Annotated in this window: 52 protein-coding genes and 1 pseudogene (2 of these 53 cut by a window edge); 26 read left to right on the top strand and 27 right to left on the bottom strand. The window is 74.8% G+C overall.

Annotated elements, in window-relative coordinates:
- Both PH191_RS00530 and PH191_RS00525 read left to right on the top strand, forming a co-directional pair.
- Positions 1-154, top strand: the final stretch of a protein-coding gene (locus PH191_RS00530) for a glutamate racemase (protein ID WP_274192675.1). Its footprint begins 722 nt before the window's first position; the window shows 154 of its 876 coding nt (coding positions 723-876); its start codon lies off the left edge, out of view; the stop codon is at positions 152-154.
- 37 nt (positions 155-191) lie between these two features.
- Positions 192-551, top strand: coding sequence for a PRC-barrel domain-containing protein (locus PH191_RS00525; RefSeq protein WP_274192674.1), 360 nt, complete (start codon positions 192-194; stop codon positions 549-551).
- A gap of 24 nt (positions 552-575) precedes the next feature.
- Here the strand turns inward: PH191_RS00525 and PH191_RS00520 are convergent, their stop codons facing one another.
- Positions 576-1,322, bottom strand: coding sequence for a lytic transglycosylase domain-containing protein (locus PH191_RS00520; protein ID WP_274192673.1), 747 nt, complete (start codon positions 1,320-1,322; stop codon positions 576-578).
- Positions 1,323-1,584: 262 nt separating this feature from the next.
- Between PH191_RS00520 and PH191_RS00515 the strand changes: the two genes are divergently transcribed.
- On the top strand, positions 1,585-2,532 hold the full coding sequence (locus PH191_RS00515; RefSeq protein ID WP_274192672.1) for an alpha/beta hydrolase: 948 nt from the start codon (positions 1,585-1,587) through the stop codon (positions 2,530-2,532).
- 32 nt (positions 2,533-2,564) lie between these two features.
- Here the strand turns inward: PH191_RS00515 and PH191_RS00510 are convergent, their stop codons facing one another.
- Complete coding sequence (locus PH191_RS00510; RefSeq protein WP_274192671.1) at positions 2,565-3,293, bottom strand: beta-ketoacyl-ACP reductase; 729 nt, start codon at positions 3,291-3,293, stop codon at positions 2,565-2,567.
- A gap of 247 nt (positions 3,294-3,540) precedes the next feature.
- Here PH191_RS00510 and PH191_RS00505 point away from each other — a divergent pair, with 247 nt between their 5' ends.
- The 5 genes from PH191_RS00505 (at position 3,541) to PH191_RS00485 (ending at position 9,284) form a co-directional block, all read left to right on the top strand.
- Positions 3,541-4,785, top strand: a complete 1,245-nt coding sequence (locus PH191_RS00505) for an alpha/beta fold hydrolase (protein WP_274192670.1) — start codon at positions 3,541-3,543, stop codon at positions 4,783-4,785.
- 202 nt (positions 4,786-4,987) lie between these two features.
- The gene (locus tag PH191_RS00500) at positions 4,988-6,166 is read left to right on the top strand and encodes an acetyl-CoA C-acetyltransferase (protein ID WP_274192669.1); all 1,179 of its coding nucleotides are present in this window, start codon (positions 4,988-4,990) and stop codon (positions 6,164-6,166) included.
- A 319-nt stretch (positions 6,167-6,485) separates the two neighbouring features.
- Positions 6,486-7,577, top strand: a complete 1,092-nt coding sequence (locus PH191_RS00495) for an S-(hydroxymethyl)mycothiol dehydrogenase (RefSeq protein WP_274192668.1) — start codon at positions 6,486-6,488, stop codon at positions 7,575-7,577.
- On the top strand, positions 7,574-8,218 hold the full coding sequence (locus tag PH191_RS00490; RefSeq protein WP_274192667.1) for an MBL fold metallo-hydrolase: 645 nt from the start codon (positions 7,574-7,576) through the stop codon (positions 8,216-8,218). Before PH191_RS00495 ends, PH191_RS00490 begins: the two co-directional genes overlap by 4 nt.
- A gap of 73 nt (positions 8,219-8,291) precedes the next feature.
- The gene (locus PH191_RS00485) at positions 8,292-9,284 is read left to right on the top strand and encodes a gamma-glutamylcyclotransferase family protein (RefSeq protein ID WP_274192666.1); all 993 of its coding nucleotides are present in this window, start codon (positions 8,292-8,294) and stop codon (positions 9,282-9,284) included.
- Between the two features lie 10 nt (positions 9,285-9,294).
- Here the strand turns inward: PH191_RS00485 and PH191_RS00480 are convergent, their stop codons facing one another.
- On the bottom strand, positions 9,295-9,624 hold the full coding sequence (locus tag PH191_RS00480; RefSeq protein ID WP_274192665.1) for a hypothetical protein: 330 nt from the start codon (positions 9,622-9,624) through the stop codon (positions 9,295-9,297).
- 168 nt (positions 9,625-9,792) lie between these two features.
- Between PH191_RS00480 and PH191_RS00475 the strand changes: the two genes are divergently transcribed.
- The 3 genes from PH191_RS00475 to PH191_RS00465 all read left to right on the top strand — a co-directional run bounded on the left by PH191_RS00475 (position 9,793) and on the right by PH191_RS00465 (position 12,997).
- Positions 9,793-10,728 carry an ABC transporter ATP-binding protein gene (locus PH191_RS00475; RefSeq protein WP_274192664.1) on the top strand — a complete coding sequence of 312 codons (936 nt, stop codon included), beginning with the start codon at positions 9,793-9,795 and terminating at the stop codon, positions 10,726-10,728.
- Positions 10,725-11,918, top strand: a complete 1,194-nt coding sequence (locus PH191_RS00470) for an ABC transporter permease (RefSeq protein ID WP_274192663.1) — start codon at positions 10,725-10,727, stop codon at positions 11,916-11,918. Before PH191_RS00475 ends, PH191_RS00470 begins: the two co-directional genes overlap by 4 nt.
- A gap of 89 nt (positions 11,919-12,007) precedes the next feature.
- On the top strand, positions 12,008-12,997 hold the full coding sequence (locus PH191_RS00465; RefSeq protein WP_274192662.1) for a glycine betaine ABC transporter substrate-binding protein: 990 nt from the start codon (positions 12,008-12,010) through the stop codon (positions 12,995-12,997).
- Between the two features lie 90 nt (positions 12,998-13,087).
- Here PH191_RS00465 and PH191_RS00460 read toward each other — a convergent pair whose 3' ends face one another.
- The 5 genes and pseudogenes from PH191_RS00460 to PH191_RS00440 all read right to left on the bottom strand — a co-directional run bounded on the left by PH191_RS00460 (position 13,088) and on the right by PH191_RS00440 (position 19,004).
- Complete coding sequence (locus PH191_RS00460; RefSeq protein WP_274192661.1) at positions 13,088-14,467, bottom strand: cryptochrome/photolyase family protein; 1,380 nt, start codon at positions 14,465-14,467, stop codon at positions 13,088-13,090.
- A 76-nt stretch (positions 14,468-14,543) separates the two neighbouring features.
- Positions 14,544-15,510, bottom strand: a pseudogene (locus PH191_RS00455) (IS481 family transposase).
- Between the two features lie 149 nt (positions 15,511-15,659).
- On the bottom strand, positions 15,660-16,964 hold the full coding sequence (locus tag PH191_RS00450) for a citrate synthase (protein WP_274192660.1): 1,305 nt from the start codon (positions 16,962-16,964) through the stop codon (positions 15,660-15,662).
- Positions 16,965-17,151: 187 nt separating this feature from the next.
- The gene (locus tag PH191_RS00445) at positions 17,152-18,108 is read right to left on the bottom strand and encodes a carbohydrate kinase family protein (RefSeq protein ID WP_274192659.1); all 957 of its coding nucleotides are present in this window, start codon (positions 18,106-18,108) and stop codon (positions 17,152-17,154) included.
- Positions 18,105-19,004: an aldose 1-epimerase family protein gene (locus tag PH191_RS00440; protein WP_274192658.1), complete on the bottom strand. Its 900-nt coding sequence runs from the start codon at positions 19,002-19,004 to the stop codon at positions 18,105-18,107. Before PH191_RS00440 ends, PH191_RS00445 begins: the two co-directional genes overlap by 4 nt.
- Before the next feature lie 88 nt (positions 19,005-19,092).
- Here PH191_RS00440 and PH191_RS00435 point away from each other — a divergent pair, with 88 nt between their 5' ends.
- Entirely contained in the window at positions 19,093-20,601 is a 1,509-nt protein-coding gene (locus PH191_RS00435; RefSeq protein ID WP_274192657.1) for an NAD(P)/FAD-dependent oxidoreductase, read from the top strand.
- On the opposite strand, the gene PH191_RS00430 is transcribed toward PH191_RS00435, so the two are convergent.
- Both PH191_RS00430 and pdxH read right to left on the bottom strand, forming a co-directional pair.
- Positions 20,487-21,857 (bottom strand): MFS transporter, encoded by a 1,371-nt coding sequence (locus PH191_RS00430; protein WP_274192656.1) that lies wholly within the window; start codon positions 21,855-21,857, stop codon positions 20,487-20,489. The genes PH191_RS00435 and PH191_RS00430 overlap by 115 nt on opposite strands.
- An 18-nt stretch (positions 21,858-21,875) precedes the next feature.
- Positions 21,876-22,529, bottom strand: a complete 654-nt coding sequence (gene pdxH, locus PH191_RS00425; RefSeq protein WP_274192655.1) for a pyridoxamine 5'-phosphate oxidase — start codon at positions 22,527-22,529, stop codon at positions 21,876-21,878.
- Between the two features lie 261 nt (positions 22,530-22,790).
- Between pdxH and PH191_RS00420 the strand changes: the two genes are divergently transcribed.
- From PH191_RS00420 to sepH, 3 genes are all read left to right on the top strand, one after another.
- Positions 22,791-23,939, top strand: coding sequence for a citrate synthase 2 (locus tag PH191_RS00420; RefSeq protein ID WP_274192654.1), 1,149 nt, complete (start codon positions 22,791-22,793; stop codon positions 23,937-23,939).
- Positions 23,940-24,000: 61 nt separating this feature from the next.
- Positions 24,001-25,137, top strand: a complete 1,137-nt coding sequence (gene serC / locus PH191_RS00415) for a phosphoserine transaminase (RefSeq protein ID WP_274192653.1) — start codon at positions 24,001-24,003, stop codon at positions 25,135-25,137.
- A gap of 211 nt (positions 25,138-25,348) precedes the next feature.
- Positions 25,349-26,473 (top strand): septation protein SepH, encoded by a 1,125-nt coding sequence (gene sepH / locus PH191_RS00410; protein ID WP_274192652.1) that lies wholly within the window; start codon positions 25,349-25,351, stop codon positions 26,471-26,473.
- 6 nt (positions 26,474-26,479) lie between these two features.
- On the opposite strand, the gene PH191_RS00405 is transcribed toward sepH, so the two are convergent.
- Positions 26,480-27,202, bottom strand: a complete 723-nt coding sequence (locus PH191_RS00405) for a DUF2537 domain-containing protein (protein ID WP_274192651.1) — start codon at positions 27,200-27,202, stop codon at positions 26,480-26,482.
- Positions 27,199-28,011: a TrmH family RNA methyltransferase gene (locus tag PH191_RS00400; RefSeq protein ID WP_274192650.1), complete on the bottom strand. Its 813-nt coding sequence runs from the start codon at positions 28,009-28,011 to the stop codon at positions 27,199-27,201. Before PH191_RS00400 ends, PH191_RS00405 begins: the two co-directional genes overlap by 4 nt.
- Before the next feature lie 210 nt (positions 28,012-28,221).
- On the opposite strand from PH191_RS00400, the gene PH191_RS00395 reads away from it, so the two are divergent.
- Together PH191_RS00395 and PH191_RS00390 are read left to right on the top strand one after the other, a co-directional pair.
- Positions 28,222-28,779: a bifunctional nuclease family protein gene (locus PH191_RS00395; RefSeq protein WP_274192649.1), complete on the top strand. Its 558-nt coding sequence runs from the start codon at positions 28,222-28,224 to the stop codon at positions 28,777-28,779.
- Between the two features lie 258 nt (positions 28,780-29,037).
- Positions 29,038-30,552, top strand: coding sequence for a glutamate-cysteine ligase family protein (locus tag PH191_RS00390; protein WP_274192648.1), 1,515 nt, complete (start codon positions 29,038-29,040; stop codon positions 30,550-30,552).
- 52 nt (positions 30,553-30,604) lie between these two features.
- Here PH191_RS00390 and PH191_RS00385 read toward each other — a convergent pair whose 3' ends face one another.
- From PH191_RS00385 to PH191_RS00370, 4 genes are all read right to left on the bottom strand, one after another.
- Entirely contained in the window at positions 30,605-31,300 is a 696-nt protein-coding gene (locus PH191_RS00385) for a class I SAM-dependent methyltransferase (protein ID WP_274192647.1), read from the bottom strand.
- 394 nt (positions 31,301-31,694) lie between these two features.
- Positions 31,695-32,957 carry an MFS transporter gene (locus tag PH191_RS00380; RefSeq protein ID WP_337994032.1) on the bottom strand — a complete coding sequence of 421 codons (1,263 nt, stop codon included), beginning with the start codon at positions 32,955-32,957 and terminating at the stop codon, positions 31,695-31,697.
- A gap of 95 nt (positions 32,958-33,052) precedes the next feature.
- Positions 33,053-33,271: a dodecin gene (locus PH191_RS00375; protein ID WP_274192646.1), complete on the bottom strand. Its 219-nt coding sequence runs from the start codon at positions 33,269-33,271 to the stop codon at positions 33,053-33,055.
- Positions 33,272-33,361: 90 nt separating this feature from the next.
- On the bottom strand, positions 33,362-33,970 hold the full coding sequence (locus PH191_RS00370; RefSeq protein WP_274192645.1) for a TetR/AcrR family transcriptional regulator: 609 nt from the start codon (positions 33,968-33,970) through the stop codon (positions 33,362-33,364).
- Positions 33,971-34,035: 65 nt separating this feature from the next.
- On the opposite strand from PH191_RS00370, the gene PH191_RS00365 reads away from it, so the two are divergent.
- Both PH191_RS00365 and PH191_RS00360 read left to right on the top strand, forming a co-directional pair.
- Positions 34,036-35,439 (top strand): molybdopterin-dependent oxidoreductase, encoded by a 1,404-nt coding sequence (locus tag PH191_RS00365; RefSeq protein ID WP_274192644.1) that lies wholly within the window; start codon positions 34,036-34,038, stop codon positions 35,437-35,439.
- Positions 35,439-35,948, top strand: coding sequence for a hypothetical protein (locus tag PH191_RS00360; RefSeq protein WP_274192643.1), 510 nt, complete (start codon positions 35,439-35,441; stop codon positions 35,946-35,948). Before PH191_RS00365 ends, PH191_RS00360 begins: the two co-directional genes overlap by 1 nt.
- Here PH191_RS00360 and PH191_RS00355 read toward each other — a convergent pair.
- Together PH191_RS00355 and PH191_RS00350 are read right to left on the bottom strand one after the other, a co-directional pair.
- On the bottom strand, positions 35,945-36,754 hold the full coding sequence (locus tag PH191_RS00355) for a methyltransferase domain-containing protein (protein ID WP_274192642.1): 810 nt from the start codon (positions 36,752-36,754) through the stop codon (positions 35,945-35,947). The two genes, PH191_RS00360 and PH191_RS00355, sit on opposite strands and share 4 nt — an antisense overlap.
- Positions 36,751-38,466: an AMP-binding protein gene (locus PH191_RS00350; protein ID WP_274192641.1), complete on the bottom strand. Its 1,716-nt coding sequence runs from the start codon at positions 38,464-38,466 to the stop codon at positions 36,751-36,753. Before PH191_RS00350 ends, PH191_RS00355 begins: the two co-directional genes overlap by 4 nt.
- Positions 38,467-38,662: 196 nt before the next feature.
- On the opposite strand from PH191_RS00350, the gene PH191_RS00345 reads away from it, so the two are divergent.
- The gene (locus tag PH191_RS00345) at positions 38,663-41,461 is read left to right on the top strand and encodes an ATP-binding protein (RefSeq protein ID WP_274192640.1); all 2,799 of its coding nucleotides are present in this window, start codon (positions 38,663-38,665) and stop codon (positions 41,459-41,461) included.
- On the opposite strand, the gene PH191_RS00340 is transcribed toward PH191_RS00345, so the two are convergent.
- The 4 genes from PH191_RS00340 to PH191_RS00325 all read right to left on the bottom strand — a co-directional run bounded on the left by PH191_RS00340 (position 41,458) and on the right by PH191_RS00325 (position 45,886).
- On the bottom strand, positions 41,458-41,892 hold the full coding sequence (locus PH191_RS00340) for a YybH family protein (RefSeq protein ID WP_274192639.1): 435 nt from the start codon (positions 41,890-41,892) through the stop codon (positions 41,458-41,460). The genes PH191_RS00345 and PH191_RS00340 overlap by 4 nt on opposite strands.
- A 112-nt stretch (positions 41,893-42,004) precedes the next feature.
- Positions 42,005-43,135, bottom strand: coding sequence for a dimethylsulfone monooxygenase SfnG (gene sfnG, locus PH191_RS00335; RefSeq protein ID WP_274192638.1), 1,131 nt, complete (start codon positions 43,133-43,135; stop codon positions 42,005-42,007).
- A 221-nt stretch (positions 43,136-43,356) separates the two neighbouring features.
- Complete coding sequence (locus PH191_RS00330; protein ID WP_274192637.1) at positions 43,357-44,427, bottom strand: nitrilase-related carbon-nitrogen hydrolase; 1,071 nt, start codon at positions 44,425-44,427, stop codon at positions 43,357-43,359.
- A gap of 13 nt (positions 44,428-44,440) precedes the next feature.
- Positions 44,441-45,886: an NCS2 family permease gene (locus PH191_RS00325; protein WP_274193645.1), complete on the bottom strand. Its 1,446-nt coding sequence runs from the start codon at positions 45,884-45,886 to the stop codon at positions 44,441-44,443.
- Positions 45,887-45,967: 81 nt separating this feature from the next.
- Here PH191_RS00325 and PH191_RS00320 point away from each other — a divergent pair, with 81 nt between their 5' ends.
- Entirely contained in the window at positions 45,968-46,231 is a 264-nt protein-coding gene (locus tag PH191_RS00320) for a DUF2530 domain-containing protein (protein WP_274192636.1), read from the top strand.
- Here the strand turns inward: PH191_RS00320 and PH191_RS00315 are convergent.
- Positions 46,209-47,192 (bottom strand): AraC family transcriptional regulator, encoded by a 984-nt coding sequence (locus PH191_RS00315; RefSeq protein ID WP_274192635.1) that lies wholly within the window; start codon positions 47,190-47,192, stop codon positions 46,209-46,211. The two genes, PH191_RS00320 and PH191_RS00315, sit on opposite strands and share 23 nt — an antisense overlap.
- 81 nt (positions 47,193-47,273) lie before the next feature.
- Here PH191_RS00315 and PH191_RS00310 point away from each other — a divergent pair, with 81 nt between their 5' ends.
- A complete protein-coding gene (locus PH191_RS00310) occupies positions 47,274-48,110 on the top strand; it encodes an NAD(P)H-binding protein (RefSeq protein ID WP_274192634.1) in 837 nt (278 codons plus the stop codon).
- On the top strand, positions 48,107-48,541 hold the full coding sequence (locus tag PH191_RS00305) for a pyridoxamine 5'-phosphate oxidase family protein (RefSeq protein WP_274192633.1): 435 nt from the start codon (positions 48,107-48,109) through the stop codon (positions 48,539-48,541). Before PH191_RS00310 ends, PH191_RS00305 begins: the two co-directional genes overlap by 4 nt.
- 15 nt (positions 48,542-48,556) lie before the next feature.
- Here the strand turns inward: PH191_RS00305 and PH191_RS00300 are convergent, their stop codons facing one another.
- The 4 genes from PH191_RS00300 to PH191_RS00285 all read right to left on the bottom strand — a co-directional run bounded on the left by PH191_RS00300 (position 48,557) and on the right by PH191_RS00285 (position 53,582).
- On the bottom strand, positions 48,557-49,390 hold the full coding sequence (locus PH191_RS00300) for an NmrA family NAD(P)-binding protein (protein ID WP_274192632.1): 834 nt from the start codon (positions 49,388-49,390) through the stop codon (positions 48,557-48,559).
- A gap of 73 nt (positions 49,391-49,463) precedes the next feature.
- On the bottom strand, positions 49,464-52,514 hold the full coding sequence (locus PH191_RS00295) for a sacsin N-terminal ATP-binding-like domain-containing protein (protein ID WP_274192631.1): 3,051 nt from the start codon (positions 52,512-52,514) through the stop codon (positions 49,464-49,466).
- A gap of 4 nt (positions 52,515-52,518) precedes the next feature.
- Entirely contained in the window at positions 52,519-53,373 is an 855-nt protein-coding gene (locus tag PH191_RS00290) for a DUF3027 domain-containing protein (protein WP_420791731.1), read from the bottom strand.
- A 17-nt stretch (positions 53,374-53,390) separates the two neighbouring features.
- The gene (locus tag PH191_RS00285; RefSeq protein ID WP_274192630.1) at positions 53,391-53,582 is read right to left on the bottom strand and encodes a hypothetical protein; all 192 of its coding nucleotides are present in this window, start codon (positions 53,580-53,582) and stop codon (positions 53,391-53,393) included.
- Positions 53,583-53,631: 49 nt separating this feature from the next.
- Here PH191_RS00285 and PH191_RS00280 point away from each other — a divergent pair, with 49 nt between their 5' ends.
- The 3 genes from PH191_RS00280 to PH191_RS00270 form a co-directional block, all read left to right on the top strand.
- Positions 53,632-55,221 (top strand): MFS transporter, encoded by a 1,590-nt coding sequence (locus PH191_RS00280; RefSeq protein ID WP_274192629.1) that lies wholly within the window; start codon positions 53,632-53,634, stop codon positions 55,219-55,221.
- The gene (locus PH191_RS00275) at positions 55,218-55,727 is read left to right on the top strand and encodes a DUF2771 family protein (RefSeq protein ID WP_274192628.1); all 510 of its coding nucleotides are present in this window, start codon (positions 55,218-55,220) and stop codon (positions 55,725-55,727) included. The genes PH191_RS00280 and PH191_RS00275 overlap by 4 nt, the downstream gene beginning before the upstream one ends.
- A gap of 184 nt (positions 55,728-55,911) precedes the next feature.
- Positions 55,912-56,591 carry the start of an RICIN domain-containing protein gene (locus PH191_RS00270; RefSeq protein ID WP_274192627.1) on the top strand. It continues 1,033 nt past the right edge of the window, so only the first 680 of its 1,713 coding nucleotides appear in the window; the start codon lies at positions 55,912-55,914; the stop codon falls past the right edge of the window.

Raw genomic sequence — 56,591 nt, 5'->3', positions numbered from 1 at the left:
CGAGGGGCCGCTGCCCGCGGCCGCGCTCGCCTACCCCGTCGGGCGGGGCCTCGCCCGCGGCGGGCGGATCGGCCGCGACGAGCTGCCGGTCACCGACGAGTCGACCCAGCAGACCCGCCCGGACACCGCGGCCCCGTCGGCGACGCCGGTCTGACTCCCCGGCGCCGGGCCGGGGTCGTAGTGTTCCGCCCGTGATTCCCGCCGAGAACATCCGCGACTGGCGCGGGCGCCCCGTCGTCGACCCCGTCGAGGCGAAGATCGGCGACCTCGAGGCCGTGTACGTCGACACCCTCGGCGATGAGCCGGTGTTCGCGACCATCAAGGTGTCGTCGCTGTTCGGGAAGACCAAGCTCGTGTTCGTGCCGCTCGGCGGGGCCGTCGTCACCCCGGCCCACCTCAAGGTCGCGTTCGGCCGGGAGCTGGTGCGCGAGGCGCCGTTCATCGACCCCGACGGCGAGCTGCACGCCTCCGACGAGCCGGGCGTCTTCAGCCACTACGGGCTGGAGTACCGCACCGGGTCGCTGGGCGAGCGGCGGCTGGCGCGGCGGTAGGTCGGCGCCGGCTCACCGCCGGCATCACCGCACCCCGTCCGCGGCGGCCACGGCCTCCCGGCGGACGCGGTCGACGTAGGCCTGCGAGCGGTTGTAGGCCAGGACGGCGGTACGCCACTCGTCGCCGCGGCGCAGGTCGCGGTCGTCCTCGCAGAGGTAGCGGGCGGCGGCCAGGGCGGCGTCGTCGAGGTCGTCGGGGTCGCTGGCCCCGTCGCCGTCACCGTCGGCCGCGTACAGCGCCCAGGTCGACGGGATGAACTGCAGCGGGCCCACGGCGCGGTCGTAGGTGGTGTCGCCGTCGAGGCGCCCGCCGTCGGTGTCGCGGATCTCGCGGTTCCCGGCCGTGCCGTCGAGCTCCGGGCCGCGCACCGGGTCGCCCGGTCGCCCCTGGTCGTCGAGCGCGGTGCCGCCGAAGCGCCCGTGGTTCGACTCGACACGGCCCAGCCCGGCGAGCGTCACCCACGACACACCGCAGTCCGCGAGCTCGTCGCGGGCGGCGACCTCCGCCGCGGCGTAGGCGACGAGCGCCCGCGCCGGCACACCGGTCGCGGACTCCGCGGCGGCCGCCCAGCTGCGGCGGGCGGCGTCGTCGGCCGGGGCGGGCGCGGCGGCGGGCTGGGCGTAGCCCGGGGCCTCGTCGGGCCCCGGGCGCACCGCCACCACCACGCCGGCCAGCCCGGCCCCGACGAGCAGGACGAGGACCACCGCGGCGGCGAGCAGCATCTCGAGCTGCCGCGCCTCCGCCGGATCGCTGCGTCGCGGACTGCTCACGGGTGCGGACGCTACGGCGACCGGAGTGGCCGCCCGGTCAGGTGGGTCGACCGGCGCACGGGCCCCTCTGACGGAGCAACCGCCCACTGGTACCACCAGGAGTGTCGCCGCTGCGACACGCGCCTCACCCGCACGTCCCCGTCTCACGGGCGCCGGTCACCGACAGACCCCGATCGGTGATCCGTTCGAGTGCGCACGGGCGGCGACTCGTCGTGCAGGCTGTCGCCGCCGCTGAGAACACGCACGGTCGCGGGAGGGCGCTGTGGACATCGACGTCCGGTTGCGCATGTTCACCTGGTTCGCCGACGTCTCCGGGGCCGTCGCGGTCAGCCGCATGGGGCCCGAGGAGATCTCGCGGGCCCGGGCACGGCGCATGAGCCACAACGTGGTCACGTCACGGGTCTTCGGGCCGATGCCGCGCGGGGTGTTCGTCACCGACCGCGTCGCCGACACCGACATCGGCCCGGTCCCGGTGCGCCTCTACCGGCCGCACACCGCCCGCGCGCTGCCCGTCGTCGTCAACTTCCACGGCGGCGGGGGCACGTTGGGGAACCTCGACCAGTCCGACTGGCTGTGTGCCCACGTGGCCTCGCGGGTCGGCGCCCTCGTGGTGTCGGTCGACTACCGCCTGGCGCCCGAGTTCCGCTACCCCGCGGGACGGGAGGACGGCTACGCCGCCGTGTCCTGGGTGGCGCGCCACGCGGCCGCGCTCGGCGCCCGGACCGACCGCCTCGCCGTCATGGGCGACAGCGCGGGCGGCAACCTCGCGGCCGTCGTCTGCCTGCTGGCGCGCGAGGCCGGCCCGGTCATCGACGCGCAGGTCCTGCTCTACCCCGCGCTGGACCTGACGTTCACCCGACCGTCGGTCGAGCGCTTCGCCGACGGGCCGGTGCTCACACGCGCCGACATGGAGGTCTTCCGCACCCACTACCTCGGGGAGGACGGCGACCCGACGGACCCGTTGTGCTCCCCGCTGTTCGCGCCGGACGTCGCGGACCTGCCGCCGGCGCTCGTCGTCACGGCCGCGGTCGACCCGCTGCACGACGACGGCGCCGACTACGTCGCACGCCTGGGCGCGGCCGGTGTGCCGGCGAAGCACACCGACCACGCCCGCGCGGTGCACGGCTTCCTGTCGTTCCCCGGCGTCTGCCGGGCGTCGGCCGCCGCCCTCGACGACGTCTGCGCGGAGCTCACGGTCCGCCTGGCCTGAACCCGACGGGTGCCGTGAGCCCGCGCAGCGGCTCACATGTGCAGGCCGCCGTTGACCGAGTAGACCTGCCCGGTGATGTACTCCGACTCCGGGTCCGCGAGGAACTCGACGACGCGGGCCACCTCGTCGGGCTGCCCGAGGCGGCGCAGCGGGATCCCGGAGACGATCTTCTCGATGGCCTTCTCCGGCACGGCCGCGACCATGTCGGTCTCGATGTAGCCCGGCGCGACGCAGTTGACGGTGACGCCCTTGCGCGCGCCCTCCTGCGCCATCGACATCGTCATGCCGAAGAGGCCGGACTTCGTCGCGGCGTAGTTGACCTGGCCGGCGTTGCCGGCCTCGCCGATGACCGAGCTGATGTTGACGATGCGGCCGCTGCCGCGCTCGGCCATGTGCAGGTAGGCGATCTGCGCCATGTAGAAGGTGCCCGAGAGGTTGACCTGGACCACGCGGTCCCAGTCGTCGACCTCCATCTTGGCGACCATCTTGTCGGCGGTGATGCCGGCGTTGTTCACGAGGACGTCGATGCGTCCGTGCGCCTGCATGACCTCGTCGATCACCCGCTCACAGTCGCCGCGGTCGCCGATGTTGCCCTGGTGGATGGTGATCTGGTCCGGGAACTCGGCCTTGAGCTCCTCGGCCGAGGACGAGTCCGACGAGTAGCCGACACCGACCTTCATCCCGCGTCGGGCGAGACGGGAGCTGATCGCGCGTCCGATCCCGCGCGCGCCCCCGGTCACCAGGGCCACCTGTCCGGTCATGTCTCCCATGCGTGCTCCTTCGCTGTTCGGCACCGTCGTCGAGGGTGTCTGTACCCGGAGCGTGGTTCGCGCCACACGATCCAGGTGCCATCGAAGTCACAAACCCGTGCCCAGGGGAAGGGAACCGATCGGTCTACCCGTCGGTAGCGCGCCCGTTGCGAAACATCCCAAGCAGCCGTACGTTCCGTGCAGCACCCAGAGCCGGGTGCTGTCGAGCGCCCGGTCCCCGGGCGCGAGGAGGTGCGAGATGACGGCCACCATCGACGAGACGGGCGCTCCGGGCGACCCGCTCGAGGCCCAGTCCGAGGCCCCCAGCCCCGACCCCGCCGCCTACCTGCGCGGGTACCACGCCACCGCGGCGGTCCGCGGCGCGACGGCGATGACCAAGGGCGCCGGCTACGTGCTCCAGCGGGCCCTGACCCAGTCGGTCACGCCCGGGCAGAACACGCGCGACGCCCGCCGCTGGTGGCGCCACGTGCTCACCCGCCGCCGGCCGCAGTGGCACAACGACCACGAGATCGTCTTCGAGACGCCGATCGCGCGGCTGCGCGACTTCTCGCAGGGCTCCACCGACGACGTCGTCCCGACGCTCGTGCTGCCGCCGCAGGCCGGCCACGACTCGTGCATCGTCGACTTCCAGCCCAGCCAGTCGCAGATGATGGTGATCCGCGAGGCGGGCCTGACCCGCGCGTTCACCCTCGACTGGGTCGGCGCGACGCGGGAGACCTCCGGCACCACGATCTCCGACTACATCGCGGTGGTCGACCGCGCCGTCGAGCACTGCCGCGAGACCGTCGGCCGTGACTCGGTCAACCTCGTCGGCGACTGCCAGGGCGGGTGGCTCGCGACGATCTACGCCGCGATGCACCCGGACAAGGTCAACACGCTCACGCTGGCCGGGGCGCCGATCGACTTCCACGCCGGCGAGACGCCCATCGGGGCCTCGTCGCGGGTGATGACCCAGCGCTTCGGGCAGCTGCCCTACCGCGCCATGGTCGCCGCGGGCGGCGGCAACATGCCGGGCTCGTTCGTCCTGGGTGGGTTCATCGCGATCCGCCCGGACGCCGAGATCGCCAAGCACGTCGACCTGCTGAAGAACCTGGACGACCCGGCCGCCATCGCGCGCTACGAGGCGTTCGAGGACTGGTTCAAGCACACCCAGGACGTCCCCGGGGCCTTCTACCTGTGGCTGGTCGAGCACCTGTTCGCGGGAAACGAGCTGATCAACGGGACCCTCGAGGTCGACGGGCGCCGCGTGGACATGCGCGACATCTCCTGCCCGCTGTTCCTGCTGGGCGGCGCGACCGACCACATCACCCCGCCGGTGCAGGTCTTCGCGGCCGCGGACCACGTCTCCACCCCGGCGGACCAGGTCACCCGGCGCACCGCACCGGGCGGCCACCTGGGCCTCTTCATGGGCAACCAGGCCCTGCGCCACGAGTGGCCGCCGCTCATGACCGCGGTCGCCGAGCACTCACGACGCACGGACTGAGCCTGCCCCGGACGACCTGGACCGATTCCGGGGATCGTGCGGTGATCCTTCGCCCGCGACCCTGGGATCGGCCCGGTCGATGTGGGTACGTTCGGTGCACTCCGGCTCGCTCACCGTGGTGGTCGACGTCACGTCGTGATCACACCGGTGATCGGTCGTCTCCGGCCCACCGTCGGGCCACCCATCGACCAGGAGGATCTCCATGCCCGGTTCCGTCATCGTCTCCGGCAAGCGCACCCCCATCGGCAAGCTCTCCGGGGCCTTCGCCGGCATGACCGCCGGTGACCTCGGGGCAGTGGCGATCAAGGGTGCGCTCGAGGCCGCCGGCATCTCCGGCGAGCAGGTCGAGTACGTGATCATGGGCCAGGTCATCCAGGCCGGCAACGGCCAGAACCCGGCGCGCAAGGCGAGCACCGACGCGGGCATCCCGATGTCGACGCCGTCCTTCACCCTCAACAAGGTGTGTCTCTCCGGCCTCGACGCCATCGCGCTGGCCGACCAGATGATCCAGGCCGGCGAGTACGACATCGTCGTGGCCGGCGGCATGGAGTCGATGACCGAGGGCCCCTACCTGCTGCCCAAGGCCCGGCGCGGTTACAAGTACGGCGGCGGGACGATCCTCGACGCCACCGAGTCCGACGGCCTCACCGACGTCTACGACCACGAGTCGATGGGCGCGTCCACCGAGCGCTTCGCCTCCTCCATCGGGCTGAGCCGCGAGGAGATGGACGAGGTCTCGGCCGCGTCGCACCAGCGTGCGGCCGACGCCGCCAAGAACGGCCGCTTCGAGGCCGAGATCGCCCCGGTGCCCGTCCCGCAGCGCAAGGGCGACCCCATCGAGGTCACCGAGGACGAGGGCGTCCGTGGCGACACCACCGCGGAGGGCCTGGGCAAGCTGCGGCCGGCGTTCGCGAAGGAGGGCGCCATCACGGCGGGCAGCTCCTCGCAGGTCTCGGACGGCGCGGCCGCGACGGTCGTCATGTCCGCCCGCAAGGCCGAGGAGCTCGGCATCCGGCCGCTGGCCGAGATCCGCAACCACGGCTGGGTCGCCGGCCCCGACAACTCCCTGCTCTCGCAGCCCTCCAACGCCGCGTTCAAGGCGCTGCGCCGCGAGGGCATCGAGCCCTCGGACGTCTCGCTCTGGGAGATCAACGAGGCGTTCGCGGCGGTCGCCATCCAGTCCGCCCGTGAGCTGGGCCTGCCGTCGGACGCGGTCAACACCGACGGCGGCGCGATCGCGCTCGGCCACCCGGTCGGCGCCACCGGCGCCCGCCTCGCCGTGCACGCGGCCCACGAGCTCCAGCGCCGTGGCGGCGGCTACGCCGTGGCCAGCCTGTGCGGCGGCGGCGGCCAGGGCTCGGCGCTGATCCTGCACGTCTGAGTCCGCGGGCATCTCGGTGTCAGCGGCGTGCCGTCGCTGACACCCATCGTCCGTATTCTTCCGTCGATCACCACGACCCGACGCGGGCGGTCACCACGGTGGCCGCCCGCGTCGGCGTCTCGAGGGAACCGCGGGCGCGGGGCGCGCGTCGAACCGTGTACGGGGCCGCGTCCGGTGGGAGGAGCCGGGCGCGGTCCCGCCCGTCGGTCCCCCCCGGTGGCGGAGGCGACGCGGGGCGTGACCATGCTCGGGTGCGCATGCCAAGGTGGTCGTCCGGGCACAGGTGACCGGTAGCACACGCGAGGAAGACGGAGGCAACATGCCGCAGGAGGTCCGGGGAGTCGTATCCCGGGAGAAGGGCAAGCCGGTCACGGTCGAGACGATCGTCGTCCCCGATCCCGGGCCCGGTGAGGCCGTGGTCAAGGTCCAGGCGTGCGGGGTGTGCCACACCGATCTGCACTACCGCGAGGGCAACATCGAGGACGCCTATCCGTTCCTGCTGGGCCACGAGGCCGCGGGTGTCGTCGAGGCGCTCGGCGAGGGCGACGTGCAGGGGCTCGAGGTCGGCGACTACGTCATCCTCAACTGGCGTGCCGTGTGCGGGGTCTGTCGTGCGTGCCGCAAGGGCAAGCACCACCTGTGCTTCGACACCCACAACGCCGCCCAGTCGATGACGCTCAAGGAGACCGGCGAGGAGCTCAAGCCGGCCCTGGGCATCGGGGCGTTCGCGGAGAAGACGCTGGTGCACTCCGGGCAGTGCACGAAGGTCAACCCGGAGATCGATCCGGCGCAGGCCGGGCTCATCGGCTGCGGGATCATGGCCGGCACGGGCGCGGCGATCAACACCGGTGAGGTGAAGCGCGGCGAGACCGTGGCGGTCATCGGCTGCGGTGGCGTGGGCGACGCGGCGATCGCGGGTGCGGCGCTGGCCGGCGCCACGACGATCATCGCGGTCGACACCGAGGACCGGAAGCTGGAGTGGGCCAAGGGCTTCGGCGCCACCCACGGCGTGAACGCCAAGAACGAGGACCCGGTCGAGCGCATCCGCGAGCTCACCGACGGGTTCGGCGCCGACGTCGTCATCGACGCCGTGGGCATCCCGGCCACGTGGAAGCAGGCCTTCGAGGCCCGCGACCTCGCCGGCCGACTGGTGCTCGTCGGCGTCCCGGCGCCGGACATGAAGCTCGAGGCGGACTTCCAGCCGTTCTTCTCCCACGGAGGGTCGCTGCGGGCGTCCTGGTACGGCGACTGCCTGCCGAGCCGCGACTTCCCGATGCTGGTCGACCTCGCGCTGCAGGGCCGGTTCCCGCTCGACAAGTTCGTCACCGAGCGCATCTCGCTCGACGACGTCGAGCAGGCCTTCGAGAAGATGCACCACGGCGACGTGCTGCGTTCGGTGGTGATCCTGTGACGGCCGAGAAGGTCGGCGAGGGCGTCGAGCACCTGACGACGTCCGGCCAGTTCCAGATCGACGGCAACTCGTTCGACGTCGACAACAACGTCTGGATCATCGGTGACTCGTCCGAGGTCGTCCTCCTGGACGCCCCGCACGACGCCGAGGCGATCAAGAAGGCGGTCGGCGACCGCAACGTCGTGGCCATCCTGTGCACCCACTCGCACAACGACCACGTCAACGCGGCGCCGGCCATCGCGGAGGCGTTCGACGCACCGATCCTGCTCAACCCGGACGACCGGGTGATCTGGAACCTCACGTACCCGGACCGCGAGCCGGACGGCGAGATCACCGACGGCGAGACGTTCACGATCGCCGGGATCGACCTGCGGGCGATCCACACCCCCGGGCACTCCCCAGGGTCGACGGTGTTCTACGCGCCGGACATCGGCACGCTGTTCTCCGGCGACACCCTGTTCAACGGCGGGCCGGGCGCCACCGGGCCGTCGTACTCGGACTTCAACGTGCTCATCGAGCAGCTGGCCGACAAGGTGTTCTCGCTGCCGGGCGACACGATCGTGCGCACCGGCCACGGCGACACCACGAAGGTCGGCGACGAGGCCGCGCGCCTCGAGGAGTACCGCGAGCGGGGCTACTAGAGCTCTGCGTCAGCATCCGGATCACGAGTACCCGGCCGACCCCTACCCCGGGGTCGCGCCGGGTTTCTCGTTCGTGCACCTCGACGCCCACAGCCACCGGCTCGACCCGTCGGCGTCGGCCGGGGCCGGCTGGACCGTGGCGGGCGTCGACCTCGACCGCTGGCTCGCCGACCGCGGCGCGCTGCCGATGACCGGCCGCGTGCCCGTGCTCGCGTTCGGCTCCAACCGGTGTCCCGGCAAGCTGACCTGGCTGCGCGAGCACCTGGGGCTCGCGGGACCGGTCGTCGTGCTGCGGGCGCGGGTCGAGGGGCTCGCGGCGGTGTGGGCCGCCGGCCTGCGTGCCCGCGACAGGGCTCGGCCGGCGACGCTCGCCGCGGTGCCGGGCGCGGTCGAGACCCACGCGGTCTGGATGGCGACGCCCGACCAGGTGGCTGTCCTGGACCACTGCGAGGGACGCGGGGAGCGCTACGACCTGGTGCGCCTGCGGCCGGGGCGTGGCGTCCGCGTGGTCACCGAGGACGGCGCGCGGCTCGACGGGGTCTGGACGTACTGGGCGGGGGCTCCGGTGCGGGCTCCGCTGCTGGTCGACGGGGCCCCGGTGGCGTGCCGGGACGTCGACCAGGAGGCCGCACGCGCGCTCGTCGGGTCGCCCGCGCCGCTCGACCCGGGGTCGGTGACCGTCCAGGACGGGGCGCCGGACCCCGCGGCGTGGCCGGACCGGGTGTTCGTCTACGGAACGCTCATGCCGGGACAGCGGGCCTGGCCCCTCGTCGCGCCGCACGTCGTCGGGGACCCGGAGCCGGCCTGGCTGCCGGGACGCGTCCACGACACCGGGCGGGGCTACCCCGCGCTGCGGCCGGGCGGTCCGGGGCGCGCCCGCGGGACGGTGCTCCGGCTGGCCGATCCGGTCGCGTCGCTCCCGGTGCTCGACGAGTACGAGGGGCCGGACTACCGGCGGGTGCGGGCGCTCGCGCACGGAACGGACGGGTCGGCGCCCGCCTGGCTCTGGACCTGGCGGGGAGAGCTGGCCGGCGCGCCGGTGTCCGGGCTGTGGTCGCCGCCCTAGAGACGCGGGCTCAGAGACGCGTCCGCACGGCGACGAAGCCGGGACGAGGGGCCGGCGTGACCGGGGCGGCGGCCACCGGTGCAACGGGAATCGGGGCGGGGGGAACCGGGACCGGGTCCCTCGGCTCGGCCGGCGACCCGTCCGCCTCCACCCGGCGCCGGACGTGGGCTCCGCGGAGGAGGAGCACGATCCCGGCGACGAACGCGACCCCGGCGAGGGCCAGGGCCCCGGCGGCCACGGGCACGGGGATCCCGGGCAGGCGCGGCACCCCGGGCACGGCCAGCGGCACCGCGCCCAGCAACAGCAGGATCGTCACACCCGCCACCGTCAGCGACCGCATGATCGGCTCTCCTCCGCAACCCGCGAGATCTCGCACTCTGCTCGGGACGTCGCCCCCGCCACCAGATCTCGTTACGACGAACAGGGTCACGATGTGGTCCCGGTCCCCGAGTGGCCCGAGCTGGTGATCTCGGACATCCTGACGCGCCGGCGCGGAGGTGGGAGAGCGATGCTCGAGATCGACGGGGTCTCCAAGCGGTTCGGGTCCACGGTGGCCCTGGACGGGATGACCCTCACCGTGCGCCCGGGCGAGCTCTACGGCTTCGTCGGCGCCAACGGGGCCGGCAAGACGACGACGATGCGGATCGCGCTCGGCGTCCTGGCCGCCGACGCCGGCGAGGTCCGGCTCGACGGGCGCCCGCTCGACGCCGCGTCGCGCCGGCGGATCGGCTACATGCCCGAGGAGCGGGGCCTCTACCCGCGGATGGCCGTCGGGACCCAGCTGCGCTACCTCGCCGAGCTCCGCGGACGGTCGGCCGCCGACGCCCGCGCCGCGGCCGACCGGTGGACCGAGCGCCTCGGGATCGCCGACCGCCGCGGCGACGAGGTCCAGCGCCTGAGCCTGGGCAACCAGCAACGCGTCCAGCTCGCCGCCGCGCTCGTCGCCGACCCGGACGTGCTGGTGCTCGACGAGCCGTTCTCGGGCCTCGATCCCCTGGCCGTCGACGTCATGAGCGACGTCCTGCGCGAGCGCCGCGACGCCGGCGCGCCGGTGGTGTTCTCGTCCCACCAGCTCGAGCTCGTCGAGCGGCTCTGCGACCGCGTCGGCATCGTCCGTGCCGGGCGCGCCGTCGCCGAGGGCACCGTGGAGGAGCTGCGCGACGCCTCGGCCCCCGAGCTCCTCGTCGTCGCGCCGCACGCCACGCCCGGCTGGGCCGACGCCCTGCCCGGCGTCGACGGCACGCGCCTCACGCACCAGGGCACGGTGCTGACGCTCGGCGACCCCTCCGACGCCACGCTGACCACCGTCCTGGACGCGGCCCGCCGGACCGGGCCCGTGCTCGAGTTCCGGCGCCTCCGGCCCCCGCTGTCCGAGATCTACCGGGACACGGTGGCCGACACGCGCCCGCCGGCCCCGTCCGAGGCGCCCGGAGCCGCCGCGTGAACAGCGCCCTGCGTCCCGTGGCGCTCATCGCCCGGCGCGAGTTCGCGTCGCGGGTCAAGGGCCGGGCGTTCGTCGTCGGCACCCTCGTCGTGCTGCTCCTGCTCGGCGTCTACGCGGCGGTGGTGGCCACCCTCGCCTCCGGGGAGGACACCGCACGCGTCGGCGTCACCGGTGCCGCCGTGGCGCTCACCGGCCCCCTGCAGCGCGCGGCGCCCACCGAGGGCCTGTCGCTCACCGTCGTGCCGCAGCCCGACGTCGCCGCGGGCGAGGCGGCCGTGCGCGCGGGCGACCTCGACGCGCTGGTCGGCGGCGACGCGGTCCGCCCGCGGGTGTATGTCGAGTCCGAGCCCGACGCCGCCCTCGAGCGCGTGATCGTCGACGCGACGACGGCCGTGGCCCGCGACGCCTACCTGGTGGGCCGGGGCGTCGACCCGGTCGGGCTGGATGCCGCGGTGGCCGAGTCCGGTCCCGTCGTCGTCTCCGCGGAGCCGCCGGACCCGCAGGCCGGGCAGCGGCTGGGTCTCGGGCTCGCCGGGGCGTTCCTCCTGTTCTTCTCCATCCAGACCTACGGCGCGATGGTCGCGCAGGGAGTGGTCGAGGAGAAGGCGAGCCGGGTCGTCGAGATCGTGCTGTCGTCGGTCCGGCCCTGGCAGCTGCTGCTCGGGAAGGTGCTCGGTCTCGGTGCCGTCGGCCTCCTGCAGCTCGTGGTGCTGGGTGGCGCCGGGCTCGCCGTCGCCGGCGCCGCCGGGGTGCTCTCGGGCGGTGCCGGGCTCGTGTCGACCGTGGTGTCGGTGGTGGTCTGGTACCTGCTCGGCTTCGCGCTCTACGCGACCGTCTTCGCGGCCGCCGGCTCGCTGGTCTCCCGCCAGGAGGACACGCAGAGCGTCCTGTCGCCGATCACGATCACGGTGCTGCTCGGCTTCGTCGTCGGCTTCAACCTCCTGACCTCGGACCCGCGGGGCACGGCGATCACGGTCATCTCGCTGCTGCCGCCGTTCAGCCCCCTCTTCATGCCCGCGCGGATCGCCCTGGGCGTCGCGCCGGTCGGGCAGGTCGTGCTGGCGTTCGCCCTCACGATCGCGTTCACGGCGGCCGTGCTCGCCCTCGGCGGGCGCATCTACGCGAACTCCGTGCTGCGGACCGGAGCCCGGGTCAGCTTCAGAGAGGCGTGGGGCCGGGCCCGGCCGTGACGCACGTGGGTGTGACCGGGGTCGAATTCGCCACGTCCGGCGAGCGTTCCGCACTCGCCGTGAGGGCCGTGCCCTGCAAGGATCATGCGATGCTCCGACGTCCCGCCCGGCTCATGGGCGCCACGATCGCCGTCCTCGCGTTCGTCCTCGCCGGTTGCGGAGGCCTCTCCGGCTCCGGCCAGCCCGCCGCCGAGGGCGGCAGCCTCGCCGCCAGCGGGATCAACCTCGCCGGCCAGACCTACACGGTCGGCGGCCAGGAGTTCGACGAGCAGCTGCTGCTCTGCAAGATGAGCGTGTCGGCCCTGCAGTCGGTGGGCGCGACCGTCAACGACCGCTGCAACATCACCGGCTCCGCCGCGGCCCGTCAGGCCCTGCTCTCCGGCGAGATCGACATGGGCTGGTCCTACACCGGCACCGGGTGGATCACGAACCTCGGCAACACCACGCCGATCCCCGACTCCCAGCAGCAGTACGTCGCCGTGCGGGACCAGGACCTGCAGCGCAACCAGATCGTCTGGACGAACCCCACGCCGTTCAACAACACCTACGCGATCGCCACGACCCGGGCGTTCGCCGACCAGAACAACATCCGCACGACCACGGACTGGGCCAACTTCATCAACAGCGGCAACCCGCAGGCCACCACCTGCGTCGAGGCCGAGTTCGCCAGCCGCAACGACGGCCTGCCGAACCTGCTGACCACCTACGGCGTCACCCGTCCCTACGACGCCCCGCCGGCCCTCACCGTCATCGACACCGGCGCGATCTACCAGGCCACCGCCAACGGCAACCCGTGCTTCTTCGGCGAGGTGTTCACCACCGACGGCCGCATCCCCGCGCTGAACCTCGTGTCGCTGGCCGACGACAAGAACTTCTTCCCGAAGTACAACGCGTCGAACACCATCCGCAAGCAGGTCGTGGACCGGAACCCGGCCGTGGTCCAGGTCTTCGACCAGATCTCGCCGCGCCTGACCGACGACGTGATGCTCAACCTCAACGGCCAGATCTCGTCCCAGGGCCGCGACGCCCAGCAGGTCGCGACCGAGTTCCTCCAGCAGCAGGGCCTCATCGGCGGCTGATCGCACCCGCCTTCCGATCTGGCCGAAGGGCACCATCGCTCGGTTCTCCCGAGTGTTGGTGCCCTTCGTGCGTCGGGGGACGCCGACGCCTCAGAGGGCGTTGAAGCGGGCCAGGGCCTCCTGGCGCTCGGCCTTGTGGTCGACGATCGGGGCCGGGTAGTCGGACGGGGGCTCGGCGAGGGTCCAGGGCTGGTGGACCTTCTTGCCCTCGACGCCGGCGAGCTCGGGCACCCAGCGCCGGACGTACTCGCCCTGCGGGTCGAAGCGCTCCCCCTGGGTCACGGGGTTGAACACGCGGAAGTAGGGCGCGGCGTCGGTGCCCGTGCCCGCGGCCCACTGCCAGCCGTGCTGGTTGGACGCGAGGTCGCCGTCGACGAGCAGGTCGAGGAAGTGCCGCGCGCCCCACCACCACGGCAGGTGCAGGTCCTTGACCAGGAATGATGCGACGGCCATGCGCATGCGGTTGTGCATCCACGCCTCGCCGCGCAGCTGGCGCATCGCGGCGTCGATGGCGGGGAAGCCGGTGCGTCCCTCCTGCCAGGCGCGGAACTTCTCGTCCGCGGACTTCCCGCTGTCGAGGGTGATCCGGTCGAACTTCGGGTCGAAGTTCTCGCGCGCCGAGCGGGGCCAGAACCAGAGCACCGCGGCGTAGAAGTCGCGGAAGCAGAGCTCGTTGCGGTACGACGCCGGGCCCTTCCCCGCGCCCCCCAGGTCCGCGAGCATCGTGCGCGGGTGGATCACGCCGTACTTCAGGTACACCGACATCCGCGACGTCGCCGGCCGGTCGGGACGGTTGCGCAGGTCGTCGTAGTCGGTGAGGTGCTCGTCGACGAACGCCTCCCACTGCTCGCGGGCCGCGCGCTCGCCCGCGGCGGGCAGCTCGGCCTCCAGCGCCTCGTCGTCGGGGATCGTCACGGCCCGCGGGCCGCCGTCCTTCTCGCCCGGGTCCATCCAGTCGACGCTCGACGCGTCGGTGTCGGCGGGCGCCCGCCAGCCGTGCTGCACCCAGGCCCGGCTGAACGGCGTGAAGACCTTGTAGGGCTCGCCGTCGGACTTCGTGATCCGCCCCGGGGCCACGGCGTAGGGCGAGCCCGTACGCACCAGCTCGACGCCACGCTCCCCCAGGGCCTTCTCGACGGCCTCGTCGCGCTCGCGGCCGTAGGGCCCGAAGTCGGCGGCGACGTGCACGCTCCGGGCCGTCACGGCCCCGGCGAGCTCCGGGATCACCTCGGCGGGGTCACCCCGGACGACGAGGAGACGCCCGCCCAGTGACTCGTCGAGGTCGCGCAGGCTGCGGTAGAGGAAGGTCCGCCGGGCCTTGCCGGACGGGCCGAGCAGCGACTCGTCGAGCACGAAGACCGCGAGCGAGCGCTGCGCCCGGGCCGCCGCGGCGTCGAAGATCGGCTGGTCGTGCACCCGGAGGTCACGGCGGAACCACACGATCGCCGTGTCGTCGAGATCGTCGCCCATGAGCAGTGGCTACCCAGGAACGCGCCGAGCACGCCCTGGGCAGCCACCACGTGTGATCAACGGGGAGTTCGTGCGCCTAGATGTAGTGCCCAGCCGCGTTGTTGACGCGGGTGATGGGTGGGTGGCCGTCGAGCGCGGTGTGGGTGCGGTGATGGTTGTAGGTGTGGAGCCAGTCGGGCAAGGCGCCGGCGCGGTCGTTGTTGCTGGCGAAGGGCCGTTGGTAGGCCCACTCGTCGAGCAGGGTCCGGTTGAACCGCTCCGCCTTGCCGTTGGTCTGAGGCCGGTAGCTGCGGGTGAAGCAGGCGCGGGCGCCCACGTCGGTCAGGGCGTGACGCCACGCGGTGGAGCGGTAGGCCAACGCGTTGTCGGTCATGACCCGCTCGATGCGTTCGACGCCGAGATCGGTGAACGCGGCGGCCGCGCGGCGCAGGAAGCCGGCGCAGGTGTCGCCCTTCTCGTCGGGGTGGATCTCGGCGTAGGCCAGGCGGGTGTGGTCGTCTGGCGGCGTGCACGTAGTCGAACCCCACCCGCGGGGCGCTGCGGGTAGCCCGGGCTTGGTCGCTGTCGCGGCCGTGGACTCGCCAGCCGCCGCCGGCGCGTAGCCGACCGAGCTTCTTGACATCAACGTGGAGCAGCTCGCCGGGCCGGTCGCGTTCATAGCGGCGCACCAGCTGCCCGGTCGGGCGGTCCATCCACGCCAGCCGCGAGAGGCCCCGACGGGTGAGCACAGCGTGCACCGTGGAGGCCGGCATGCCGACCAGCGGCGCGATCCGGGCCGGCCCGAGCTTGCGCTGTTGACGCAACTGCACCACCGCGGTCTCGGCTTCGGTACTGGTGCGATGCGGGCACCGGCGCGCCCGGCTCGAGCGGTCGAGCAGCCCGGCCACGCCCTCAGCACGGAAACGGTCGAGCCACTTGTAGCCGGTCGCTCTGGACACTCCGAGCTCGGCGACCACGTGCGCGACCGGGCGCTGCTGATCGAGGACACGCGTCACCAGCAACAACCGGCCGTGCGGTGTCAGACGGGCATTACGGTGGGCCACCGAGACCTCCGGGCGTGGGGCGTGAGCGTCGACAACTCACACCTCGCCCGGAGGTCTCCCTGCGTTCAAGCCACCACGCCGTCAACAACGATCGTGGGCACTACACCTAGAAGCAGCGAACAGCACGTTCGCTGCACCAGGAAGCGCGCCTACCGCTGGTCGAGGTTCACGTACGAGCGCTCGGTGGGCCCGGTGTAGACCTGCCGGGGGCGCCCGATACGGGTGTCCGGGTCGTCGATCATCTCGCGCCAGTGGGCGATCCAGCCCGGGAGGCGGCCGATGGCGAAGAGCACCGTGAACATCTCGGTCGGGAAGCCCATCGCCTGGTAGATCAGGCCGGTGTAGAAGTCGACGTTCGGGTAAAGCTTGCGCTCGACGAAGTAGTCGTCCTCGAGCGCGTACTCCTCGAGTCGCAGGGCGATGTCGAGCATCTGGTCGCCGCCGCCGAGCTTCTCGATGATCCCGCGGGCGGTGTCGCGCACGATCGCCGCGCGGGGGTCGTAGTTCTTGTAGACGCGGTGGCCGAAGCCCATGAGCCGGACGCCCGGCTCCTTGTTCTTGACCTTGCGGACGAACTCGTCGGCGTTGCCCTCGTTGTCGCGGATGCCCTCGAGCATCGTGAGCACCGCGGCGTTGGCGCCGCCGTGCAGCGGGCCGAACAGGGCGTTGATGCCCCCGGAGATCGAGGCGAAGAGGTTGGCCTGGGACGAGCCGATCATGCGCACGGTCGACGTCGAGCAGTTCTGCTCGTGGTCGGCGTGGAGGATGAACAGCATGTCCAGCGCCTTGGCGACGTCCGGGTCGACCTGGTACGGCTCGGCGGGCAGGCCGAAGGTCAGGCGCAGGAAGTTCTCGACCAGGCCCAGCGAGTTGTCCGGGTAGAGGAACGGCTGGCCGATCGAGTTCTTGTAGGCGTAGGCCGCGATCGTCGGGACCTTGGCCAGCAGGCGGACGCTCGAGAGGTCGACGTTCGGCTCGTCGAACGGGTCGAGGGCGCGCTGGTAGAAGGTCGACAGCGCCGAGACCGCCGACGACAGCACCGGCATCGGGTGCGCGTCCACCGGGAAGCCGTCGAAGAACTTCTTCAGGTCCTCGTGCAGCATCGTGTGCCGCTGGATCTGGTCGGTGAACGCCTCGAGCTGCTGCTTGTTCGGCAGCTCGCCGTAGATCAACAGGTAGCTGGTCTCGACGAAGGTGGAGTTCTTCGCCAGGTCCTCGATCGGGTAGCCGCGGTAGCGCAGGATGCCCGCGTCACCGTCGATGTAGGTGATGTCCGAGCGACAGGCGCCGGTGTTCACGTAGCCCGGGTCGAGGGTGATCAGCCCCGTGTCGCCGAGCATCTTCCCGAGCGACACTCCCGAGGCGCCCTCGGTCGCCTCGACGATCTCCATCGTGTGCTCGCCGCCCGGGTACGACAGCGTGGCGGTGCGCTTCTCGGAGTCCTCGCTGGCCATTCGCAGTCAATCCCTCTCACGCTGGTGTGAGCGGGAGGGGCGGCCCGGCCGCCGGGGGTTCTCCCCGCGGCGCGCTCCCGCAGCATCGGGGTCGTTCGAGCGCGAACCGTAGCGCCCGCGCGGCTTGTGACGCATCACGAGGCGGCCCGTTGCCGACAGTGGTGCATGTCACTGTGTGACGGCCATGTTACCGGCGGTCGTTCGAGGCGTCCTCATCCAGCTCGGCGCGCCACGGCGGTTCGGCGCCGGCGCGGGACACGGTCCACGCGGCCGCCCGGGCCGCGAACCCGAGCGCGCCGGCCCACGCGTCGGCGTCGAGGGCCGCGACGGCGGCGCGGTCGAGCGCGTCGTGGTCGGCCAGCCAGGCCAGGAGGGCGGCGTGCACGCTGTCGCCGGCGCCGATCGTGTCCACCAGCGGACCGATCTCGTCCGAGGGCACCGAGACGACCCCGCCGCCGCGCGTGTGCGCGGTGAGTCCGGAGGCGCCGCGGGTGAGCACCACCGCGCCCGCGCCGGCGTCGAGCACGTCCTGGGGCGAGCGACCCCACCGCTCGGCGTCCTCGTCGGACATCTTGACCAGGCCCGCCACCGCGGCGATCCCGTCGAGGCGGGCGACGACGGCGTCGGGGTCGTCGACGAGCCCGGGCCGCAGGTTCGGGTCGAGGCTCACCAGCCGGCCGCGCGCGGCCTCCCGGGCGGCCAGCGCGGCGTAGCGCGACGCCCCGGGCTCGAGCACCAGCGAGAGGGTTCCGACCGCCACGGCGGCGGTGTCCTCGGGGAGCTCGCCGGGGTCGGCGACGAGGCGGTCCGCGGTGCCCTCGACGTGGAACGTGTAGCGGGCGGCGCCGTCGCCGTCGAGCGTCACGACCGCCAGCGTCGTCGGCTCCGGCCCGCGCTGGACGTGCGCGGTGTCGACGCCCTGGGCCTGCAGGCGGGCCACCAGCGCGTCGCCGAACGGGTCCGTCGACAGCCGCGTGAGCATCGTCGTCGGCACGCCGAGGCGGCCCAGCCCGACGGCGGTGTTGAACGGGCCGCCGCCCAGCCGCGGGGCGAGGGGCTGCAGGACGGGGTCGCCGGCGGGGTCCCCGCCGGTCGGCACCAGGTCGACCAGCGCCTCCCCACCGACCACGATCCGCCTGCTCACGCGGCGTCCCGGGCCGCGATCCCCCACGAGAACCTCCACGTCCGCCCCGGCGCGAGGACCTCGAGGTCGGTGCCCGAGTTCAGGGCGTCGGGCGGGCAGGTCATCGGCTCGACGGCGACCGCGCGGCCCCGTCCGTCGAGGTCGTCGGGGGTGAAGACCTGGACCCAGCGCACGTCGGCGTCGGCCCACAGGACCGTCGCCCGTCCGTCGGGGGCACGGAGCACGCCCAGCACGCCGTCGGGCCCGGGGGCGGCGCCGAAGCACGTGTCGAGCGTGAGGTCGGCGACGCGGCGCCCTCCGCGGAGGTCCTCGTCGGCGGTGACCGGCCGGATGCCGGTGGGGATCAGGACGTCGTCGACGTCGACGATCCGGTCGGCGGCCAGGGTGAGCGTGCAGTCGGCGGGCGGGGTGTCACCGACGCGCAGGTAGGGGTGGGCGCCGAGGGCGGCGGGGACGTCGCCGTCACCGGTGTTCGTCAGGGCGTGGGTGACGGTCAGACCGGTGGGGTCGACGGCGTAGGTGGTCGCGACGTGCAGCGGTCCCGGCCAGCCCCACGCCGGGTCCACCTCGGCGGTGAGGGTGACGGAGTCCTCCGCGCGCCCGGCGACCGTCCAGGGGCGGCGCCGCAGGAACCCGTGGCTCGCGTGCCCCCGGGCCGGCTCGGTGACCTCGAGGACGTACTCCTGCCCACACCAGGCGTAGCGCGCCCCGGCGATGCGGTTGGGCCAGGGCACCAGGACCATGCCGGCGCCCATCGGCGGGACCGCGTCGGCGTCGAAGTCCTCCACCCGGGCCCGGCCGTCGACCTCGAGTGCCCGCAGCCCGCCCCCCACCTCGGTGACGACGGCGTGCGTCGCGCCGGCGACGAGGTCGATCTGCTCGCCGGTCGGGTGCACGGCGGGACACGCTAGCGGTTGTGACGATCGGTTTGCGTCGGGCGTTCCCGGGTTTCGCGCACCGGTCGGAACGGACACTGTGCCGGACATGACGGAGGAGACCCCAGGCAGAAGCGGGGCCGAGGCCGGGCGACCGCCCAAGGTGGTCATCGTCGGCGGCGGGTTCGCGGGATTCCAGGCGGCACGATCCCTGGCGAAGCGCATGGGCGACGAGGTGGACATCGTCCTCGTCAGCCCCACCAACTACTTCCTGTACCTCCCCCTGCTGCCGGAGGTGGCCTCCGGCATCCTCGAGCCGCGCCGGATCTCGGTGGCGCTCGCCGCCGCGCTGCCGCGCTGCGTGCGTCACGCCCCCGGGGAGGTCGACGAGCTCGACCTCGACGGGCACAGGATCGGGTGGCTCGACCCCGAGGGCGTGCACCACGAGACGCACTGGGACCGCCTGGTCATCGCGGCCGGCAGCGTGCACAAGGTGCTGCCGGTGCCCGGCGTCACCGAGTACGCGCAGGGCTTCCGCGGCGTCCCCGAGGCGCTCTACCTGCGCGACCACCTCATCCGGCAGGTCGAGCTCGCGGCGATGTGCGAGGACCCCGAGGAGCGCGCCGCGCGCCTGACCGTCGTCGTGGTGGGCGGGGGCTACACGGGCACGGAGGTCACCGCCCAGGGCTACCTGTTCACCAAGGAGCTCGCGGCCAGCCGCGGCCTGGAGGAGGTCCCGCGCTGGGTGCTCGTCAGCCGCGGCGAGATCCTCGCCGGGCTGGCCGGGCACCTCTCGACCACCGCCGACCGCGTGCTGCGCGAGCGCGGCGTCGACGTCCGCACCCACGAGGAGGTCGACGAGGCGACCGGCGACGGGGTGCGTCTCTCGTCCTCCGGCGACCACATCCCCACCCGCACCCTGCTGTGGTGCGTCGGCGTCCGGCCCGACCCGTTGATCGACGACCTCGGGGTGCAGGTCGAGCAGGGCCGGATGGTCGTCGACACCCGGCTGCGCGTCCCCGACCACCCCCACGTGTTCGCCTGTGGGGACGCCGCCGCGGTGCCCGACCGGGCCCGTCCCGGCGAGTACACCGCGATGACCGCGCAGCACGCCGAGCGCCAGGGCCGTCTCGCCGGCCGGAACGTCGCGGCCTCGCTCGGTCACGGGCGGTCGCGGACCTACAAGCACCGCGACCTCGGCTTCGTCGTCGACCTCGGCGGCTTCGACGCGGCGGCCAACCCGCTGGGCGTGCGGCTCACCGGCAAGCCCGCCCACGTCGTCGCCCGCGGCTACCACCTGATCTCGATGCCGGGGAACCGCGTGCGGACGGCCGTGGACTGGCTCCTCGACGCCCTGCTGCCGCGCCAGACCGCCCAGCTCGGGCTCGTGCGCTCCCCCGCCGTGCCGCTGGACTCGGCCTCGCCCGAGGTGCCGCAGCACGGGCTCGGCTTCCCGCACGGCCCCGCGTCGTCCCGGACGGTGGCGCCGGAGGCCGGCGGGGTTCAGTCGTCGGAGACCTTCCCCGGCCGTTCGGGCGGGTCCGCGGAGGCCGCGTCGCCGGAGGGCTCGGTGGAGGGCTCGGTGGAGGGCTCGTCGCCGGCCAGCGGGGCCCGGTAGCGCCAGAAGACCGGGAAGATCGCCACCACGATCACGGTCAGCACGATCACGCCGACGCCGCCGACGAAGGTCGCGACGCCGGTGCCCCAGGCCTCGGCGGCCGGGCCGTGCCACAGGTCGCCGAGGCGGGGCCCGCCCGCCACGACGACGGTGAACACGCCCTGCATGCGCCCGCGCATCTCGTCGGTGGCGACCACCTGCAGCATCGTCTGCCGGAACACGGCGCTGACGAGGTCGGCCGCTCCCGCGAGCGCGAGCAGGGCGACGGCGAGCCAGAGCATCGACGTCAGCCCGGACAGGGCGACGCCGGCACCCCAGGCGCACACGGCGAGCGTCACCGCCACGCCCTGGCGCCGGATGCCGTGCAGGCGCCCCGAGAACAGCCCGCCGAGGGTGGCGCCGATCGCGATCGAGGCGAACAGCGCCCCGAGCGCCGGGCCGCCGCCCGGGGGGTCGCCGAACGTCTGCTCGGCCGCCTCCGGGAACACCGCGCGGGGCATGCCGACGGCCATCGCCACGGTGTCGACGAGGAACGAGACGAGCAGGACCTGGCTCATCGCGATGTAGCGGAAGCCCGCCAGGACACCGCCGATCCCGGCGCTGCGGCGCACCGCCAGGAACACGCCCCGCACGCCGCCCGGCCCGTCGCCGACGGGGAGGCGGGGCAGGTTGAAGGCGGCCCAGATCGAGGCGGTCAGGCAGACCGTGTCGACGAGGTAGAGCGTGCCGACCGACGTGAACGTCAGCGCGACCCCCGCGAGGAGCGGCCCCGCGATCGCCCCGAGCTGGGTCACGGTGAACAGCAGCGTGTTGGCCGCGGGCAGCTGGTCGTTCGGGAGGAGCCGTGGCAGCACCGCCGCCCGGGTGGGCTGGTTGATCGCCAGGAACGCGGTCTGCACCGCGTAGAGGGTGAGCACCTCCCACGGCCCGCCGATCCCGGTGACCGTGACCAGCCCGAGCAGCAGCGACGTCACCGCGAGCCCGGTGCCGGTGAACACCAGCAGCCCACGGCGGTCGACCGCGTCGGCGATCGCGCCGCCCCAGAGCCCGAAGACGATGAGGGGCACCAGCCCGAAGAGCCCCGTCAGGCCGACCCACGCCGACGACCCGGTCAGCTGGTAGAGCTGCGTCGGGACGGCGACGACGGACAGCTGCGCGCCGACGACCGTGACGATCGCGGCGATCCAGAGACGCTTGAAGGCCGGCGTCCGCAGCGGGGTGGTGTCGGCCAGGAAGCCGCGAGCCGTACGTGCCACGGCGGCGATCCTGCGCCCCTACGGCGCGAGGCGCTCCACGACCCACCCCGGATCGGTCCGCCGGAATCGCAGCCGGTCGTGCAGGCGGTCCGTGCGGCCCTGCCAGAACTCGACGTGCGTGGGCACGATCCGCCAGCCGCCCCAGTGCGGCGGCGGCGGGATCTCCTCGTCGTCGGCGAAGCGGTCGGCGACCCCGGCGAGCAGGTCCTCGAGGGCGGCGCGGTCGCGCACGACCGCCGACTGCGGCGACGCCCACGCCCCGAGCTGCGAGCCGCGCGGGCGGGTGCGCCAGTAGGTGAGGGTCTCCTCGCGGGACAGCAGCTCGACGGTGCCGATCACCGTCGCCTGCCGCTGGAGCGCGATCCACGGGAACGTCGCCGACGCCTGGCGGGTCTGGCGCAGCTGGTGGCTCTTCTCCGAGGTGTAGTTGGTGAAGAACGTGACGCCGGCGCCGTCGACGTCCTTGGCCAGCACCGTGCGCGTGGTGAGGCGGCCCTCGTCGTCGCCGGTGGCCAGGACCATCGCATTGGCGTCGGGCAGGCCGGCCTCCCGGGCGGCGCCGATCCAGGCGATCAGCTGCTCGTGCCAGGTGGCGGCGAGGTCCGCGGCGTCGAGCGTCGCCGCCCGGTAGTCCTCGCGCATGCCCGACAGCGCTGTGGTCTCCCCCGCCATCCGTCTCCCTCGCCCGTGCCGTCCGGAATCCAGTGCTGTCCGTGCTGTCCGGAATCCCCGCCGCACCGTAGGCGACGGGGCCGTGCACACCACGTGAGCAGCAACACAAGCCGTCCGGCGACACCTGGAGTTGCCCGCGCGGCGGATCGCGGAGCACGGTGCTGCTGGGCCCACGACCACCCACCCCCGGTGGATCGGCGGGCCCGTCCGGGCAGCGGGGCCCCGACCGGGATCCCGTGCCGCGACGCGAGGAGGATCCCGTTGAGCACCGCCCCCGTCACCGCCCCGGTCACCGCCCCGGGGCCGGCCGTCCCTCCCCCGCCGCCGGGCTTCTCCCCGGGCCTCGAGGGCGTCGTCGCGTTCCGCACCGAGATCGCCGAGCCGGACCGTGACGGCGGGGCCCTGCGCTACCGCGGGGTCGACATCACCGACCTCGTCGGTCACGTGGGGTTCGGCGACGTGTTCGGGCTGCTCGTCGACGGCGACCTCGGGCGCCCGCTGCCCCGCGAGGAGCCGGGGCTCGAGCCGCCGTTCTCGGGCGACGTCCGGGTCGACGTGCAGGCCGGGCTCGCGCTGCTCGGTGCACGCTGGTCGCTGCCGCCCCTGCTCGACGCCACCCCGGAGCGCGCCCGCGACGACCTCGCCCGGAGCGCGACGGCGGCACTCGCCCTCGTCGCCCGCTCGGCCCGCGGCGACGGCCTGCCGCCCGTGCCCGAGGACGAGCTGTCCGCGATCGACGACCCGGTGGCACGCTTCCTGACGCGCTGGCGGGGCGAGGCCGACCCGACGCACGTCCGGGCCCTGGACGCCTACTGGGTCTCGGCCGCCGAGCACGGGCTCAACGCCTCGACCTTCACCGCCCGTGTCGTGGCCTCGACCGGCGCCGACGCCGCCGCCTCGCTCTCCGCGGCGGTCGGCGCGATGTCGGGCCCGCTGCACGGCGGCGCGCCCGCCCGGGTGCTGCCGATGATCGCCGAGGTCGAGCGCACGGGCGACGCCGACGCCGTGGTGGCGGGCATCCTCGACCGCTCCGAGCGCCTCATGGGCTTCGGCCACCGCGTCTACCGCGCGGAGGACCCGCGCGCCCGCGTCCTGCGCCGCACCGCCCGGGAGCTCGCCGCGCCGCGCTTCGAGGCGGCCGCCGCGCTCGAGACGGCCGCGCTGAGCGCCCTGCGCGAGCGCCGACCGGACCGCGCGATCGAGACCAACGTCGAGTTCTGGGCCGCCGTGATGCTCGACCTCGCGGGTGTCCCGGCCGCGGTGATGCCGGCGATGTTCACGTGCGCCCGCACGGCCGGCTGGGCCGCCCACGTCCTCGAGCAGCGCCGCACCGGGCGCCTCGTGCGCCCGTCCGCGCAGTACATCGGGCCTGGCCCGCGGGGCGTGGCGGAGGTGGCGCGGAGCGCCTGAGCCACCCCGGACGTGGCCCACACGACAGCGGTCGTCGCGGGACGCTGGGAGGATGTCCGGCGTGACCACGTCGACCGACACGCTGCAGATTCCCGCCGAGCTCCTGCCCAGTGACGGGCGGTTCGGGTGCGGTCCCTCGAAGGTGCGCCCCGAGCAGCTCGCCCACCTGGCCCAGGCCGGCGACGTGATGGGCACGTCGCACCGCCAGAAGCCGGTCAAGTCGATCGTCGGGCGCGTGCGGTCCGGCCTGCGCGACCTGTTCTCGATCCCCGAGGGCTACGAGGTCGTCCTGGGCGTCGGCGGGACCACCGCCTTCTGGGACGCCGCGGCCGCCGGCCTGGTGCGCGAGCGCAGCCTGCACCTGACCTACGGCGAGTTCTCCTCGAAGTTCGCCTCGGTGACCAAGGGCGCCCCGTTCCTCGCCGACCCGATCGTCGTCTCCGCCGACCCGGGCAGCGCCCCGGAGCCGACCTCCGACCCGAGCGCCGACCTCATCGGCTGGGCCCACAACGAGACCTCGACCGGTGTGGCCGTGCCCGTCACCCGCCCGAGCGGGTCGGGCGACGCGCTCGTCGCGGTCGACGCCACCTCCGGCGCGGGTGGGCTGCCCGTGCAGATCAGCGAGTCCGACGTCTACTACTTCGCGCCCCAGAAGTCGTTCGCCGCCGACGGCGGGCTCTGGATCGCGATCATGTCGCCGGCCGCGCTCGAGCGCGTCGAGCAGATCGACAAGGACCGTCCGGGCGGGCGCTGGATCCCGGAGTTCCTCTCGCTGCCCACCGCGCTGGACAACTCCCGCAAGGACCAGACCTACAACACCCCGGCGGTGGCGACGCTGCTGCTGCTCGCCGACCAGATCGAGTGGATGAACGCCGGCGGCGGGCTCGACTGGGCCACCGGGCGCACCAAGGACTCCTCGGACCGGCTGTACCGGTGGGCCGAGGAGTCGTCGGTCGCGACGCCGTTCGTCGCGGACCCGCAGCACCGCTCGCAGGTCGTCGGCACGGTCGACTTCACCGACGACGTGGACGCCGCCGCCGTCGCGGCCACCCTGCGCGCCAACGGCGTCGTCGACACCGAGCCGTACCGCAAGCTCGGGCGCAACCAGCTGCGCATCGGGATGTTCCCCGCCGTCGAGCCGGACGACGTCACGAAGCTGACCCGGTGCATCGACTGGGTGATCGAGCGCCAGTCGTGAGCAGTCGACTGGGCCGAACGGGCTAGCTCAGTCGCCACGCCCGCCCCGCCCGTGTCTCCCGTCCCACGCAGACGGGAGACACGGGCGGCGCGCCTCCCTCGTCCGAGGAGACCGCTCGCCTAGCGTCGGTGGGCGAGCACCGCGCCCCACCGCCGCCGCAGGGTGGCACCGACGTCCGGGGTCCGGGCCCGCGAGCCGACGGGGAGGCCTGATGCGTCAGCTGCGCGTCGTCGGCCTGGGAGACGACCACGAGACCGTGATCCTCGAGGACCCGATCCGCCACGAGCGCTTCGCGGTGTCGGGGGACGAGCGACTGCGGGCCGCCGCGCGCGGCGACGTCCGGAGGCTGGGGCAGATGGAGATCGAGATCACCAGTCCGCTGAGGCCGCGCGACATCCAGGCCCGGGTGCGGGCCGGCGAGTCGGTCGACGACGTCGCGGCGGCCGGCGGGGTCAGCGCCGCGCACGTCGAGCGCTTCGCCTACCCGGTGCTGCTCGAGCGCGCCCGGGTCGCGGAGATCGCCCGTCGCGCCCACCCGCTGCTCCCCGGCGACGCCGCCCGCACCGACGAGCGCACGCTCGGGGAGATCGTCGCCGCGACGTTCGCCGCCCGCGGCCAGGACCTCGACGACGGCCGGTGGGACGCCAGCAAGGCCGAGGGCGCGTCGTGGATCGTGACGCTGTCCTGGCAGGCGGGACGCTCGGACAACGTCGCCCGCTGGGCATTCAAGCCCGGTGCCGCCGGCGGCACCGTCGACCCGCGCGACGACCCCGCCCGCGAGCTGCTCGGCCAGGAGCCGACCGCGGGCCCGCGCCGCGTCGAGAAGCCGGAGGACCCCGAGGCGGGCGACGGCCCGGACGGCGTCCACGACGTCCACGACGCCCTCGACGAGGCCCTCGAACAGACCCCCGCGATGGCCGCCTCCGGCGACATCGCCCCGCGCCGGCCCGCGGGGTCGGGGCACGGCTCGGCGGCGCATACCTCGTCGGGGCACGCCTCGCCGGGGCATACCTCGTCGGGGCAGGGCACCGGACAGGGCTCCCGTCGGACCGAACGCGGCGCCGCCCGCCGCGGGGGCCGCCCGGCACGCCCGGCGATGCCGCCGGCCTCCGCGTCCCCCCGCGCCGCCTCCTCGGGCGGCGACCAGGTGCCGGTCCCCCGCGCGGGCCGGCGCGACGAGACCGACGCGCCCGCGGTCGACGCCGGGCCGGCCGCGGCCGAGGTCGCCACCCCGACCACCGACCCCGGCGAGGGCAGCCGCCGGGGCCGGCGCGCCCACCCGATCGTCCCGTCGTGGGAGGACGTCCTGCTGGGGACGCGCTCGCCCCGCACCTGACGGGGGCTAGAACGCCGCCACCGCGAGGAACACCAGCGCGAGCCCGGTGCCGACGAGCGTCCCGTACACCGCCCAGCGCCAGGTGGGCACGTGCCGGTTGAGCCACAGGGCCGGCACGAGCCCGGCGACGACCGCGGCGTCGACGGCCAGCCCGATCACGCCGAGGCCGGTGACCAGCGGCGCGGCGAGGGCCAGGTTCGCCAGCAGCACGACCCCGGCCACGAGGGCGACGAGGAGCAGCCCGACGCCCCAGGGGGTCGGTTCGGCGGCCGCGGTGGCCGCGTCGAGCTCCTGGGCCTCGGGGGGCAGGTGGGGTGTCGCGCCGTTGCCGTTCTCGTTCGCCCGCACCGGCAGCGGCGGCACCGGCGGCGGGTGCGGGGTCCGCGTGACGGCCCGGAGCGCCACGCGGTGCCCCGTGACGGGGTCGCAGTAGTCGACGGGCGCGTCCAGCTCCACGGACAGGCGGGCGGCGAGGCGGCGGCCACGGCGGCTGATCGTCTCCGTGGCCGGGTCGGGCGGTGCGGCAGCGGGCAGGACGGCTGCGGGCGGCGCGGCAGCCGGCAGGGCGGGGACCGACGCGGCCACGCGCGCCCACTCCCGCAGCGCGTCGACGAGGTCGGGCGGCAGGCCCCACGTCCGGCCGCCGGCGCCCGTGTCCCCGGACTCGCCCAGCGGCACACCGGCCACCATCGCCCGCCCCCTCTCGGCGCGGACCTCGACGACCTTCACGACGCCGACCCCACCGGGCCCGCCGTGGCGTGGAACGCGACCGCCGCGGCCGTGGCGACGTTGAGCGAGTCGACGTCGCCGGCCATCGGGATGCGGACCCGGACGTCGGCGGCGGCGAGCGCCTCGTCGGACAGCCCCGGGCCCTCGGCGCCGAGCATCAGGGCGACGCGCTCGTGCCCGGCGAGCCCCGCCAGCGCCCCGGGGTCCCCGCCGGGCGTCAGGGACGCGAGCGTGAACCCCGCGCCCCGCAGGGCCGTCACGGCCGCCGCGAGCCCGCACGTCGCGAACGGCACCCGCAGGACGTGGCCCATCGAGACGCGGACACTGCGGCGGTAGAGCGGGTCGGCGCACTCGGGCCCCACGAGCACGGCGTCGACCCCGAGGGCGGCGGCGTTGCGGAAGAGCGCACCGAGGTTCTCGTGGTCGTTGACGCCCTCGAGCAGCGCCACCCGGCGGGCGCCGGCCAGCAGCGCGGCGAGGTCGGGCGCGGGCGCCCGGTCGGCGCTGGCGAGCACGCCCCGGTTGAGGTGGAAGCCGACGACCTCGGCCATCGTCGCGGCGTCGGTGACGTAGGCGGGTACGTCGGCCCCGGCCAGGTCGGGGGCGAGGTCCTCGACGCGGCGGGCCACGCCGAGCAGGGCCCGCGGCGGGTAGGGCGAGGCCAGCAGCCGGCGGACGACCACGGTGCCCTCGGCGAGCACGAGTCCGCGCCCGCCGGGGCGGTCGGGACGTCGGTCGGCGCGGGCGAGATCGCGGAAGTCGGCGAGGCGCGGGTCCGCCGCGTCGTCGACCGCCACCACACGCGCCACGTGCGTATCGTCCCAGACCCGACTGGCGGGATCCGAGGCGGCGAGGCACCGTCCTGGGCGAGCGGAGCGACGGGAGAACACGCGGCGCGCGCGAGCGGCTCGGTGTGTCGTCCGGACCGGGCGGGGCATCCGGGTCCGGCAAGCGCCGCCGCGGGATTCGGCGGGACGGAAGCTCTCCGGGAGCGCCCGGAGACGTGGGAGGCTGGGACCGTGAGCGAGATGCGGGTGGTCGGCGTGCTGGCCGTGGACGACGCGACCCAGCAGGGCGGCGGCTCGGGTGCCGGGTCGGGCGAGAGCCGGCACCCCGTCGTGCTGCTGCAGGAGACCGAGGGCAAGCGCTGCCTCCAGATCTGGATCGGGCTGGCCGAGGCCGAGGCCATCGCCCTCGAGCAGCAGGGACGGCTCCCCGAGCGCCCCCTGACCCACGTCCTGATCTCGGACGTGGTCTCCGCGCTCGGGCGGCGTCTCGAGCGCATCGAGATCACCGAGGTCCGGGGCGGCACGTTCTACGCCGACCTCGTGTTCGACCGCGGGCTGCGGGTCTCGGCGCGGCCCAGCGACTCGATCGCGATCGCGCTGCACGCCGACGTGCCGATCCACGCCACCGAGGGCGTCCTCACCGACGCAGGCGTGGTGGTCGAGGACGACGAGGCCGAGGAGGCCGCGACCACGGCCAGCAGCGCCGGCGGCGCCGACGAGGACGAGGTCGACCGCTTCCGGGCGTTCCTCGACAACATCTCGCCGGAGGACTTCGGGCGCAGCGGCTGACGCGAGGCCGAAGGGCGCACGTGACGATCGTCCCCCTGGCGGCCCAGAGGTCACCCTGTGTCGACGAACGGTCGGCCCCGGACGTGCCCTACGCTGAACGGACTCTTTCCGCGGGCGGACGGCCTCGGCGGGTGGCGTCGATCTCCGGGCTGTGTCAGCGTGTCCGGTCGTCGGGGTTCGCGTGAGTCGGGGGTGTCGCGCCGGTCGTGGCCGGCACCCGGTGGTCGAGTCGGATCGTGGACGGGAGCCGGGCGGGTCATGGGCCAGCACCTCGCCGCCACCCTCTTCACCGCCTCGGACCAGGCTCGGTACCGGCACCGCATCCACCGCTGTCTCGAGGCGTTCGGGCGGATGGTCACCGAGGGCCGGTTCGCCGCGGACGAGCCCAGCACCGGGGTGGAGATCGAGCTCGCCCTGGTCGACGAGGACATGCGCCCGGCGATGCTCAACCACGCCGTGCTCGACCGCTCCGCGTCCGACGTGCTCACCTCAGAGCTCGGCCGCTGGAACCTCGAGATCAACCTTCCGCCGCGGATGCTGCCCGGCACCACCGCCCGTGACCTCGAGAAGGACATGCTCGACGCGGTGTCGAGCGCCGGGGAGTGCGCCCGCGGGGTCGGCGCGAGCGCCGTGACGATCGGCATCCTGCCCACGCTCGGTGCCGAGCACCTCGCGTCCGACCAGCTCACCGAGGACCCGCGCTACGCGCTGCTCAACCGCCAGATGCTCACCGCGCGCGGCGAGCCGTTCCGCCTCGACATCACCGAGCCCCCCGCGGCCCGCGGCGGGCCGTCGGACGGGTCGCCCGCCGAGCACCTCGTGCTCGACGTCGACTCGATCGCGCCCGAGGCGGCCTGCACCTCGCTGCAGCTGCACCTCCAGCTGACCCCCGAGACCTTCCCCGCGTACTGGAACGCCGCGCAGGCCGTCGCCGGCCTGCAGGTGGCGCTCGCGGCGAACTCCCCCTTCCTGCTCGGACGCCGGCTCTGGGCCGAGACGCGGGTGCCGCTGTTCACCCAGGCCGTCGACACCCGGCCCGTGGAGCTGCGCAACCAGGGCGTGCGGCCCCGCGTGTGGTTCGGCGACCGCTGGGCCCACTCGGCCTACGACCTCTTCGAGGAGAACGTCCGCTACTTCGGCGCACTGCTCCCGCTCGCCGAGGACGAGGACCCGTTCTCCGAGCTCGACGCCGGGCGCGCGCCGAGCCTGCACGAGCTGCGGCTGCACAACGGCACGGTGTGGCGCTGGAACCGTCCGGTGTACGACGTCGCCGACGGCGTCGCGCACCTGCGGCTGGAGAACCGCGTGCTGCCCGCCGGCCCCACGGCGGTCGACGCCGTCGCCAACGCGATGTTCTTCTACGGGCTCATCCGCGCGCTCGCGGAGTCCGAGCGCCCGCCGTGGCAGCAGATGTCCTTCGACGCCGCCGAGGCGAACTTCACCGCCGGCGCGCGGCACGGGATCGACGCCGCCCTGTACTGGCCCGGGATCGGCACCGTCCGGGCCGACGAGCTCGCGCTGCGCCGCATGCTGCCGCTGGCGCAGGAGGGCCTCGCGGCCTGGGGTGTCGACGGGTCGGAGGCCGACCGCTACCTGTCGGTGATCGAGGAGCGCTGCGTGCGCCGGTGCACGGGCGCCGCGTGGCAGATCCGGGCCGTGAGCGAGGCCGAGCGCCGCGGCGCCGACCGCCCGACCGCGATCCGGCACATGATGCGCGCCTACCTCGAGGGCATGGAGGCCAACGAGCCCGTGCACACCTGGCCGGGGATCTGAGGTGCCCTTCGGGCTCGTGAGCACTTCGAGGTGCTCGAGCACCTCATAGTGCTCACGAGCCCGAAGGGCACACGGCCCGGTGGAACACCACCCGGCCGAAGGTGCGGGTCCGGCGGGCGACGGCGTCCACGTCGGTGAAGCCGGCGTCGCGCAGCATCGTCGCGACGTCGTCGGCGCCGGCGAGGTGCGGCGAGCCGTGCCCGTGACCGTGCCCGTGACCGTGCCCGTGGCCCTCGCCGTGGTGCGCGAACCAGCCCAGGATCCCGGGGTCGGTGCCGTCGGGGTCGACGAGGTGCAGGCTCCCGCCGGCCGCCAGGACGCGCCGGGCCTCCGCGAGCATCGCCCGCTGCTCCTCGGGCGGCAGGTGGTGGAACATGAACGAGGAGAGCACCCGGTCGACGGTGCCGTCGGCGTACGGGAGCTGGTCGGCGTAGCCGCGCTCCAGGCGCAGGGCGACGCCGTGGCGCGCGGCCTTGCGGCGGGCCAGGTCGAGCACCGCCGGGTCGGGGTCGAGGCCGACGAACGTCGCCCCGGGCGCGACGCGGGCGGCCAGCAGCAGCACCTCGCCGGTGCCCGTGCCGAGCTCCAGCACCGTCTGCCCGGGCGCGACCCCGGCCTGCGCGACGAGCTGCCAGTGGATGGCGCGCGCCCCCAGGACGCGGGTGAACACGTCGTAGGTGGCGGCGGGGGCGCCGAAGCCCATCTCCGGCAGGAACGGGCGCTCGCCGGCGGGCGCGGACCGGGACACGATGGCCTCCGTCAGGGCAGGGGACGGTCTTCGGGGACCTCCCCACCCTGCGGGCGCACCCACCTGCGGACAAGGGACGCAGCATGGGCGGGACGGGACGATCCTCGGTTCCCCTGGTGGGCTTCCGCGGGTCCCGGGCGCCCCGCCGGTGGCGGTGGAGCGCTGGTCCGACGCGACGGCCCGGCACGCGGCGGTCGTCGGCGGGACCCACGCCCACGACTTCCTCGTGCTGCTGCACATCGAGCGCGCTTGGGGGCCGATGCACGTCGACGACCGGGTGTGGGAGCTCGAGGACGGCGACGTCGTGGTGATCGCGCCCGGCACGGTCGTCGCGCCGCCGCGAGCACGGCGTACCGCCGCAGGCGTGGCGACGGGCGGGAACCCAGGCCGCCGTCTAGGCCGCCACGGCCGCCGGCGTCCTCGACCGTCGCCAGACGACCCACAGCCCGGCGATCACCGCGGCCAGCACCGACGCCACCCCGCCGAGCACCAGCGGGGCGCGGCCGCCGAACTCCTCGGCGAGCCAGCCCAGCGCGGGCCCGCCCACCGGGGTGCCGCCGAGGAGCACGAGCATCCACAGCCCCATGACCCGCCCGCGCACGGACTCGTCGACCCCCAGCTGGATCGCGGCGTTGGCGGCGCTGGTGAACAGCAGCTGGGCCGCGCCGGTGGGGATCAGCAGCAGCGCCACGCCCAGGTAGCTCGGCATCAGCCCGGCGGCGGCCTCGCAGACGCCGAAGACCGCGGCGGCCATCAGGACGGTGCGCAGGCGGGGCCTGCCCACGCGGCGCGCGGCGTGGAACGCCCCGAGCAGGCAGCCGACGGCCAGCGCCGAGGTCAGCAGGCCGTAGGACTCCGCGCCGCGGCCGAAGACGTTGCGGGCGACGATCGCGAGCGTCACGAAGAAGTTGATGCCGAGCGTCGACACGAAGAAGACGATCACCAGGAGCAGCACGACGTCGGGGTGGCGCCGGACCTCGCGCAGGCCCGAGAGCACGGCGCCGCGCTCCCGGGGCGCGCGGGCGTAGGCGAACATCTCGGCGGGGCGCATGAGGGCGAGCCCGGTGAGGACCGCGACGAAGGTGATCGCGTTGAGCAGGAACACCCATCCGGTGCCGACCGCGGCGACGAGCAGGCCCGCGACCGCCGGGCCGACGACGCGCGCGGTGTTGAACGTCATCGAGTTCAGGGCGACGGCGTTGGCGAGCGCGCCCGACCCGACCATCTCGCCGGCGAACGACTGGCGCACGGGCCCGTCGAGCGCGGAGATGCAGCCGAGGAGCACGCACAGCACGTAGACCTGGGTCAGCGTCACGAGGCCGCCGACGTCGAGCACACCGAGCACGAGCGCGCACGCACCCATGCCGACCTGCAGGCCCATGAGCAGGCGGCGCTTGTCGTAGCGGTCGGCGATCGCGCCGCCCCACAGCGAGAGCAGCAGCGTCGGCCCGAACTGCAGGGCCGCGGCGACGCCGAGGGCGACGGGGCTGCCGCCGGAGAGCTCGAGGACGAGCCAATCCTGGGCCACCCGCTGCATCCAGGTGCCGACGAGCGACACGACCTGGCCCGAGGCGAAGAGCCGGTAGTTGCGGACGCGCAGCGCGGCGAACATGGCGCCGGTCCGGCGGTCGGTGTGGGTGGTGTCGACCTCGCTCACGAGGTCTCGCCGTTCCACACCACGGTCCTGAGCTTACCTAACGAGTTGGGGGTCGGCGGGATGGCGGCGACGGGCGTCGCCACCCCGCCGCACGATCAGGACTTGGTGTCCTCGAGGGCGAACCCGACCTTCAGCGTCACCTGGAAGTGCCCGACCTCGCCGTCCTGCACGTGACCACGGATCTCGACGACCTCGAACCACTCGACCTGACGCAGCGTCGAGGAGGCACGACGGATGGCGCCGCGGATGGCCTCGTCGACGCCCTCCGCCGAGCTGCCGACGATCTCGGTCTTGCTGTACGTGTTGTCCGCCACGCGGGCTCCCTGGTCTCCGACGATGTACTGGTCCTCCGAACCGATACCCGTTCTCCGGCGGACACCCACGTGACGGCGGTCGAGGTGGGATCAGGTCGGCGGCGGACGGACGTGGTCGACGGCCGCGCCGAGCGCGAGGGCGAGGACCTGGAGGTCGCGGTGGAGCCGGGCGAGCATCAGACCGCCCTGGACGGCGGCGAGGACGGCCACGGCCATCTCGCCGGCGTCACGGGCGGGGTCGACGACCCCCTGCGCCTGCCCGCGCGCGAGCAGCGCCGCGATGCGCTCCTGCCACTGCCGGAAGGCCGCGGCCTGGTGCTCACGCCACCGGGGCTCCGCGTCGACCTGGCCGCTGAAGACCCCGAGGGGGCAGGCGAACGGCCCGCCGCCGTCCCGGTGCAGCTCGAGGAGGGACGCCGCCCACGCGTCGACGTCCTCCTGGCCGGCACTGTTCAGTGCCGGCTGGGCGGCCAGCACCCGCTCGAGCTGCCGGTCGATCACGGCCAGCACGAGGTCGGACTTGCCGTCGAAGTAGTGGTAGAGCTGCGACTTCCCGGTGCCGCTGGCCTTCAGGACGTCGCCGATCCCGGTGGCGGCGATCCCCCGCTCGTGCATGAGGTCGGCCGCCGCGTCGACGATCGCCTCCCGCGTCCGTCGGCCCCGCGCCGTCGGGGGACGGTGCGCCGCGTCGAGGCTCATCGGCCCGTCCTCGTCCCCACGGACCGGATTGTACCGATAGGTACAGTCTGCGCTAGGGTCCCGTCATGACGACCGTGCGCCCCACGGACCCGCCCGAGACCGGGTCCGGTCCGCCGCCGCGCGTGGCCGTCGAGCCCGAGTACGGCTTCCCGAGGTCCCTCTTCCGCACCCTGGCCCGGATCCCGGTGCCCCCGCCGGCCGACCCGAGGACGTGGCGCAGTCCGCTGCGCGGGACGTGGCTGACCTCCGTGTTCGGCGCGGTCCTCCTCGTCGGCCTGCCGATCGTGATCATCACGGGGCTGCTCTCCTACATCGCCTACGGACCGCAGTTCGGCCAGGCGATCCCCGCCGACGTCGGCTACCTGCACCTGCCGTACTTCGACTGGCCGTCGAACCCGTCCTGGCTCTACCGGCTCACCCAGGGCCTGCACGTGACGCTCGGGATGATCCTGACGCCGATCGTGCTCGCCAAGCTCTGGTCGGTGGTGCCGAAGCTGTTCGTCTGGCCCCCGGTGCGCAGCCTCGGCGGGCTGCTCGAACGGATCTCGCTGCTGGCCCTGGTCGGCGGCATCCTGTTCGAGTTCGTCACCGGGCTGATGAACGCCCAGTACGACTACTCGTTCGGCTTCAGCTTCTACCTCGCGCACTACTACGGCGCGTGGGTGTTCATCGCCGGCTTCGTCAGCCACGTCGTGCTGAAGGTCCCGACGATGGTCCGGGCCCTGCGCGTGGGTCCGGACGGGAGCGGAGCCTTCGGGCGCTGGCTCAACGACGGCGTCGCCGAGACCGAGCCCGAGCCGATGGACGAGGCGGAGCTCGCCCCGCTCGCCCCGAACCGGCCGACCCTGAGCCGTCGCGGCCTGCTCGCGATGGTCGGCGGCGGCAGCGCGATGGTCGCGGTGCTGAGCGTCGGCCAGACCTGGGACCCCCTGCGTCCGCTCGCGCTGCTCTCCCCGCGCGGGCAGTCCTACGGCACCGGCCCGAACGACTTCCAGATCAACCGCACGCTCGCCGGCTCCGGCATCGACCCGGCGCGGCTCGGTGCGGAGTGGCGGCTGACCCTGCGCGGCGGGGCCACCGAGGTGGCGCTGACCCGCGACCAGCTGCTCGGCATGCCGCTGCACACCGCGACGCTGCCGATCGCGTGCGTCGAGGGTTGGTCGGTGTACCGGACGTGGACGGGCGTCCGCCTGCGTGACCTCGCCGCCCTCGCGGGCGTCCCCGACCCCGCCAACGCCTTCGTGCAGTCCGTCGAGACCAGCGGCGCCTTCGCCCGCGCCACGCTGCAGAACAACCAGGTCCTCAACCCGGACTCGCTGCTCGCCCTGCGCGTCGGCAACCCCGGCGAGGAGACCGTCGACCTCTCGCCCGACCACGGCTTCCCGGCCCGGGTGATCGTCCCGGCGCTCCCCGGGGTGCACAACACCAAGTGGGTCTCGTCGATCGACTTCCGTCCGGGGACGGGCTGATGGCGGCGTTCCTGCGGTCCTGGCGCCGCTTCTACGGCGAGAACCCCCTGCACCTGCTCTCGGTGCTCGGGTGCATCGCCCTCTCCGGGTACGTGGTGTCGCTGGTGTACACCGACCCGAGCGCGATCTGGCTCGCGGTCTGGTTCCTCGGCGCCGTGATCGCCCACGACCTCGTGCTCTACCCCCTCTACGCCCTCGCCGACCAGCCGCTGACGATCAGCCGGTGGGCGCGGCGCCGCTACGGCCCCGAGCGCCCCCCGCGCGTCCCGGCGATCAACCACATCCGCGTGCCGGCGCTGGGCTCGGCCGTCCTCTTCCTCATCTACCTGCCGACGATCACCGGGCGCGGCGAGGACGCGCTGCGGTTCACGTCCGGCCTGAGCACGGCCGGCATCTGGGACCACTGGCTGCTGATCACCGCGATCCTCTTCCTGGGCAGCGCGGTGATCTACGCGGTGCGACTCGGGGTGGCGGCCCGTCGCACCGCCCGGGACGGGGCCGACGTCTAGGCGCCCTCCGGCCGACGGGCCACCGCGGCGAACGTCGCGAGCATGTACTCCGGCCGCATCTCCCAGCCGTCCATCGCCGCGTGGGCGGCCTCCCAGCGGGCGAGGTCGTCGGGGCCCGCGAGCCCGGCGGCGACGAGGGCCTCCCGCGCCGCCCACGCCGGGCCGCGCACACCGGGCGGGACCGGCCCGATCTCGAACCAGCCGCGGAAGTCACGCACCTCGAGGCCGGCCCCGCGCGCCAGCGTCGCCAGCCGCCGACCCACCCGCAGGTCGTTGCCCTGGTCGGCGTGCCAGCGCCGGTAGCGCTCGACCAGGTCGTCGGCGTCGGGCGGGGCCGGCGCGACGCTGGCGCTCAGGGCGTCGACGTCGAGCAGGTAGACGTGCCCGCCGGGGCGCACGAGCCGGGCGAGGTGGTCGACGATCGCCTGCTCGCCGCCGCCGTTGTGGGCCAGGACGTGGCGCAGGACCGCGACGTCGAACGTGCCCTCGGGCAGGCCCGTCGCCTCGGCGCGCGCCTGCCGCACCTCGGCGCCGACGGCGCCCGCCGCGTCCAGGCCGGCGCGGGCCGTCGCCACCGCCTCGGGATCGGCGTCCACGCCCACGACCCGGCCGGCGGGGGCCACGGCCTCCGCGAGCAGGGTGAGCACCGCGCCGGGCCCGCACCCGACGTCCACGGCGCGGGCGCCGGGGCGCAGGCCCGCGAGGTCCCACAGGTCGGCCTCCCGCTCGCGGGCACGCACGGCCATCATCCGGTAGCGCGCGAGCTCGTCGTCGGACAGGCGCAGGGCGTAGCCGGTGGTGCTCACGGCGCACCCACGGGTTCGGCCGGGGCGGTCGGGGCGGTCGGGGCCGGAGGGGTGGCCGCCGGGGCCGTCGACGACGGCGCGGCGGCGGTGAGCGCCCCGGCGCGCTCCTGCGCGACGAGCAGCCGTCGCAGGATCTTGCCGGACGGCGAGGTGGGGATCGCGTCGACGAAGGCGAGCTCGCGCGGGCACTTGTACGCCGCCACGCGGGCGGCGACGTGGGCGAGGATCTCCGCGGTGGTGGTCCTGCCGGCCCCGCAGGCCGCCACCACCACCGCCTTCGGGCGCTCGCCGGCCCGTTCGTCGGGGATCGGGATCACGGCGGCGTCCGCCACCGCGGGGTGGGTCCGCAGCACGGCCTCGACCTCGGCCGGGGCGACCTGCAGGCCCTTGACCTTGATGAGCTCCTTGAGCCGGTCCTCCACGAACAGGTTCCCGGCCGCGTCGATGCGGGCGAGGTCGCCGGTGCGCAGCCAGCCGTCGGCGTCGACCGTCGCGGCGGTGGCCGCGGGGTTGCCGAGGTAGCCGGTCATCAGCTGCGGGCCCCGGACCCAGAGCTCGCCGGTCCCGTCGGCGGGCAGGTCCTCGCCCGTCATGACGTCGACGATCCGGGCCTCGACGCCCGGCAGCAGGACCCCGCACGAGCCCGGCACGATCGGCGCGGCCGTGTCGACCAGCGTGATCGCCGCGACGGCCTCGGTCATCCCGTAGCCCTGGCCGACCGGGGCGCCGACGCGGGCCGCGCACTCCTGCTGGAGATCGGCCGAGAGCGGCGCGGCGCCGCAGCCGACGAGGCGCAGGGACGACAGGTCGACGCGGTCCACCGCGGGGTGGCGCGCCATCGCCAGCACGATCGGCGGCACCACCACGGAGATCGTGAGCCGGTGGGTCTCGATGAGCCCGAGGTAGTCCTCGAGGTCGAAGCGGGGCAGCGTGACGATCGTGCCGCCCGTCCGCAGGGTCACGCCCGCGACGACGTTGAGCCCGACGGCGTGGAAGAACGGGGCGACGGCCATCGCCCGGTCGTCGGCGGTCTGCGCGAGCGCGACCTGCATCTGCGCGACGTTGGTGACGATCGCCCGGTGGGTGAGCATCACGCCCTTGGCCAGCCCCGTCGTGCCCGAGGAGTAGGGCAGCAGGGCGAGGTCGCGCCCGGGGTCGATCAGCGCCACCGGCATCCCCGGGCCCTCGGCGCCCGCGGCGTGGACCTCGGCCCACGCCGTCTCGCCGTCGGCGTCGCCGAGCACGACGATCTCGATCGGCCGGTCCCACAGCGCCCGCGCCGCGCGGACCAGCGGCAGGAACGGCGGGATCGTGAGCACCCACCGGACGCCGCCGTCGCGGAGCTGGGCGGCGATCTCCTCGGGCGTGCAGAGCGGGTTGATGCCGGAGACGACGCCGCCGGCGCTCATCGCCCCGAAGGCGCCGACGAGCCACTCGGGCACGTTCGGCGCGACGATCGCGAGGACGTCCCCGCGGACGAACCCACGGTGGGCCAGCCCTCGCGCGCACCGGAGCACGTCGCGGCGCAGGTCGGCGTAGGTCAGCGAGCGGCCCGACGGGCCGTCGACCACCGCCGGCGCGTTGGCGCGGGCCGCCGGGTGGTCGAGCAGGTACTCGGGCAGGCCGACGTCGGGCACCTCGACGGCGGGCCACCGGCTCCGGTGGATGCGGGCGGCACGGTCGGTGATGGGGATGCGGTGCGGCGCCGTCATCGGGGCCTCCGGAGCGGGTCGGGCCGGCGGACCCGTCCAGCAGACCGGGACCCGGCTCCCGCGGGCGTCGGGGTGGGCCCCCGAGGATTGGCCGACCCGATTAGTCAGATCTCCCGATGGTGGCCGGTCGCGGGGGCCCCTAGCGTCGTTCCCCCCGGGGACGGCGGTGGCCGATGACTGCGACGGAGAGTCGCCCATGACGCGCGCGGCGACGAGGACCGGAGAGGGCGTCCTCGAGCGCGACCACGAGCTGGCCGTGCTCTCGGACGTCCTGCGCGCGGCGGCCTCGGAGCGCGGCGGCCTGGTCTGGGTGGAGGGCCCGGCCGGCATCGGCAAGACCCGGCTGCTCGACGCCGCCCGGGAGCGCGCCGCCGCCCTCGGAATGACCGTCCTCGCGGCGCGCGCCGCCCGCCTGGAGCGCGACTTCGCGTTCGGCGTGGTCCGCGGCCTGTTCGAAGGGCTCGTGGCCCGCAGGCCCGGGCTGCTCGCCGGCGCCGCCCGCCTCGCCGCGCCGGTGGTCTCCTCCGGGCCCGCGACCCCGCGGGGCGGCGGGCCGGACGGCGACACCGACGCCGGGAGCGCCCTGCACGGCCTCTACTGGCTCACCGCGAACCTCGCCGACGCCGGGCCGGTGCTGCTGGTCGTGGACGACGCGCACGTCGCGGACGCGGCCTCGCTGCGGGCGATCGCCTACCTCGCGCGCCGGGTGTCCGAGCTCGGGGTGGCGATCGTGCTGGGCGCCCAGCCGCCCGCCGTGCACACCGCGTCGCCGCTGGTCGACGCCCTGCGCGAGGCCGAGTCGACCACCGTCCTGCGCCCGGCCCCCCTGAGCCGCGACGGGACCGAGGCGCTGGTCGGGTGCCGGTTCCCCGGGTCGCCGGACCCGTCCTTCACCGCCGCGTGCCACGAGGTCACCGGCGGCAACCCGCTGCTGGTCCACGCCCTGCTCGCGGCCGTCGCCGAGGCCGGCGGCGACGCCGACCGGGCGGGTGTCGAGACGGTCGCCGCGCTCGCGCCGGCCGTGGTGGCGACGTTCGTGGCGCGCCGGCTGCGCGAGGCCGGTACCGAGGCCGCGACGGTCGCGCGGGCCGTCGCGCTGCTCGACGGGCGCGCCGAGCTGCGCCACGTGGTGGCCGTGAGCGGGCTCGACCCGGCCGTCGTCGCCCGGGGGGCGCAGACCCTGGTCGGGGCGCAGCTGCTGCACCCGGGCCGCCCGCTGACGTTCGCGCACTCCCTGTTCGCGCAGGCCGTGGCCGACGGCACCGACCCCGCCGAGCGCCACCGCGGGCACCGCCGCGCGGCGGACGCCCTGGCCGCCGACGGCGCCGGGGCCGAGCTCGTGGCCGCGCACCTGCTGCACACCGAGGCGCTCGGCGATCCCGCCGTGGTCGCCCGGCTGCGGGACGCGGGGCGTGCCGCGCTCGCGAAGGGCGTCCCCGAGACCGCGATGACCTACCTGCGGCGCGCCGTCGCCGAGCCCCCGCCGGCCCCGGAGCGGCCCGCGGTGCTGCACGAGCTGGGGGCCGCGACCGCCCGGGTGTCCTACCGCGAGGGCGTGGCGCTGCTCGAGGAGGCCTTCGCCGCCGCCGTGCACCCGTACCGGCGCGGGCTGATCGCCCTGGAGCTCGCCCACGCCCTGAGCGTCACCCTGGCGTTCGAGCGCGCGCTGGCCGTGCTCGACGAGGCCCGGGCCGGGGTCGACGACGGCAGTGACCTGGCCACCGAGCTGGCCGCCGCGACCGTGGGGCTCGCCCGCCGGGACCCCGCGCGTCGCGCCGCGGCCGCCGAGCTCACCCGCGCGCTGCGCCGCGACGGGCGTCTCCCCCGCCGCGGTGGTCCAGCCCTGCTCGCGACGACCGCCCTCGAGGCGCTGCAGACCGACACCGACGCGAGCGCCGTCGACCTCGCCCACGAGGCGCTGGCCGCGACGCTGCGCGAGCACACGCCGGACCCGGGGGTGATCCTGCCGGCGACGATGGTGCTGGTCGCGATCGACCACCTCGCGCCGGTCCGGGCGTGCGCCGAGTCGATCCTCGCCGGTGCGCGGCGTCGCGGGTCGAGCTACGACTTCATCGGGGCGTCCGTCCTGCGCGCCCAGACCCGGTACCTGCAGGGCGAGCTCGTCGAGGCGGAGGCCGACGCGCGCCTCGCCGACGCGCTCGCCGTCGAGCACGAGACCCACTCCGCGCGCCGCTACACCGTCGCCTGGCTGCTGATCGTCCTCGTCGAGCGGGGCCTGGCCGCCGAGGCGCACGCCGCCCTCGCAGCGAGCGGGGTACGCGGCAGCACGGCGTACCTGCTCGCCGCCCGCGGGCGGGTGCACCTGGCGCTGGGGCGCGCGGCCGAGGCCGTCGACGACTTCGTCGCCTGCGGCGAGCGCCTCGCCCACCGCGGCATCCACCATCCCGGCGTGCTGCCCTGGCAGGCGGGCGTGGCCTCGGCCCTGCACCGGCTCGGCCGCGAGGCGGAGGCGGTCGCCGCCGCCGACGAGGCCGTCCGCGTCGCGCGGCGCTTCGCCGCCCCGCGCGCGCTCGGCATCGCCCTGCGGGTCCGCGGCCTGGTGAGCGGGACGACCGCGCCGCTGCGCGAGGCGGTGGTGCTGCTCGAGCCCACGCCGGCGCGCCTCGAGCTCGCGCGGTCGCGGGTCGACCTGGGCGCCGCCCTGCGGCGCGCCAACCACCGTGTCGACGCGCGCACCGAGCTCGCCGCAGGCCAGGACCTCGCCCGGCGCTGCGGCGCCGAGGCCCTCGTCGAACGCGCCGGCGCGGAGCTGCGCGCCGCGGGCGCCCGGCCGCGGCGGATGGCCGTGAGCGGGGCCGACGCGCTCACCGCCAGCGAGCGGCGGGTGGCCGAGCTCGCCGCCGACGGGCTCTCGAACCGCGACGTCGCCCAGGCCCTGTTCGTCACCACCAAGACCGTCGAGACCCACCTCGGGCACGCGTACCGCAAGCTCGGCGTGACCGGGCGGGACGAGCTCGCCGCGCGCCTGCCCTAGAGGGTCCGCTGGTCGACCGGCGGGTGGTCGGCGTGCCGGTGGGTGAGCCACCAGCGCCCGTCGAGGAGCCGGAACCCGTGCGTGACCCGCAGGGTGATCGGCTGGAGCGGGCCCCCGTCCACCCGCGCGACGCCGCGCTCGACGCCGACCGTGAGGCCGAGGCCGCCGCTGACCACGACCACGGTGTACTCGGGCGGCTCCATCGTGCCGTCGCTGAAGCGGGAGGCCACCCACGTGAACGTGCGGGTGACCCGCTCGTGGCCCCGCTCGGTCGTGCCCCAGGCGCCGTAGAGGGTCACGTCGTCGATGTCGGCCCAGAGCGCGGCGTACGGCCCCGGGTCGCCGGCGACGATCGCGTCGAGCGCCACGGCGACGCGGTCGAGGATCGCGAGGAAGTCCGGCGGCGCGCTGACCGCCCCGATGGTCGTCATGGCACCGAGGGTCGACCCCCGCGCCCGTCCTCCGCCTCGGGGCGCCACCCCGAGGTTCCGGCCAGGTGGTCGGGTTTCGTGGCCATCGCCACGAACCCGATCACAGGCGCGGTCAGGCCTGGGCGAGCGCCGGCGCCGGCTCGGCGTCGGGGAGCTCGGCCTCCATCTCGCGGATGATCGGTAGCACCTTCTGGCCGAACTGCTCGATCTCCTCCTTGACGTGCAGGAAGCACAGCAGGGAGAGGTCGACGCCGAGCTTCTTGTACTCGACGAGGCGCTCGGCGACCTGCTCGGCGGTGCCGATCAGCTGGGTCTTGAAGCCGTCGTTGTACTGGACGAGGTCCTCGAACGAGGAGTCCGCCCACATGCCCTTCTTGTCCGACGCCGACGCGCCGGCCTGCTGCACGGCCTGCCGGAAGCCCTCGACCTGCTCGACGTTCGCCTTGTCGACGATCTCGCGCAGGGTGTCGCGGGCCTCCTTCTCGGTGTCCCGGACGATCATGAAGCCGTTGAGCCCGAACTTCACGGTGCGGTCGTGCTCGGCCGCGGTCGCGTTGATGACGTCGAGCTGCTCGGTGACGCCGTCGAAGTCCTTGCCGTTGGAGAAGTAGAAGTCCGACACGCGGCCGGCCATCTTCTGCGCCGCCGTGGAGTTGCCGCCCTGGAAGATCTCCGGGTGCGGGCGCTCCGGGGTGTTCAGGGGCTTGGGCTTCAGCGAGTAGTCGTGGAAGCGGTAGAAGTCGCCCTTGAACTCGAAGTGGTCCTGCTCCCAGATGCCCTTGAGGCAGGAGATGAACTCCTCGGTGCGCCGGTAGCGCTCGTCGTGCTCGAGCCACGGCTCGCCGAAGGCGGTGAACTCGCCCTTGAACCAGCCCGAGACGACGTTCGTGGCGAAGCGGCCGCCCGTCAGGTGGTCGGCGGTGGCCCCGAAGTTGGCGAAGACACCGGGATGCCACATCCCCGGGTGCACGGCGGCCATGACCTTGAGGCGCTCGGTGGCCATCATGATCGCCAGCGACAGCGACGTGGACTCGTGCTGGTACTCGGCGGAGTAGCTCGCCATGTACCGGACCTGCGAGAGCGCGTACTCGAAGCCGTTGTTCTCGGCGGCGATCGCGGTCTCGCGGTTGTAGTCCCAGTTCCAGTCGGTGCGCTGCTCGATGCCGCTGGTGACCAGCCCGCCCGAGACGTTGGGGACCCAGTAGGCGAACTTGAGCGGCTGGGTGGGGATGCCGACGGACACGGCTGTGTGCCTCCTCGAAGAGGGGTGGGGGCGCGCGGGAGGACCGCGCAGGAGATCGGGGGAGGAAGAACGGAGCTCAGCGACAGAGTGTGGTCGCGAGCTTCCCGTGGTCGACGTGCCGACGGCGCGTCAGTGGTGTCCAACCCATCGCGCCCGACGCTTCCGGTACCGCGGGGACCTGTCAACCGGAGCCGGGTACCGGTCACACCCCGGTGACGCGATCAGGACCGGTCGGGACGGCGCCACACGTCGCGGGAGTGCAGGAGCTCGATCTGCTTCTCGGTCACCTCGCGGCGGTACTCCGCGTGGTCGTAGGGCGCGCGGTCGAGGTAGAGGTTCTTCGGGTAGATCGGGTCCCGGTAGATCGCCTGGTACTGCTCGGTCGTGAGGTCCTTGAGCCAGTTGCCGAACTGGGCGCGCGCCCGGAAGTCCCGCAGCGCCCCGATGTCGACGGTGCCCGCCACGTAGGTGGAGTGGCCCGCGTACCCGACCTCGCCGACCACGGAGCCCCGGTAGTCGCAGATCATGCTGGGCGAGCCGAAGGTGTCGATCGGGACGTCGGAGTCCGTGTACAGGTAGTACGTGCCGACCTGGTTGGCGACGACGTACATGTTGTTGTCCAGCGCCCGCGCCCTGTTCTGGATCTCGTAGAAGCCGTTGCCGGCGTGCGGGTGCGGGTACGGGCCGCGGTAGGCCACCTCGCAGCCGTTCATCGCCAGGCCGCGCGCGTTCTCCGGGTAGGACGCCTCGTTGGCCATCATGATCCCGAGGCGCCCGATCTCGGTGTCGGCGACCGGGTAGAAGGCGTCCAGGCCGTCGCCGTAGAGCTCCACCCACCGGTCCCACACGTTGTGCGGGGTCACCGAGTGCTCGACGGGCTGCAGCGGCGTGACCTTGTGGTGGACGAGCACGATCTCCTGCTGCGGGGAGATCGCGAACCCGACGTTGAAGAACCGGCCGGGGAACTCGGGGTGCCGCGCCTTCGCGGTCGCCATCACGTAGGCGTCGTAGGTGGCCGCCATGCGACCGAGCGCGTCGGTCTCCGGACCCGGGATGTCGATCGCGCACTCGCGCGCGAACCACTCGTGGTCGTGATCGAGCACCTCGTCGTTGAAGCCCTGCAGCGCGCCTTCCGGGATGGTGATCAGGCGGACCGGCAGCGCCATCGCCGAGAGCCACGACGCCGCCTTCGCCAGGTGCTCGAGGTGCTCGAGGTTGTGCTTGATCTCGTCCCGGTACCGGATCCCGCGCATCGTCGGGATCAGGCCGACCACCTGGTAGGGCTCGATCACGGGACCGAGTACCTCACAGGCCGAACAGCACCCGCAACGGTGTGACCGCGAAGTAGAGGACGAAGGCGACGGCGACGACCCACATCAGCGGGTGGATCTCGCGGACGCGGCCGGTCGCGGTGCGCAGCAGCACCCAGCTGATGAACCCGGCGCCGATGCCGTTGGCGATCGAGTAGGTGAACGGCATGACGACGATCGTCAGGAACACCGGGAGCGCCACCGAGAAGTCCGACCACTCGATGTCGCGGACGCCGCCGATCATCAGGGCGCCGACGATGACGAGCGCCGGCGCGGCCGCCTCGACCGGGACCACCTCGTAGAGCGGGGTGAAGAACATCGCGGCCAGGAAGAGCAGGCCGGTGACGACGTTGGCGAGCCCGGTGCGGGCCCCCTCGGCGATGCCCGACGCGGACTCCACGAACACGGTGTTGGAGCTCGACGACGCCGCGCCGCCGGCGACCGCGCCGGCACCCTCGACGACGAGCGCGCGGCCGATGTTCGGCAGCTGGCCGCGGTCGTCGAGCAGCCCCGCCTGGCGGCCGAGCCCGGTCATCGTGCCCATCGCGTCGAAGAAGTTGGCGAGCACGAGCGTGAAGACGAGCAGCGTGACCGCCAGCGCGGGCAGCCGGGCGAACGCGCCGAGCGAGACGTCGCCGACGAGCGAGAGGTCGGGCAGCGAGACGATCGACTCGGGCAGCCCGGGGTAGCCGAGGTTCCAGCCCTTCGGGTTCGTGCCGTTGGACGGGCCGACGGCGACGATCGCCTCGACCACGATCGCCAGCACGGTCGTGGCGAGCACCCCGATGAGGATCCCCGCGCGCACCCCGCGGGCGACCAGCACGCCGGTGAGCAGCAGCCCGAAGCAGAACACCGCGGTGGGCCAGGAGGCGATCGAGCCCTCGATGCCGAGCCCGACGGGCACGGTCGTGTTCGCGGCGTCCGGCAGGCGGCGCACGAACCCGGCGTCGACGAACCCGATGAAGGCGATGAACGCGCCGATCCCCGCCGCGATCGCGATCTTGAGCGGATCGGGGATGGCGTTGAACACCGCCGTGCGGAACCCGGTGAGACCGAGGATCACGATGATCACACCGTTGACCACGACGAGGCCCATCGCCTCGGGCCACGTGACCTGCGGGGCGATCGTCACCGCGACGAGTGTGTTGATGCCCAGACCGGTGGCCATCGCGAACGGGAAGTTGGTGACGAGACCGAAGACGATCGTCATGACGCCCGCGACGAGCGCCGTCACCGCGGCGACCTGCGGCACCGAGAGCGTCATCCCGAGCACGTCGCGCTTCGCCGACGGACTCGAGGGATCGAGGCTGCCGAGGATCAGCGGGTTGAGGACCACGATGTAGGCCATCGTCACGAACGTGACGAGCCCACCGCGGACCTCCTGGGAGACGGAGGTCCCGCGCTCGTTGAGGCGGAAGTAGCGCTGCAGCACGGCGGGCAGGCTAGCCGGATCACATCATCCTTATGTGCGTGATCTTCACGGCTCGATCGCCGGGAACATCACTCACGTAGGGTTCCTCGGGTGAACCGGTTCGACCTGCACGCCGAGCCGCCGCCCCTGCCGAAGCGGCTGACCGACCCCGTGCCCGTGATCCTCGCGGGCTCGGCGGTCTGGGCGGCGGTCGCCGTCGTGCTCGGCGTCCTGGCCGCCACGGGCGTGCGGCCCCTCGACGTGTGGTTCGCCGCGACGCTCGTCGGCGTGGGGCTCGGCGTGGTGGGGCTCGCCGTGCTCGCCCTGCAGCGCCGCGCGCTGCGCCGTGGGGTCAAGGGCGCCCAGAAACTGTAGTGGCGGTAGTGGTCGCGGGGCCCGGAGCCCCTGCGCGGCGCCGGTACTCGCTCGGGCTGACGCCCCGGGTCCGCTTGAACGCCGCGCTGAACCCGAACGCGTCGGAGTAGCCGACGGCGTGGGCGACCTCGGTGAGCGTCGCCGACTCCTGCTCGACCAGCCGGTCGGCGGCGAGCGTCATGCGCCAGCGGGTGAGGTAGGTCAGCGGCGGCTCGCCCACCAGGTCGACGAAGCGCTTCGCGAGCGTGGCCCGCGAGACGCCGGCGCGCCCGGCCAGCGAGGAGACCGTCCACGCCGCGGCGGGCTCGGCGTGCAGCAGGCGCAGGGCGTCGCCGACGACCGGGTCGCGCTGGGCGGCGTACCAGGCCGGGGGCTCGCCGCCGGGCCGGTCGAACCACGTGCGGATCGAGCACACGAGCAGCCAGTCGAGGAGCCGGTCGAGCACCACCTGCTGGCCGGGGGTGTCGGTGGCGACCTCGGCGGCGAGGTGCTCCAGCACGGGGTCGCCCTCGCCCCCGGAGTCGACGCGCAGCACGGTCGGCAGGGCGTCGAGCAGCCGCCGGCTGATCTCGCCGCGCACCGGGTAGGCGCCGACGATGAGCGTGGTCGCGTCGGTGGCCCCGGTGTCGCCCGGGTCGTGCCATCCGCGCCGGTGCCGCGTGCCGCCCTCCTCGGGCGCCGTACAGGACTCCCCGCACGCGACCGGCGTCGCCCGGGTGCCGACCTCGTCGACGAAGGTGAACGTCCCCGGCCCGCGCACGATGACGGTGTCGCCGGGGCGCAGCGGCTCGGGAGGGTGACCACCCTCCGGGACGACCCAGCCCCCGCCCCCGAGGACGGCGCACAACGTCAGCGGGGCGCCGTCCACGAAGTGCAGGGACCAGGGCGGGGTCAGGGTCGAGCTACCGAACAGCGAGCCCTGCGCCCGCACCCCGCGGATCATGTCGCCGAACGCGTCCACGCCGCCAGATTAGACGAACGCACAGGCGATCGGGCGCTTCACCTATGGAAACGTCCACCGACGCGGCGTTGACTCGTCGCCATGACCACGGACACCACCCTCGTCCTCGGCGCCACCGGCAAGACCGGCCGGCGGGTCGCCGCCCGCCTGCGACTGCGCGGCGTACCGGTGCGCGCCGCCTCGCGCTCCAGCGAGACCCGCTTCGACTGGTCCGACCCCGCGGGCTGGTCCGGGGCTCTGCAAGGCGTCACGGCGGCCTACGTCGTGCCACCCGGCGTGCCCGGGCCCGTGCACGAGTTCGTCGCGCGGGCCGAGGCCGCCGGCGTCCGGCGCCTGGTCCTGCTCTCCGGGCACGGCGCCGACACGTGGGGCGACTCCCCGTTCGGCCGCGACATGCGCTCGGCCGAGGACGCCGTGCGCGGCTCGGCGCTGGAGTGGACCGTGCTGCGCCCGGCCAACTTCGCGCAGAACTTCGACGAGGAGCTCTGGCACGCCCCGCTGCTCGCCGGCGAGCTGGCCCTCCCGGCCGGGCCCGTGGGCGAGCCGTTCGTCGACCTCGAGGACGTCGCCGACGCTGCGGCCGCGGTGCTCACCGAGCCCGGACGCCACGGCGGGCGCACCTACGAGCTCACGGGGCCGCGCTCGATCACGTTCGGCGAGGCCGTCGACCTGATCTCCCGGGCCACCGGACGCCCCCTGGTCTACAAGCAGATCTCGCCCGCCGAGTACGCCGCGGCGCTGGTCGAGCAGGGCGTGGGCGAGGACGACGCCCACCACGTCGCCGAGATGTTCGTGCTCATGGAGCAGGGCCTCATCGCCGGGACGACCGACGCGCTCGCCGGGCTCCTGGGCCGCGCGCCCCGGACGTTCGAGGACTACGTCCTGCGCACCGCCGTCACGGGGGCGTGGGGACGGTGAGTGACGGACCGAGCGACGAGCACCTGACCCCCGACGACCTCACCTTCCTCGCCCGTCCCCTGCTCGGCTTCCTGACCACGGCCGCGGGGCCGGCACCGCCACCGTCGCGGCCGGTGTGGTTCGAGGCCACCCCGGACGGGACCGTCCAGCTCTTCACCGGGCCGGACACCCTGAAGATCCGGCGCCTGCGGCGCGACCCGCGGGCCGCGCTCATCGTCGCCGCACCGGCCGACGAGCGGGAGCGCTGGGTGTCCGTCGCCGGCCGCGCGACGATCGAGACCGACGGGGCGCACGACCTCGCCGCCCGCCTGGCCGCGCGCTACTGGGACCTCGACGACCCGGTCCGGGCCGCGGACCTCGACGGCCTCCTCGCCGAGGACCAGGTGCGCGTCGTCCTGCACCCGGAGGAGGTCCGCCGCGTCACGTTCTGACGCCTCACCTCCGGGTCAGACCGGGGCGTGGGCCCGGAAGGCGTCGACGTGGTCGCGGGCCCAGTCCGCGAACGTGCGGGGCGGGCGTCCCGTCACCTCCCGCACGGTGTCCACCGGGATCGAGCCGATCGGCGGCGGGTCGTTCTCCAGGGCGATCGTGAACTCGACCGCCTCGGGCGGCAGGCCCGCGGCGACGAGATCGGCGCGCGCCTGCTCCTCGGAGAGCCGGGTGAGCGTCACGGGCCGCCCGAGCGCGTCCGACACGGCGGCGAGCTTCTGCTCGAGCGTCACCGCCTCGCCGCCCGTGAGCACGTACCGGCGTCCGGTGGGCGCCGGGCCGGTGAGCACCGCGAGCGCGACCGCGGCGATGTCCGCCTCGTGCACCGCGGCGCTGGTGCGCCCGCCGTCGTAGACCCGGACCTCGCCGTCGGCGCGGATCGCGTCGGCGTGGTCGAGCGTGTTGGCCATGAACTCGACGGGGCTGAGCAGCGCCCACGGGACACCGGCCGCGTCGAGGGCCGGCTCGAGCGTGCTGGTGTCCCAGCCACCGAGGACGCTCACCCGGCCGACCCCCGCCCCACGCAGCGCCGCCACGATCTCCGGCCCGTTCTCCAGCGCCGCGTAGCCGTCGCCGCCGAAGGTGATCAGGTGGGCGGCCTCGACCCCGTCGAGCAGACGCGCGAAGCCCGCGGCGTCCGTGATGTCGCCGCGCACGACCTCCGCGGCGGCCGGGAGCGCGGCGCGCTCGGGGTCGCGGGTGAGCGCGCGCACCGCGTGCCCCGCCGCGAGCAGCTGGGTCACCAGGGTCCGGCCCACCGTGCCGCTCGCGCCCGTCACCAGGATCGTCATCTCGGGGTCCTCCTCGTCGCTGTGCTGACGAGATCGATCCTCGCGAGAGGGGCGGACAGCTCCGGTCCGCCGTCTAGGACGACAGCGCGGCGATCAGCCCGCGCACCGGATCGTCGGCGTGCACGACGCCGGCATCGTCGACCCACGCGGCCGGGGTGTACTCGACGGGGGCGCCGCCGCGGTCGTCGTCGACGACGAGGACGCGCAGCCGGTCGTGGAGCACGAGCACACCCTCGGGCAGCGGGCGGGCCAGCGCCGCGGCCCAGGCGACGGCCGCCGGCATCTGCTCCCACGGCACGGCGCGGCCACCCTCGCGCACCGTCACGCGCACCCGCTCGGAGGCGGGCGCGAGGTCGAGCAGGTCGGCGAGCACCGCCGGGTCGCCCGTGCCGGGCAGCACGAGCGCCGCGGGCGGGAGCACCGCGACGAGCTGGGCGCGGTCGAGGACCGCGGGCGGCACGGCGCGTCCCGGGGCGGCGTCGCGGACACCACCGTCGGCGGTGCGGACGCGGTCCGGCGGGTCCACGTCGGCGACGGCGACCCGGCCGGCGGCGACGGCCTCGGCCAGCGCGGCGTGCGCGGCGGCCGCGCGCGCCGGGGGCACGGTGCGGGCGGGGTCGGCGAGGCGGGCGAGCAGGTCGGTCGCGTCCTCGGCGCACCGCACCCGGGCCTCGGTGCGCACCCCGACGGCGGCGAGGAACGCCGGGTCCAGGCGCGCCGCGACGTCGTCGGGCACCGGGTCGTAGAGGCCCTCCACCGCGGTGGCCCCGGGCAGGCGCCAGGCCGTCGGCGGGTGCCCGGCCAGGCGCCCGTGACGCCCGAGCCACCACGCCGTGTACGGCCAGGGCCGGGGGTCGCTCGCGGCCTCGACGGGGCGGGCGCCGCCGAGGGCCTCGCGGACCTCGCGGTCGGCGGCGAGCACCGGCCACGCGGCGTCCCAGCGGTCGTCGGCGACGAGCTCGAGGTCCCGGACGGCGACCAGCGGTCCCGGGTCGGGCCCGTCGCCCCCGTGGTCGGCGGCGGGGTCGACCTCCTCGGCCCACCACGTCTCCTCGTCGTCGAGGTCGTGGTCCGGGCCGGCGGGGGCGTCGTCGCGCAGGACGGCGAACCCGTCGAGCACGCCGACGGCGATCAGCGCGTGGCGCGGGTGCGCATCCGCGACCGCCGGGTCGAGCACCCCGAGCGGGCCGTCCGGGTCGACCAGCCCGCGCAGCAGGCCCTCGGGCAGGACGAGCTCGTCGGCGCGGCGGTACCCGCCCGCGGTGTCGCGCAGGGCCAGCGCACCGAGGTCCCGCTCGCCGTGGCCGTCGGCGACCAGGTCCAGCACCAGCGCGGCGAGGGCGTCGAGCCGTGCCCGCCCGTCGGCCTCGGGGCCCTCCTCCGCGTCGTCCACGGAGCGGTCGACGGCCTCGCGCAGCGCCGGGTCGGCGAGCAGCGCGGATCCCTCGAGGGGGCGCGCGCCGAGGGCCACGAGCAGCTCGCGGCCCGCCGGGTCGTCGTCGAGGCCGGGTGCGGCCACGCGCAGCCCGGGGACCGCGGCCGCGGCGAGGCGGGCGGCGAGCGCCTCGTCGCCGCCGGTCAGCAGGACGCCGCGCGCACCCGCGACCACCCGGCCGTCGGCCAGCGGCACCGGCAGGCCCGCGAGCTCCGCGCGCGTCCCGGGTGCGGTGAGCCCGGGCAGGGCGGCGAGGCCCGCGAGGACGCCGCGCCACCACGGCACCGGCCGGTCCAGCCCGGTGAGCGCGTCCACCAGCGCCGCCGGCCCCACGCGGGCGACGCCGACCGCGGCCAGGGCGGCCGCGTGCCGGGGTGCGGCGAGGCGGGCGTCGACGAGCCCCGGCAGGACGTCCGCGAGCCGCTCCGCGAGCGCGGCGAGGACCTCGGGCGGGCCCGCGGGGTCGAGGTCGAGGACCTGCGCGCCGGCGGGCGGGAGGTCCTCGGCGCCGGACGCGGGCGGCAGCCACGGCGCGGTCCGCAGCGCGTCGAGCACCGCGTCGCGCAGCGTCGCGTCGACCGCCGACGCGGGCAGCGCGGGGGCGGGGACGAGGGCGGGGCGCTCCTCGGCGGGACGGGCCCGCACGAGGTCGGGGTAGCGCGCGGCAGCCGCGGCGAGGACGTGCTCGGTGACCGGGCCGTCGCGCACGTGGCGGCGGTCGGGATCGAGCGGCACGGTGGCCAGCAGCCGGGCCGGCAGCGTGGTCCGCTCGTCGGTGGGGGTCGGCGCGTGCAGGACGTCCGGGCGCTCGGGCCCGGCGAGCACCCCGTCCCCGGGCAGCGCCCAGGTGGCCCGCCAGACCGTGCGGGCACGGTCCTCGACGGCGAGGCCGGCGAGCAGCGCGGACGGCACCTCGCCCTCGGCGCGCACGACGTGCCACCGCCGTGCGCCGACGCGGACCGTGTCGCCGTCCTCGGTGCGTCGCACGATCCCGTCGGGCAGGTCGACCGCCGCCAGCGCGGGCAGGGCGAGCAGGAGATCGGGCGCCTGCGCCGCCGCGACGGCCACGAGGTCGTCGGCGTCGAGACCGGCGCGCAGCGGCAGCCGGACCTCCGTGTCGGCGCCCGGCGGGAGCTCCGCCTCGCCGGGTCCGGTGGGCCACACCAGCCGCAGGGCCGGCGCCGCGCCGTCCCGTCGCGCCAGCTCGTCGGCGAGGCCCGGTGCGCCGGTGTCGGCGACGGCGCGCGCCGTGCGGGCGCGGTCGAAGACGACGCCCCCGGCGCGGGTCACGACCCGGGGCGCGTCACTGATCGCCGTCACCGCCGCGAAGCCGACCCCGAAGCGCCCGACACCCCCGGACCCGCGCTTGGCCGACGCGCGCAGCGAGGCCAGGCCCGCGACGCCGTCGGCGTCCAGCGGTGCGCCCGCGTTCGCGACGTGCAGGACGCCGTCGACCGCCCGCACCCGCAGGGTCGTCGTGATCCCGGCGCGCTCGGCGGCGTCGGCGGCGTTCTGCGCCAGCTCGACGAACCACCGGTCGCGGTAGCCCCCGCGCAGGAGGTCCTCCTCCGCGTTGGCGTCCTCGCGGAAGCGCGCCGGGGAGGCGGTCCAGGCGTCGAGCACCGCGCGCCGCAGCGAGGCGGTGTCGAACGGGTCGGCGCCCAGGGCGTCCGTGTCCCCGGTCGGCATCGGCCTAGCTGCGCGATCCGGCGGGCTCGGAGTCCATCTCGACGCCGTCGTCGTAGACGAGGTCCGCGACCGCGATGATCGACCCGCTGTCGACCTGCAGCTCGGAGTGCCCTCCGCAGCCGTACTCGGCGTGCACCACGTGGCCGTCGGCCGGGACGTTGCCGTTGCCGCACACCCCGAACGCGGCGCGCAGCGAGCCGGCGACGGGCAGGTAGAACCCGCAGGTCCCGCAGTGCGCCGACGCCGCGCGGGCCATGTCGGCCCCGGGCCCGAAGTCGCCGTCGGACCAGCGCACCGCCGCGTCCAGGCGTCCTTCGCGGCTCATCACGCGGGGGCGGCCCATGCCGAGCTCGTCGCCGACCTCGCGGACGCCGGGCCCGGGCACGACCTCGTCCTCGGGGAGGTCCTCGTCGTCGGCGTCGAGCACCGCGTGGGCGGGGACGAGGCGCTCGTCGTCCTCCTCGACCGGCAGCAGGTCGCCGGGGCCGAGGTCCTCGGCGCGCACCCGCTCGTGCCACGGCACCCAGCTCGGCGCGACCACGGACTCCGGCCCGGGCAGCAGGACGACCTCGCTGACGTTCACGTCGCCCTCGGGACCGGCGACGGTGACGGCCCAGTACCAGCCGCGGTACCCGGGCTTGTCGGCCGCGAAGTAGTGGGTCGCGGCGTCGGGGACGTCCTCGCCGCGCACCGCGACGACCTCCCCGACCTGGGCGGCGTCGCCGTCGGCGGTCTCGACGGCCGCGACGCGCGCGAGATCGCCCGCGGCGGCCAGGTGGGCGGCCACGGGTGTCTCCGCCGGATCGGCGGTGTCGTGGGTGTCGGTGGCGGACGTCGGGTCGGCGAGCTCGGGGACCACGTCGTCGATTGTGCCCGTCACCCGGCGGTGCGCGAGAGGCGGGCGACGTTGTCGGGGGTTCCGCAGCCCGGCGGGCGGGGATGGCTGAACCGGTGGGTCAGGGTGTCGCCGCCGAGGGTGAGGGTCGCGGTGCCCGACGGGACGCAGGAGCCGGGGACCGGCCACCCGCCCCCACCCCGTCCCCCTCCCGCCACGCCCGGTCGCCCCACGGTCACCGAGGGTGTCCCGGTCGGCGCTCCGGTCGGTCATCATGGACCCGTGACCGGACCGTTCCGGCGCCCGCCCGGCGACGACCCGCGCCACCGGCCGCCGCCCACCCCGCCGCCGGGGTCCGGGCACCATCCGTACGGTCCCCCGCCGCCGCGCCGGCCCGGGCGGCTGCCCCCCACGGCCCGCCAGACCCGCCCGTTCCCCGAGGAGCCCGGCACCGGCCCGGATCCCCGCGACACCGCCGCCGGGCCGCCGGACGACGGGGGCCCCGACGACGACCCCGGTCCCCGCAAGATCACGGTCACGCGGGTCGCGGCCTGGCGGGCCCGGCGCCTGACCCAGCGGGGCGCGCAGGCGTTCCACCGCGCCGCGTCCGCCGACGGCGCCGACCGCTCCGGGCTCACCGCCCTGACCTACGCGTGGATGGCGAACTACGCCTCCGACGCGGCGCTCGCCGTCGCGCTGGCCAACACCCTGTTCTTCTCGGCCGCCAGCGCCGAGAGCAAGGGCAAGGTCGCGCTGTACCTGCTCATCACCGTCGCCCCGTTCGCGCTCGTCGCGCCGGTCATCGGCCCGGCGCTCGACCGGCTGCAGCAGGGCCGGCGCGCGGCGATGGCGGTCTCGACGGCCGGGCAGGGCGTGCTCGCCGTCGTGCTCGCGCTGTGGATGGACACCTGGGTGCTCTATCCGGCGGCGCTCGGGATCATGGTGCTGTCGAAGTCGTTCGGCGTGCTCAAGGCGGCCGTGACCCCGCGCGTGCTCCCACCCGGCATCACCCTCGTGACCACGAACTCCCGGCTCACTGTCTTCGGGCTCGTCGCGTCCGGGGTCGCCGGGGCGGTCGCGGCCGGGATCGCCTGGCTCTTCGGCTCGCCCGGCGCCGCGTGGCTCACCGCGGTGATCTGCCTCGCCGCGGTGTGGCTCTGTCTGCGGATCCCGGCGTGGGTGGAGGTCACCGAGGGTGAGGTGCCGACGACGCTGCTGCCGATCCCCGGGCGCGAGCCCGTCGAACCCCGGCGCGCCCGGATGGGCCGCGACGTCGTCACCGCCCTCTGGGCGAACGGCACGATCCGCAGCCTCACCGGCTTCCTCATGCTGTTCTCGGCGTTCGTGGTCAAGAACGAGACCCCGGGCGCGCCGGGCGACCAGCTGATCCTGCTCGGCGTGGTCGGCGCCGCCGCCGGGGCGGGCGGGTTCCTCGGCAACTTCGTCGGGGCGCGACAACGCTTCGAGCGCCCGCAGATCCTGATCATCGTCAGCCTCGTGCTCGCCCTCGCGGCCGTCGTCGTCGCCGCGTGGGTCACCGGGCTCACCACCGCCGCGGTCGCCGCGCTCGTCGCCGCGACGACGAGTGCGTTGCTCAAGGTGTGCCTGGACGCCGTCGTCCAGCGCGACGTACCCGAGGCGAGCCGGGCGTCGGCGTTCGGCCGCTCCGAGACGATCCTGCAGCTCTCGTGGGTGTTCGGCGGCGCGCTCGGCGTGCTGCTGCCGCCGACGTGGTGGATCGGGTTCACCGTGATCGCGGTCGTGGTGGCCCTCGGTACGGTGCAGACCGTGCTGATCAGCCGGGGTGCGTCGATGCTGCCGCGGAGACGGAGCGCAGCCGAGGGCGACCCCGAGGACGGGGTGGGGCGGTGAGGGCGCTCTCCCGTCGCACGCAGGTGCTGATCGGGCTCGCGGTGCTGGTCGTCGTCGCGGTGGTGGTCGTCCTCGTCGTGCGCGCCACCGCCGGGCCGTCCTCCCCCGGCGACGTCGTCTTCGGCGCGGGCGGGGCGCGCGTGGAGGTCGGCGCCAGCCAGTTCTGCGACATCCAGGTCACCGACTGCGGCTCCGACCCCGAGGCCGCCGGCGTCCTGCGGGTCCCGCCGAACACCCCGCTGACCGTGACGGTTCCCGAGGAGGTCGCGAGCACGCCGTGGCAGCTCGCGTTCACGTTCCGCGACGCCACCGGAGCGGTCCAGCAGGGCCGCAGCCCGGTCTTCGCGCCCGGCACCACCCCGACCTTCACGCTCGTCCTGCCGGCCGCGGCGGACCAGCTCGAGAGCGCCGAGGTCCAGCAGTACGGCGCGCGCATCAGCCAGGGACCGAACGGCCTCGAGTTCGCGACGCGGGCCACGTGGGTACTGAGCATCGACGACCGATGACGTAGCGGGCGAGGCCACCCGGTCCAGGGACGACCCATCGAGTGGCCCTCGCGTGTTTCAGCCGTACGGCCCTGTGCCGGCGGGACGATGGTCGAGAACGTCTGCCTGCACAGGCAGGTCCTCGGGGGGAGCAACACACATGGTCAGGCCCAGCGCTGTCACCGTCCGTCGCCGAGCGCCCCGCGTGCTCGCCACACTGGGCGTCCTCGTCGCCGCCGTCCTGGCGCTCTCGACGGTCACCACGGCCCCGAGCGCCGACGCCGCGACCGTCCTCGGCCAGTTCCGCAACGCCGCCGGACGGTGCCTGGAGAACCTCAACAACGCGACGACGGCGAACAACAAGATCCAGATCAACGCGTGCGGGACCGCGACCAACCAGGCGCAGCAGTTCAGCCGCTGGACCGTCGACGAGTCGATCAGGACGCCGGCCGGGCGCTGCCTGGGCACGCTCAACAATGCGACCGCGGCCGGCACCTCGGTGGTGCTGCAGGCGTGCAATCCGGCCCTGCAGACCCAGCACTGGGTGGTGCGCACCGACGGGCTGGTGGTCAACCGCCAGGCCGTCCGCTGCCTCGCCCCGCTGAACAACTCGGCGACGAGCGGCACGCGCATGGTGATCGCGGCCTGCACCACGTCGACGGCGATGCGCTGGAGCGTCCCGGCGGCCTCGACGCCGACCACCCCGCCGACGACGACCACCACGCGCCCGACCACGACGACCACGACGACCACCACGACCGTCCCGCCGACGACGACCACCACCACGACGCCGCCCGCGGCCGGGCGCGACCCGATCCGCCAGCCGTTCGCGTCGAGCTCGATCTGGAACATGCCGATCGGCAGCGGAGCGGTGTACCGGCCGGC

It is taken from the genome of Actinomycetospora callitridis, from assembly GCF_028737265.1.
GTDB lineage: Bacteria > Actinomycetota > Actinomycetes > Mycobacteriales > Pseudonocardiaceae > Actinomycetospora > Actinomycetospora callitridis.
Note: the sequence above shows the minus strand (reverse complement) of the source record. Positions and strands in the feature narration are given on the sequence as shown.

What these genes read in the sequence shown, in the direction of transcription:
- PH191_RS00505 (WP_274192670.1), top strand. Translation starts at nt 3,541, where the DNA reads ATGACGGCCACCATCGACGAGACGGGCGCTCCGGGCGACCCGCTCGAG.
- PH191_RS00365 (WP_274192644.1), top strand. Translation starts at nt 34,036, where the DNA reads ATGACGACCGTGCGCCCCACGGACCCGCCCGAGACCGGGTCCGGTCCG.
- PH191_RS00390 (WP_274192648.1), top strand. Translation starts at nt 29,038, where the DNA reads ATGGGCCAGCACCTCGCCGCCACCCTCTTCACCGCCTCGGACCAGGCT.
- PH191_RS00450 (WP_274192660.1), bottom strand. Translation starts at nt 16,964, where the DNA reads ATGGCCAGCGAGGACTCCGAGAAGCGCACCGCCACGCTGTCGTACCCG.
- PH191_RS00475 (WP_274192664.1), top strand. Translation starts at nt 9,793, where the DNA reads ATGCTCGAGATCGACGGGGTCTCCAAGCGGTTCGGGTCCACGGTGGCC.
- PH191_RS00295 (WP_274192631.1), bottom strand. Translation starts at nt 52,514, where the DNA reads ATGCCGACCGGGGACACGGACGCCCTGGGCGCCGACCCGTTCGACACC.
- PH191_RS00360 (WP_274192643.1), top strand. Translation starts at nt 35,439, where the DNA reads ATGGCGGCGTTCCTGCGGTCCTGGCGCCGCTTCTACGGCGAGAACCCC.
- PH191_RS00460 (WP_274192661.1), bottom strand. Translation starts at nt 14,467, where the DNA reads ATGGGCGACGATCTCGACGACACGGCGATCGTGTGGTTCCGCCGTGAC.
- PH191_RS00300 (WP_274192632.1), bottom strand. Translation starts at nt 49,390, where the DNA reads ATGACGATCCTGGTGACGGGCGCGAGCGGCACGGTGGGCCGGACCCTG.
- PH191_RS00500 (WP_274192669.1), top strand. Translation starts at nt 4,988, where the DNA reads ATGCCCGGTTCCGTCATCGTCTCCGGCAAGCGCACCCCCATCGGCAAG.
- sepH (WP_274192652.1), top strand. Translation starts at nt 25,349, where the DNA reads ATGCGTCAGCTGCGCGTCGTCGGCCTGGGAGACGACCACGAGACCGTG.
- PH191_RS00310 (WP_274192634.1), top strand. Translation starts at nt 47,274, where the DNA reads ATGACCACGGACACCACCCTCGTCCTCGGCGCCACCGGCAAGACCGGC.
- PH191_RS00510 (WP_274192671.1), bottom strand. Translation starts at nt 3,293, where the DNA reads ATGACCGGACAGGTGGCCCTGGTGACCGGGGGCGCGCGCGGGATCGGA.
- PH191_RS00480 (WP_274192665.1), bottom strand. Translation starts at nt 9,624, where the DNA reads ATGCGGTCGCTGACGGTGGCGGGTGTGACGATCCTGCTGTTGCTGGGC.
- PH191_RS00495 (WP_274192668.1), top strand. Translation starts at nt 6,486, where the DNA reads ATGCCGCAGGAGGTCCGGGGAGTCGTATCCCGGGAGAAGGGCAAGCCG.
- PH191_RS00370 (WP_274192645.1), bottom strand. Translation starts at nt 33,970, where the DNA reads ATGAGCCTCGACGCGGCGCACCGTCCCCCGACGGCGCGGGGCCGACGG.
- pdxH (WP_274192655.1), bottom strand. Translation starts at nt 22,529, where the DNA reads ATGGCGGGGGAGACCACAGCGCTGTCGGGCATGCGCGAGGACTACCGG.
- PH191_RS00435 (WP_274192657.1), top strand. Translation starts at nt 19,093, where the DNA reads ATGACGGAGGAGACCCCAGGCAGAAGCGGGGCCGAGGCCGGGCGACCG.
- PH191_RS00350 (WP_274192641.1), bottom strand. Translation starts at nt 38,466, where the DNA reads ATGACGGCGCCGCACCGCATCCCCATCACCGACCGTGCCGCCCGCATC.
- PH191_RS00340 (WP_274192639.1), bottom strand. Translation starts at nt 41,892, where the DNA reads ATGACGACCATCGGGGCGGTCAGCGCGCCGCCGGACTTCCTCGCGATC.
- PH191_RS00465 (WP_274192662.1), top strand. Translation starts at nt 12,008, where the DNA reads ATGCTCCGACGTCCCGCCCGGCTCATGGGCGCCACGATCGCCGTCCTC.
- PH191_RS00345 (WP_274192640.1), top strand. Translation starts at nt 38,663, where the DNA reads ATGACGCGCGCGGCGACGAGGACCGGAGAGGGCGTCCTCGAGCGCGAC.